47 protein-coding genes (2 of these 47 running past the window's edge) are annotated in these 57671 nt (G+C 53.8%); 25 read left to right on the forward strand and 22 right to left on the reverse strand.

What is annotated here, in order from left to right; all coding sequences use genetic code 11:
• A protein-coding gene (locus ACETPC_RS15610; protein ID WP_380182824.1) for an ATP-grasp fold amidoligase family protein crosses the window boundary here: on the forward strand, positions 1-174 show its end. Its footprint begins 780 nt before the window's first position; 174 of the gene's 954 nt are visible here — the last part of the coding sequence; its start codon lies off the left edge, out of view; the stop codon is at positions 172-174.
• Between the two features lie 39 nt (positions 175-213).
• Here the strand turns inward: ACETPC_RS15610 and ACETPC_RS15615 are convergent, their stop codons facing one another.
• Positions 214-495, reverse strand: a complete 282-nt coding sequence (locus tag ACETPC_RS15615; protein WP_380182826.1) for a YjcB family protein — start codon at positions 493-495, stop codon at positions 214-216.
• 788 nt (positions 496-1283) lie between these two features.
• Here ACETPC_RS15615 and ACETPC_RS15620 point away from each other — a divergent pair.
• Complete coding sequence (locus tag ACETPC_RS15620) at positions 1284-2588, forward strand: diguanylate cyclase domain-containing protein (RefSeq protein ID WP_380182828.1); 1305 nt, start codon at positions 1284-1286, stop codon at positions 2586-2588.
• On the opposite strand, the gene soxS is transcribed toward ACETPC_RS15620, so the two are convergent.
• Positions 2585-2974 (reverse strand): superoxide response transcriptional regulator SoxS, encoded by a 390-nt coding sequence (soxS, locus tag ACETPC_RS15625; RefSeq protein ID WP_380182830.1) that lies wholly within the window; start codon positions 2972-2974, stop codon positions 2585-2587. The genes ACETPC_RS15620 and soxS overlap by 4 nt on opposite strands.
• Positions 2975-3084: 110 nt before the next feature.
• On the opposite strand from soxS, the gene soxR reads away from it, so the two are divergent.
• From soxR to ACETPC_RS15650, 5 genes are all read left to right on the forward strand, one after another.
• Positions 3085-3549: a redox-sensitive transcriptional activator SoxR gene (gene soxR, locus ACETPC_RS15630; protein WP_380182832.1), complete on the forward strand. Its 465-nt coding sequence runs from the start codon at positions 3085-3087 to the stop codon at positions 3547-3549.
• Positions 3550-3594: 45 nt separating this feature from the next.
• A complete protein-coding gene (locus tag ACETPC_RS15635; protein WP_380182834.1) occupies positions 3595-4257 on the forward strand; it encodes a glutathione S-transferase family protein in 663 nt (220 codons plus the stop codon).
• A 330-nt stretch (positions 4258-4587) separates the two neighbouring features.
• The gene (locus ACETPC_RS15640; RefSeq protein ID WP_380182836.1) at positions 4588-5937 is read left to right on the forward strand and encodes an NCS2 family permease; all 1350 of its coding nucleotides are present in this window, start codon (positions 4588-4590) and stop codon (positions 5935-5937) included.
• Between the two features lie 173 nt (positions 5938-6110).
• On the forward strand, positions 6111-7760 hold the full coding sequence (locus ACETPC_RS15645; protein WP_380182838.1) for a Na+/H+ antiporter: 1650 nt from the start codon (positions 6111-6113) through the stop codon (positions 7758-7760).
• A gap of 185 nt (positions 7761-7945) precedes the next feature.
• The gene (locus ACETPC_RS15650) at positions 7946-8851 is read left to right on the forward strand and encodes a hypothetical protein (protein WP_380182840.1); all 906 of its coding nucleotides are present in this window, start codon (positions 7946-7948) and stop codon (positions 8849-8851) included.
• A 99-nt stretch (positions 8852-8950) separates the two neighbouring features.
• Here ACETPC_RS15650 and ACETPC_RS15655 read toward each other — a convergent pair whose 3' ends face one another.
• The 5 genes from ACETPC_RS15655 to ACETPC_RS15675 form a co-directional block, all read right to left on the reverse strand.
• Positions 8951-9412, reverse strand: coding sequence for a DUF943 family protein (locus ACETPC_RS15655; protein WP_380182842.1), 462 nt, complete (start codon positions 9410-9412; stop codon positions 8951-8953).
• 47 nt (positions 9413-9459) lie between these two features.
• On the reverse strand, positions 9460-9960 hold the full coding sequence (locus ACETPC_RS15660; RefSeq protein ID WP_380182844.1) for a DUF943 family protein: 501 nt from the start codon (positions 9958-9960) through the stop codon (positions 9460-9462).
• A gap of 48 nt (positions 9961-10008) precedes the next feature.
• Positions 10009-10500 (reverse strand): DUF943 family protein, encoded by a 492-nt coding sequence (locus ACETPC_RS15665; protein ID WP_380182846.1) that lies wholly within the window; start codon positions 10498-10500, stop codon positions 10009-10011.
• Positions 10497-11321 carry a DUF3289 family protein gene (locus ACETPC_RS15670; protein ID WP_380182848.1) on the reverse strand — a complete coding sequence of 275 codons (825 nt, stop codon included), beginning with the start codon at positions 11319-11321 and terminating at the stop codon, positions 10497-10499. The genes ACETPC_RS15665 and ACETPC_RS15670 overlap by 4 nt, the downstream gene beginning before the upstream one ends.
• A 100-nt stretch (positions 11322-11421) precedes the next feature.
• A complete protein-coding gene (locus ACETPC_RS15675) occupies positions 11422-12324 on the reverse strand; it encodes a LysR family transcriptional regulator (RefSeq protein ID WP_380182850.1) in 903 nt (300 codons plus the stop codon).
• A 102-nt stretch (positions 12325-12426) separates the two neighbouring features.
• Here ACETPC_RS15675 and ACETPC_RS15680 point away from each other — a divergent pair, with 102 nt between their 5' ends.
• The 3 genes from ACETPC_RS15680 to ACETPC_RS15690 all read left to right on the forward strand — a co-directional run bounded on the left by ACETPC_RS15680 (position 12427) and on the right by ACETPC_RS15690 (position 14229).
• Positions 12427-12852, forward strand: a complete 426-nt coding sequence (locus ACETPC_RS15680; protein WP_380182851.1) for a CidA/LrgA family protein — start codon at positions 12427-12429, stop codon at positions 12850-12852.
• A complete protein-coding gene (locus ACETPC_RS15685; protein ID WP_380182853.1) occupies positions 12845-13543 on the forward strand; it encodes an LrgB family protein in 699 nt (232 codons plus the stop codon). The genes ACETPC_RS15680 and ACETPC_RS15685 overlap by 8 nt, the downstream gene beginning before the upstream one ends.
• A gap of 140 nt (positions 13544-13683) precedes the next feature.
• A complete protein-coding gene (locus tag ACETPC_RS15690) occupies positions 13684-14229 on the forward strand; it encodes a YfaZ family outer membrane protein (RefSeq protein WP_380182855.1) in 546 nt (181 codons plus the stop codon).
• 83 nt (positions 14230-14312) lie between these two features.
• On the opposite strand, the gene actP is transcribed toward ACETPC_RS15690, so the two are convergent.
• The 3 genes from actP to acs all read right to left on the reverse strand — a co-directional run bounded on the left by actP (position 14313) and on the right by acs (position 18366).
• Positions 14313-15962, reverse strand: coding sequence for a cation/acetate symporter ActP (gene actP, locus ACETPC_RS15695; protein WP_380182857.1), 1650 nt, complete (start codon positions 15960-15962; stop codon positions 14313-14315).
• On the reverse strand, positions 15959-16267 hold the full coding sequence (locus tag ACETPC_RS15700) for a DUF485 domain-containing protein (RefSeq protein ID WP_380182859.1): 309 nt from the start codon (positions 16265-16267) through the stop codon (positions 15959-15961). The genes actP and ACETPC_RS15700 overlap by 4 nt, the downstream gene beginning before the upstream one ends.
• A 146-nt stretch (positions 16268-16413) precedes the next feature.
• A complete protein-coding gene (acs, locus tag ACETPC_RS15705) occupies positions 16414-18366 on the reverse strand; it encodes an acetate--CoA ligase (RefSeq protein ID WP_380182861.1) in 1953 nt (650 codons plus the stop codon).
• 529 nt (positions 18367-18895) lie between these two features.
• Between acs and gltP the strand changes: the two genes are divergently transcribed.
• A complete protein-coding gene (gltP, locus tag ACETPC_RS15710) occupies positions 18896-20194 on the forward strand; it encodes a glutamate/aspartate:proton symporter GltP (RefSeq protein ID WP_380182863.1) in 1299 nt (432 codons plus the stop codon).
• Positions 20195-20668: 474 nt separating this feature from the next.
• Entirely contained in the window at positions 20669-26638 is a 5970-nt protein-coding gene (locus tag ACETPC_RS15715; RefSeq protein ID WP_380182865.1) for an autotransporter outer membrane beta-barrel domain-containing protein, read from the forward strand.
• Between the two features lie 296 nt (positions 26639-26934).
• On the opposite strand, the gene ACETPC_RS15720 is transcribed toward ACETPC_RS15715, so the two are convergent.
• Positions 26935-27903 (reverse strand): ATP-binding protein, encoded by a 969-nt coding sequence (locus tag ACETPC_RS15720; protein WP_380182867.1) that lies wholly within the window; start codon positions 27901-27903, stop codon positions 26935-26937.
• 114 nt (positions 27904-28017) lie between these two features.
• Complete coding sequence (locus ACETPC_RS15725; RefSeq protein WP_380182869.1) at positions 28018-28407, reverse strand: helix-turn-helix domain-containing protein; 390 nt, start codon at positions 28405-28407, stop codon at positions 28018-28020.
• Between the two features lie 369 nt (positions 28408-28776).
• On the opposite strand from ACETPC_RS15725, the gene ACETPC_RS15730 reads away from it, so the two are divergent.
• A complete protein-coding gene (locus ACETPC_RS15730; RefSeq protein WP_380182871.1) occupies positions 28777-30321 on the forward strand; it encodes a methyl-accepting chemotaxis protein in 1545 nt (514 codons plus the stop codon).
• Positions 30322-30555: 234 nt separating this feature from the next.
• Complete coding sequence (locus tag ACETPC_RS15735) at positions 30556-31329, forward strand: AraC family transcriptional regulator (RefSeq protein WP_380182873.1); 774 nt, start codon at positions 30556-30558, stop codon at positions 31327-31329.
• On the opposite strand, the gene leuA is transcribed toward ACETPC_RS15735, so the two are convergent.
• A complete protein-coding gene (leuA, locus tag ACETPC_RS15740) occupies positions 31302-32975 on the reverse strand; it encodes a 2-isopropylmalate synthase (RefSeq protein ID WP_380182875.1) in 1674 nt (557 codons plus the stop codon). The genes ACETPC_RS15735 and leuA overlap by 28 nt on opposite strands.
• A 609-nt stretch (positions 32976-33584) precedes the next feature.
• Here leuA and ACETPC_RS15745 point away from each other — a divergent pair.
• Complete coding sequence (locus tag ACETPC_RS15745; RefSeq protein ID WP_380182877.1) at positions 33585-35231, forward strand: dihydroxyacetone kinase subunit DhaK; 1647 nt, start codon at positions 33585-33587, stop codon at positions 35229-35231.
• A 24-nt stretch (positions 35232-35255) separates the two neighbouring features.
• On the opposite strand, the gene sbmA is transcribed toward ACETPC_RS15745, so the two are convergent.
• Positions 35256-36488: a peptide antibiotic transporter SbmA gene (gene sbmA / locus ACETPC_RS15750; RefSeq protein WP_380182879.1), complete on the reverse strand. Its 1233-nt coding sequence runs from the start codon at positions 36486-36488 to the stop codon at positions 35256-35258.
• A gap of 362 nt (positions 36489-36850) precedes the next feature.
• Between sbmA and ACETPC_RS15755 the strand changes: the two genes are divergently transcribed.
• From ACETPC_RS15755 to ACETPC_RS15775, 5 genes are all read left to right on the forward strand, one after another.
• A complete protein-coding gene (locus tag ACETPC_RS15755; protein ID WP_380182881.1) occupies positions 36851-39787 on the forward strand; it encodes an EAL domain-containing protein in 2937 nt (978 codons plus the stop codon).
• A gap of 115 nt (positions 39788-39902) precedes the next feature.
• Complete coding sequence (mchS3, locus tag ACETPC_RS15760; RefSeq protein ID WP_380182883.1) at positions 39903-40310, forward strand: MchS3 family protein; 408 nt, start codon at positions 39903-39905, stop codon at positions 40308-40310.
• Positions 40311-40659: 349 nt separating this feature from the next.
• Entirely contained in the window at positions 40660-41394 is a 735-nt protein-coding gene (locus tag ACETPC_RS15765; protein WP_380182885.1) for a gluconate 2-dehydrogenase subunit 3 family protein, read from the forward strand.
• Positions 41394-43175 carry a GMC family oxidoreductase gene (locus ACETPC_RS15770; RefSeq protein WP_380182887.1) on the forward strand — a complete coding sequence of 594 codons (1782 nt, stop codon included), beginning with the start codon at positions 41394-41396 and terminating at the stop codon, positions 43173-43175. The genes ACETPC_RS15765 and ACETPC_RS15770 overlap by 1 nt, the downstream gene beginning before the upstream one ends.
• 11 nt (positions 43176-43186) lie before the next feature.
• Positions 43187-44503 (forward strand): c-type cytochrome, encoded by a 1317-nt coding sequence (locus tag ACETPC_RS15775; protein WP_380183049.1) that lies wholly within the window; start codon positions 43187-43189, stop codon positions 44501-44503.
• A 358-nt stretch (positions 44504-44861) separates the two neighbouring features.
• Here ACETPC_RS15775 and ACETPC_RS15780 read toward each other — a convergent pair whose 3' ends face one another.
• Positions 44862-45911, reverse strand: a complete 1050-nt coding sequence (locus tag ACETPC_RS15780) for a pentapeptide repeat-containing protein (RefSeq protein WP_380182888.1) — start codon at positions 45909-45911, stop codon at positions 44862-44864.
• Between the two features lie 437 nt (positions 45912-46348).
• On the opposite strand from ACETPC_RS15780, the gene yjdN reads away from it, so the two are divergent.
• Entirely contained in the window at positions 46349-46789 is a 441-nt protein-coding gene (gene yjdN, locus ACETPC_RS15785) for a VOC family metalloprotein YjdN (protein ID WP_380182890.1), read from the forward strand.
• Here the strand turns inward: yjdN and ACETPC_RS15790 are convergent.
• Positions 46779-47687, reverse strand: a complete 909-nt coding sequence (locus tag ACETPC_RS15790; RefSeq protein WP_380182891.1) for a LysR family transcriptional regulator — start codon at positions 47685-47687, stop codon at positions 46779-46781. The two genes, yjdN and ACETPC_RS15790, sit on opposite strands and share 11 nt — an antisense overlap.
• A gap of 99 nt (positions 47688-47786) precedes the next feature.
• Between ACETPC_RS15790 and ACETPC_RS15795 the strand changes: the two genes are divergently transcribed.
• The gene (locus ACETPC_RS15795; protein ID WP_380182893.1) at positions 47787-48854 is read left to right on the forward strand and encodes an SDR family oxidoreductase; all 1068 of its coding nucleotides are present in this window, start codon (positions 47787-47789) and stop codon (positions 48852-48854) included.
• A gap of 153 nt (positions 48855-49007) precedes the next feature.
• On the opposite strand, the gene ACETPC_RS15800 is transcribed toward ACETPC_RS15795, so the two are convergent.
• From ACETPC_RS15800 to ACETPC_RS15810, 3 genes are all read right to left on the reverse strand, one after another.
• Complete coding sequence (locus ACETPC_RS15800; RefSeq protein ID WP_380182895.1) at positions 49008-49379, reverse strand: type II toxin-antitoxin system death-on-curing family toxin; 372 nt, start codon at positions 49377-49379, stop codon at positions 49008-49010.
• On the reverse strand, positions 49376-49600 hold the full coding sequence (locus tag ACETPC_RS15805) for a type II toxin-antitoxin system Phd/YefM family antitoxin (protein ID WP_380182897.1): 225 nt from the start codon (positions 49598-49600) through the stop codon (positions 49376-49378). The genes ACETPC_RS15800 and ACETPC_RS15805 overlap by 4 nt, the downstream gene beginning before the upstream one ends.
• A gap of 129 nt (positions 49601-49729) precedes the next feature.
• Positions 49730-50326: a GNAT family N-acetyltransferase gene (locus ACETPC_RS15810; RefSeq protein ID WP_380182899.1), complete on the reverse strand. Its 597-nt coding sequence runs from the start codon at positions 50324-50326 to the stop codon at positions 49730-49732.
• Between the two features lie 191 nt (positions 50327-50517).
• Here ACETPC_RS15810 and ACETPC_RS15815 point away from each other — a divergent pair, with 191 nt between their 5' ends.
• The gene (locus tag ACETPC_RS15815; protein ID WP_380182901.1) at positions 50518-51297 is read left to right on the forward strand and encodes an L-threonylcarbamoyladenylate synthase; all 780 of its coding nucleotides are present in this window, start codon (positions 50518-50520) and stop codon (positions 51295-51297) included.
• A 216-nt stretch (positions 51298-51513) separates the two neighbouring features.
• Here the strand turns inward: ACETPC_RS15815 and ACETPC_RS15820 are convergent, their stop codons facing one another.
• The 3 genes from ACETPC_RS15820 to ACETPC_RS15830 form a co-directional block, all read right to left on the reverse strand.
• Positions 51514-52404 (reverse strand): LysR family transcriptional regulator, encoded by an 891-nt coding sequence (locus ACETPC_RS15820; protein WP_380182903.1) that lies wholly within the window; start codon positions 52402-52404, stop codon positions 51514-51516.
• Positions 52404-53033, reverse strand: a complete 630-nt coding sequence (locus tag ACETPC_RS15825) for a LysE family transporter (protein WP_380182905.1) — start codon at positions 53031-53033, stop codon at positions 52404-52406. The genes ACETPC_RS15820 and ACETPC_RS15825 overlap by 1 nt, the downstream gene beginning before the upstream one ends.
• A 134-nt stretch (positions 53034-53167) precedes the next feature.
• On the reverse strand, positions 53168-54466 hold the full coding sequence (locus ACETPC_RS15830) for an MFS transporter (RefSeq protein ID WP_380182907.1): 1299 nt from the start codon (positions 54464-54466) through the stop codon (positions 53168-53170).
• 483 nt (positions 54467-54949) lie between these two features.
• Between ACETPC_RS15830 and treF the strand changes: the two genes are divergently transcribed.
• Positions 54950-56593 (forward strand): alpha,alpha-trehalase TreF, encoded by a 1644-nt coding sequence (gene treF / locus ACETPC_RS15835; protein ID WP_380183051.1) that lies wholly within the window; start codon positions 54950-54952, stop codon positions 56591-56593.
• 127 nt (positions 56594-56720) lie between these two features.
• Positions 56721-57671 carry the 5' portion of a Gfo/Idh/MocA family oxidoreductase gene (locus tag ACETPC_RS15840; protein WP_380182909.1) on the forward strand. It continues 75 nt past the right edge of the window, so the window shows 951 of its 1026 coding nt (coding positions 1-951); the start codon lies at positions 56721-56723; its stop codon lies beyond the right edge, outside the window.

Below are 57671 nucleotides of genomic sequence, written 5' to 3' on the forward strand. Positions count from 1 at the left end.
CAGATCTACTTTGGCGAACTGACCTTTACGCCGGGTGCCGGGATGGTGACGGGGCTGGATCAGGGGCTGAATAAGCTGATGGGCGATATGTGGCTACAGGAACGTAAACCCAAAAAGCTGGAAGCGATCGGCGGCGAAGCAACGGCGCTGGCGGGAAATCTTAAAAAGGTCTGAAGGCAAAAGCCGCATCGACAATCAATGCGGCTCTGTCGCTTACGGCAGGGGATAATCGGCGGGCGTATGGCTCATCACATCGACGAATACGTCTTTGGTGATATGCCAGAAGTTAAGCAGGTTATCCATGCTTAACGTGATACCTAACAGGCCGGTGACAAACCAGCAAGACATGCCTATCCCAACGCCGGTAAAAATGAAAGCCATGCCTTTACGGCTGGTCTGACGACACTTTACGTTAAACGTGCTGGCGAGAAACATCATGACTGCACTAACCAGTTCCCATCTCATCAGCACCAGGCTAGCGGTTAAGGTACCCATATTTCTGAAACTCCGCGTAAAATCAGGCCTGGCAAACAAAAAAGGGCGTCATCTTTCCGGACGAAAAGGCCAGGAATGCTTTTCATCTGTGCGGAAGTGGGGTGTAAGTGTGATGACGGTCACATTATAGCACTGCGTCCGACAAGTTTTGAACATTTTTAAAACCGATTACGTCCGTTTTTTGCGCGTAATGAAATAAATACGCGTATTTTCGCAGAGTTAGCAGTAAGAAAATATTTAGCCACGGCAAGGGTAAGTTAATGAAATTTTAAATTAAGTTAAATTGATGGTTATTTTTGAGACAACTGATGATAATAATTTTCATCAATAATCTCATCTTATCCGACATCCTTTTATTTCCAGCCGTATATTCTTTCCTGCACCAGTATTTGCAAAATTATTCGCTTATTTCTGGTAATAATCGAATTTATTTAAGATGAATCTGACCAATGAAAAGTTGTACAACATAAAGAGGAGTTGTAGGATTTTTGATAACTTTTTTTTGCCGTCTTTTATTCTTTGTTAACGGCCGTCGGGCTACAACGGCGGCAACGGTGGGAAAAGTACTTTACCAGGAGCCTGCATGTTCGCCAGTGGTTGTTCAGGGTTGAAAAGCCGTGCCCGCCCGGGATCTTCTCCACGCTAGCTCTTATCTCAGAACGAGGCGGCCTCGCAAAAGCTTTACTTGACGTTTGCCTCTTCAACAACGGTGTCGGCTGTTATACCGGCCGTGCCGATGCAGAAGCGCTGCCCGGGCGATTAGCCGTTCGGCCAGCGCGGGAGGAATCGTGGATCATGATCATTCTGCGGGAAACATTACCGCGCAACCGGCAGCAAAGCCGCTGCCGACGCTAAGTAAGTCGCTACGGCGCATTCACCTGACCATTATCCTTGTGACGCTAATATTTAGCGGCACGTCGCTTTCGCTGCTTTCCGTATTGGCGCTGCGCAACTACGCCGAAAATAACTCCGAGCTGTTGGCAGCGACCATAAGCTATAGCGCTCGGGAGGCAGTAGTGACAGGCGATGGTGAGGCGGCGCGCGCTGTTTTGCAGAGTATCGGCGCCAAAACGCAGTTCAGCCAGGCCCGCATTTTTGATGCCAGCCATCGCCTGCTGGCAAGCTGGTCGGCCCCCAGAGACGGGCAGCGGCATCCTTTCAGCGAGCTGGGTTCACACTGGTTGTTTCCAAAACCATTCCAGATACCCATTTTGCAGAACGGTAAGGAGGTCGGCCAGATATGGCTGACCGGTGATGGCTGTCGGGTAATACATTACCTTGGGCAGGCACTGACATGGCTTGGCTGTAGCATGCTGCTCTCCGCGATGCTGGCGTTTTATCTGTCGCGCAGGATGCATGCGGGCATTCTGCGGGCGCTGCAGAACATCGCCTGCGTGGCGCATGAGGTGCGTAAACGTCGGGCTTTTTCCCTGCGTGTGCCTTCCTCTTCTATCGCCGAACTGAACAAGCTGAGCGGCGACTTTAACAGCCTGCTGGACGAACTGGCCGAGTGGCAGCGGCACCTGCAAAGCGAAAACGACACGCTGTCTCACCAGGCGCGGCACGATGCGCTGACCGGCTTGCCTAATCGCACGACTTTCGAACAGGAGCTGCAGGCCCAGCTAAGCAATCCTTTGACCGCCGATCGGGTGGCGGTGCTGTTTATTGATGGTGACCGTTTTAAAGAAATTAATGACCGTTATGGCCATGCTGCTGGCGACAGAGTACTGGCCGCGACTGCGCAGCGCCTGCGAGGGCGCCTGCGCAAAGGTGACCTGGTCGCCAGGCTGGGTGGAGACGAGTTCGCCGTGCTGCTGACAGCGATCGACAGCGGTGAACAGGCGGGCCGCGTAGCGCAGGACGTGATGGAAGCGATGCGTGAGCCTATCCTGCTGGATGAAGGCACGCCAATTACTCAGTCGCTGAGCGTGGGGATAGCGCTGGCTAAGAATCATTATACCGGCGAGGCGACCATCGCCCAGGCCGATGCAGCGATGTACCACATTAAAGCGCTGGGCGGTGGCTGGTATTTTTCGCCCGCGCTGTGGAGCCAGCGGCAGGCGAAGGCTTCGCTGGCTTGCGAAGAGGCTTAGCCTTTAGCAGCGACCGCAGACGGAAACTCCGAGCAGTCAAAATAGAGCGGGCGCTTTTGCGGACGGCGCATAGTATTACGCCAGGCCGTCGGCGTTTGGGCAAACTGGCGGCGGAAAACGCGGGAGAATGTTTGCTGCGAATCGTAACCGTACTGCATCGCAATATCGAAAACCGGCCGCTGCGTCTGGCAAAGCTCTCTGGCAGCCAGCGTCAGGCGGCGTTCACGAATATAGTTGCCCAGTGTCTGTTTGGTTACGGCGCGGAACATCCGCTGCAAGTGCCATTTCGAATAGCCGGAGCGCGCGGCGACTTCATCAATAGAAAGCGTTTTATCCAGATTGCGGTCAATCCAGTCGGTAAGGGTTTGAATGATATCGTCATGCATACTGCTCTTCTCCCTGGTGCCGGCGGCAAATCACTACGGCGAAAAATCGGACTTCGCCTGTTCAGGGACTGGAGTATAATTCCTCAAGTTAACTTGAGGTAAAGCGCAAAATGAAAAAAAATCCCGGTTTAAACAAGCGCGAGCTGACGCCCGGCGACGTGGCGGCCCGCTGCGGCGTGGCGGTCTCTACGCTGCATTTTTACGAAAGCAAAGGGCTGATAACCAGCTTTCGCAACGGCGGCAATCAGCGCCGTTATCATCGCGACGTACTGCGGCGGGTGGCGGTGATTAAAATCGCCCAGCGTATCGGTATTCCGCTGGCGACTATTGGCGAACACCTGGTACAGTTTCCGCCGGGCAAACGGATGTCATCCAAAGAATGGGCGCTGCTGACCCGCAAATGGCGCGAAGAGCTGGATAGCCGTATCGAGACGTTGACCCGGCTGCGTGACGATCTTGATGGCTGTATTGGCTGCGGCTGTTTATCAATGGAAGACTGTCCGCTACGCAACCCGGATGACCGGCTGAGCGAGCGCGGCACGGGCGCAATTTTGCTGGAGCCTGAGCGTAATTAAGGCCGTCTATACTGATAGCACTTCGCTTACGCACAAGGAAAAGTCATGATCACCGTTCATCATCTGAACAACTCCCGTTCGCAGCGTGTTCTCTGGCTGCTGGAAGAGTTAGAAACCCCTTATCAAATCAAACTTTACCAGCGCGAGAAAACCATGCTGGCGCCCGAAGCGCTGAAAAAAGTGCATCCGCTCGGCAAATCGCCGGTTATTACCGACGGAAATCGGGTAATTGCCGAATCCGGTGCCATCCTGGAATACCTGGCGGAGCACTATGATGCCGAAAATCGCCTGCAACTTATTACCGAAGATGAGCGTATTGAGTCTCGCTACTGGCTGCACTATGCGGAAGGATCGCTGATGCCTTTGCTGGTGATGAAGCTGATCTTCAGCAAAATGGGCGAAGCGCCAGTGCCGTGGCTGTTAAGGCCGGTCGGCCGCGCTTTCGGTAAAGGCGTGCAGAAGGCGTATCTGGATAAACAGCTTGCCACTCATCGCAATTTTATTGAGCAGCATCTGACGGCAAACGAATGGTTCGCCGGATCCCGCTTCAGCGTAGCTGACGTACAAATGAGCTTTCCGCTCCAGGCGCTCAGTGCTCGCGGCGGCGCAGGCGATTCGCCCGCGATTCAGGCCTGGCTGGCGAAAGTGCAAAACCGGGCAGCCTGGCAGCGAGCGCTGCAAAAAGGTGGCGCGGTAAACCTTGAATGAATTCGGCCCTGCCTGTGCAGAGATAAGAAAGCGCTATGACGAAGCGGCGACAAAGCCCGTTAAAGTCTGTGCAGGCGGTGAACGGCGTAAAATAGACGAAAATAAGCAAACTTAGCGGCCCTGGTAGTTGAAAGTGCGGCCAGAAAGGCAGGATAATCGTTTGCCTTTTATAAAAGCGCAGTTTGCGCGTCGGGTTAAACGTTTGCTTTTTTCCGATCGCCGCCTCGTCACGGGGATTTTGGCGATCTGCAATAGCTGGATCAGGGATGTAAACGTTATACGGAGCCGCCGTCGCGCATCAATAATTCAAAAATTCAGGGGATTTTCACTATGTCGACCCATCATCAGACCGGCGGATCGTTAGACGCCTGGTTTAAAATTTCCGCACGCGGCAGCTCTGTCCGCCAGGAAGTTTTAGCCGGCCTTACGACCTTTCTCGCTATGGTCTATTCGGTGATTGTTGTGCCTTCCATGCTCGGCAAGGCGGGTTTTCCGCCCGCGGCCGTTTTCGTTTCTACCTGCCTGGTCGCCGGTTTTGGTTCGGTGATCATGGGGCTGTGGGCCAACCTGCCGATGGCGATCGGCTGCGCTATCTCGCTGACCGCTTTCACCGCTTTCAGCCTGGTGTTAGGGCAGCATATCAGCGTACCGGTAGCGCTGGGCGCCGTGTTCCTGATGGGCGTGCTGTTTACGCTGATCTCCGCGACCGGTATCCGCGCCTGGATCCTGCGTAATCTGCCGATGGGCGTGGCGCACGGCACTGGCGTAGGTATCGGCCTGTTTCTGCTGTTGATCGCCGCTAATGGCGTTGGGCTGGTAGTAAAAAACCCTGTTCCGGGCGCGCTACCGGTTGAGCTGGGCGATTTCGCCTCTTTCCCCGTCCTGATGTCGCTGGCGGGCCTGGCCGCTATTTTTGGTCTGGAGAAGCTGCGCGTGCCGGGCGGCATTCTGCTGACCATTATCGCGATTTCCGTGCTGGGTCTGATTTTTGATCCGGGCGTAAAATACCAGGGGCTGTTCGCTATGCCTTCGCTGTCGGACGCGCAGGGCAACTCGCTGGTGTTTAGCCTGGATATTCTGGGCGCGCTCAAACCAGCGGTACTGCCAAGCGTGCTGGCGCTGGTAATGACCGCAGTGTTTGATGCCACCGGCACTATCCGCGCGGTCGCGGGCCAGGCGAACCTGCTGGATAAAGACCACCAGATCATCAACGGCGGCAAGGCGCTGACCACCGACTCCGTCAGCAGCATCTTCTCCGGCCTGATTGGCGCTTCGCCTGCGGCGGTTTATATTGAGTCCGCAGCCGGTACGGCGGCAGGTGGCAAAACCGGCCTGACCGCTATCGTAGTGGGCGTGCTGTTTCTGCTGATTTTATTCCTGTCGCCGCTGGCCTATTTAGTGCCGGGCTATGCCACCGCGCCTGCGCTGATGTATGTCGGCCTGCTGATGCTGAGCAACGTCTCTAAAATCGATTTCAGCGATTTCGTGGACGCAATGTCCGGCCTGCTGACTGCCGTATTTATCGTACTGACCTGCAACATCGTTACCGGCATTATGCTGGGCTTTGGCTCGCTGGTCATCGGCCGCATTTTTGCGGGCGAGTGGCGCAAGCTAAATGTTGGCACCGTGGTTATCGCTATTGCACTGGTCGCTTTCTATGCGGGCGGCTGGGCGATCTGATTTGCCTTAGGGGGCCGGTTTTCCGGCCTTTGTTCCTAATTTCAGCTTTTTTCCTCTGCAATAGCACACTTCAGGTTTTTCAAGCCATTTCATTTTTGCTTTACTATCATCCAGGACATTAATTGTCCCGCACATGATGTTATATCGCTATCTGGAAGCTATGTAAGGACAACATGGAAATCTTTTTTACTATTCTGATCCTCACGCTGATGGTGTCGCTTTCCGGCGTCGCCGCACGCATTATCCCTTTTCAAATCCCTTTGCCGCTGGTGCAAATCGCGATGGGCGCGCTGCTGGCATGGCCGACTTTCGGGCTACATGTCGACTTCGATCCTGATCTATTCCTGGTGCTGTTTATTCCGCCGCTGCTGTTTGCGGACGGCTGGAAAACCCCGACCAGCGAGTTCTTGCATCACGGGCGCGAAATCATCGGCCTGGCGCTGGTACTGGTGCTGATTACCGTGGTCGGCATCGGCTATCTGATCTACTGGCTGGTGCCCGGCATTCCGCTGGTGCCCGCTTTCGCGCTGGCAGCCGTGCTGTCGCCAACCGATGCGGTCGCACTTTCAGGCATCGTTGGGGAAGGGCGTATTCCAAAGAAAATTATGTCGATCCTGCAGGGTGAGGCGCTGATGAACGACGCTTCCGGCCTGGTGTCGCTGAAGTTTGCGATCGCGGTGGCGATGGGCACTATGGTGTTTACCGTGTCCGGTGCCTCACTGGAGTTCGTTAAGGTTGCTGTCGGTGGCCTGGCTGCAGGTATCGCTATCTGCTGGCTGTACGGCAAATCGCTGCGCCTGCTCAGCCGCTGGAGCGGTGACGATCCGGCGACGCAGACGGTGCTGCTGCTGCTGCTGCCTTTCGCCTCCTATCTGATTGCCGAACATATTGGCGTGTCGGGCATCCTGGCTGCGGTAGCAGCAGGCATGACCATTACCCGTTCCGGCATTATCCGTCAGGCGCCGCTGGCGATGCGCCTGCGCGCCAACAGCGTCTGGCAGATGCTGGAGTTTGTTTTTAACGGCATGGTGTTCCTGATGCTGGGCCTGCAGCTGCCGGATATTCTGGAAAACTCCATTAGCCAGGCAGAAGTCGATCCCAACGTCGATTTCTGGATGCTGATCCTGTCGGTGGCGCTGATTTACGCCGCGCTGATGGTGGTGCGCTTCGCCTGGCTGTGGACGATGCGTCTGATCAGCCAGCGCCTGCTGAAGAAAAGCCCGATGGAGTTTACCAGCTATAGCCTGCGCGAGCTGCTGATCGCCTCTTTCGCTGGCGTTCGCGGTGCTATTACGCTGGCTGGTGTGCTCTCTATCCCGCTGTTTTTACCGGAAGGCGATGCTTTTCCGGCGCGCTATGAGCTGGTATTCCTGGCGACGGGCGTGATCCTGTTTTCGTTGCTGATTGGCGTTGTGGTGCTGCCGCTACTGCTGCGTGGTGTGACGGGCCGGGATAAAACGGCACATCGCCATGAGATCCAGATGGCGCGCGCGGTAATGGCGGAAACCGCTATCGACAGCCTGCACAAGATGGAGGAGCGTCTGGTGGCGGATACTGAAGAGAATATCGATGCCGATCTGGTGAAAGAGATCGCCTCCAGGGTCATCGGTAATATGCGCCGCCGCGTGGATGGCAAAGAAGATCTGGAGCGGGCGTTAACAGCAGAAAATCTGGAGCGCCGCTTCCGTCTGACCGCGCTGCGCGCCGAACGCGGCGAGCTGTATCATCTGCGCGCCACGCAGAAAATCAGCAATGAGACCATGCAGAAGATGCTGCACGATCTCGATCTGCTGGAGACGCTACTGATAGAGAAAGAAGAGTAAGGTTCTGGCTGCGGGTCGCCCGACCCGCAGCTTTTCTCATTTCTGTCCTGCCGATCGCCTTTACGCCACCGTCATCTGGCCTCATACGATACGCCATGCTGCTGATAGCTGTACTCTTCGCGCGGATTTAGTCTGGAAGTCTTTTCAACCTGCCAGCTATTCTCGCCTTTGACTGAGGAGTTTATATGTCAGATATTCCGCTCGATAACTACGCTGATGATTTTTTGCTTCCGCTGGACGTTAACGCGGCATTTCAGCAGCATGCCGTTGACCTTATGCATATGTATCAGGCGCAGCCGCTGCCGGCGAATTTTACCCATTTCTTTGGTGCCGGGCCGCGTCTTACTGCCGATTTTCCGGCGCTGTCCGCCAGGCTTAATCCCCACGGTTTAAATCAAAACTGCTATTTTTGCACTGTGGCAGCGTTAACCAATAAAACCGTGCTGGAGCTGGTTGAGCATACGGAAACGATGCAGCAGGACGGGGCGACGCTGGATGAAATCACCCAGCTGTTTAGAGACTCTGGCATAGAGAGCTTCCTGATCAGCGATGACGCTGCTTCCAGCTCGCCGCAACAGCTCTGGCAGCGCACCTGGCACTATCTGAATCAGGAGCTGTCGCCCTGTGAGGCGCTGGGGCTGGCCTGGCAGCGTCCGCGCGCGTTTAATCAGCAGGATGTCTTTTCGCCTGGCGGAGGACATATGGTTGTGGTTGCAAAAGACGAGAGTGGGACAATAGCCGCGCTGGACTATCAGTCCGGCACGCTGGCAGCGCTGAGCGAAATGCAACCGCCCGAGTATGTTTATCAGCAGAGCTATCATGTTTTTCAGCGCGTGGGCGCTACGGTGCTGGCTCAATGGTCACAGGCCTGGGATTTTATTATGGGGCAGTATGCCCGAGGGCGTTCTGATAAAGGTGTGGCGGCGGTGATACAGAATGGGCAGCTAAACTGTTTTTTCTGGCAGATAACGCCGCACAATACGCTGTGGGCCGGAATAAATGGCCAACCCACGCAGCTTTTAAGAGAAGACGATCCGCGAGGCGACCAGACAGATCCTCACGCCCTGTGGCGTATCTGGCCTGCGAAATAGCCAGCATAGTGGTTGTCGCGGGTTATTCTGCGGCTGCCGCAGTGCTGCCGGCATGGCAGGCCAACAGCAGGCATTCTCTGCGACCTGCTTAAACAGGAATTAATTTTCTTCCAGTAACAGCGGGCCGTCTGGTTTTTGGTAGTAAGCACCTTTGTCGCCTCTGTACCATGTTGCGCCATCCGCTCCACTGCGAAGGTACAGCAAAATATTTTCTTTTTTTATGCATCTTTCCGCTTCTTTTATCTCCTTAAAGCAGAGCAAGTAACTGGTGTCCTTATCCGGGAAGAAAGTATTTTCATCAGGTCTTTCAGTCTGATAACCGTCTCTGAAATCCCAGATATTAATGGTGGCCGCTTTAGGGTCAATGGCGTAACGTGTTTTCAACAACGCCGCATTTTTCTTCCACCAGTCAATTTTTCCTTTGTCGGTTAGAGGGAAGTGCCGCACCAGAATATGATTTTGATGAACCGCCACAATCTCCACAGGCTGGAGCATGCTGAAAGCAACGTATAGCCAGCTTAATACGACAAGGGCCGGGAAAAATTTTCTCACCTTCTTCACTTTTTCTTCCTGTCAAAACGCTTCTGTCTATGGCAATAAATAAAAAGTTAGTGGGCGTCAAAAACACGCTTTTCCAGGGTCAGCGGGCCGTCTGTTTTTTGGTAGTAAGAGGCGCCTTTCATGGTGTAGCTTATGGTTCCTGTTGTTGCCCTGGTAACCAGCATTAGCCAGTTTTCTTTTCGAATACATCTTTCCGCTGCTTTAATTTCCTCAAAGCAGAGCAGATGATCGGTGCTATGGCTGGGAAAAAAAGTAGTGTCATCGGGTTTCTCCTGCTGATAACCGTCTTTAAAATCCCAGATAGTTATCCAAAAAGTCTCGCCCGATTCATTTAAAATGAAAGGGTATTTTTTATTGAGCGCTCCGGCATTTTTCTTCCACCAGTCGATCTTTCTTTGGTTGGTCAGAGGAAAATTTTTCACCAAAATATCAGTAGTGAATTTATCATGATGTACCGCCACAATCTCTACAGGCTGGAGCATGCTGAAAACAACGTATAGCCAGCTTAGTACGACAAGGGCCGGAAAAATTTTTTTCACCTTCTTCATATTTTTCTTCCTGTCAAAACGCTTCTGTCTATGGCAATAAATAAAAAGTTAGTGGGCGTCAAAAACACGCTTTTCCAGGATTAGCGGGCCGCCTGTTTTTTGGTAATAGACAAGCCCCCCGGTTCGGTAACGAGTTATTCCGGTTGACGATCTGCCAAGAAACATCAATAAATTTTCTTTGCGAATACATCTTTCCGCTGCTTTGATCTCCTCAAAGCAGCGTAAGTGATCGGTATCATCACTGGGGAAAAAAGTGGTCTCGTCCGGTTTTTCGATTTCATATCCCTTACCAAAATCCCAGATATAAACCATTTTGGTTCCTGAATCCTCATACTCCTCAGGCAGCCCAAACTTTTCTTTGATCGCTACCCGGTTCCTTTTCCACCAGCTGATTTTTCCTTTGTCGGTAAGGGGGAAATGCCTGACCAGTATATTGTTTTGATGAACCGCCACAATCTCCACAGGCTGAAGCATGATAAAGACAACGTATAGCCAGCTTAATACGACAAGGGCCGGGAAAATTTTTTTCACCTTCTTCACTTTTTGCTTCCCGTCAGCGTGATGGTCGCTTCCATATTGGTCAGGAAGGGCTTATACGCATACTTTTGCCAGCGTTGTAGGACAAACCAGATGCGGAAAATATTTAAATGATGGAAACGGGGATCCATGATATCGCGCTCATCAAGGCCAAAGTGATCCTGGCCTTTGTAATGCAGAATGGCTTTGTAGTTACCTCTGTCAACTTCCAGAGACTTCAGGGTGATTTTTGTCGCGTAGACACCGTGAACTGACATGCCAAGACCATTAATAGTATCTTTCCAACGATTAAAGTTAGGTAAGAAACTGTTCTCCACAGCCTCATAAAGAGCGTCCTTTTTTTGTTGTGGATAAAATTGGGTATTTTTGGAAAGGATATCAGTCAGAGCTTCGTTAATTTTATAAAGAGAACTGCCCTCATTTCTTCTCTCTATCAACCTTTTATAAGCCCCATTTAATTCGCTGCTGGAAAAGGGTTTGCCGTCGCCATGCTGAAAATGGTCGATCAGCGCCGTAAACAGCCCGCGATGGCCGAGAAAAGAGAAGGGTAGCGAGTCGCGGCGGAATTCGTTAAATAGCTTAGCCGCCACCTCACTATGGGACATCTTGTGGCGTATCACCGCATAGTTGCTGATGGGAAAATCGGTTCTCTCTGCCCGCCACGGATCGTACATGCCGGAAACTTTCTCCAGCCGAAATTTTTTTCTGAGCTGAAGCTCGCTCAGATCCCCACAGCGCATATCATCGGCGCTGTCATCTTCCATGCGGTTCTGCGTCTGGAAAACAATGAAAGGCAGGCGCAATGCCTGCGTTGTCTGTGTCATGCAAAACTCCTTTTGCGGGTTAGCGAGCGTCATTGCTCTGGCTCATTACCTTATCAGCTTGTTTTTTCTACGTCTTTAGCTGCTCAACTAAGCGTAACCGCTATACCGACAGCGTCGGCGTCTGGCCCGGCCAGAACTGGCGGCAGCAGGCGATCCAGGCCTGGGCACTTTTGGACAGATAGCTGCCTTCCCGCCAGATCAGCCCCAGCTGCCAGACCAGCTCCGACTCCAGCGGCAGCCACAGCAGATGGCTTTTATCCAGCCGCTGGCAGATAGGTTCCGGCAGGATAGCGACGCCCATGCCCGCCTGCACCATGGCAGCCAAAAAATCCCACTGGCCGCTGCGCACCGCAATCTGCGGCGTAAAGCCGCTGGCCTGGAAAGCGCGCATTAGCTGGCGGTTTAGCGAGAACTCCTCGTTATAAATAAGGATGGGATGCCCGGCCAGCTCCGCCAGAGGAACGTGGGTGCGGCGCAGCCATTCGCGAGTTTTTGGCACCAGAACGCAGAGCGGATGGCTCATCAGCGGCAGCGCGTTAAGCGGCAAATCTTCCGCTACCGGTAACGCGGTCATCGCGATATCCAGCGTGCCGGAAAGTACCGCCTGCTGTACGGTCAGGCCGCCGAACTCGGAAATCTTTAGCTCGACGCCGGGATAGCGCTGGCGAAAGGCGGAAATCGAACCGGCAATCTGCATGCCGACCATCGGTGGAATGCCCAGCCGCAGCTCGCCGGTTTTCAGATCGTTGATATCGCTGATCTCCGCCTCCAGCTGTTTAAACTCCTGCAAAATAGTTAACCCGCGCTGATAAACTGCCTGGCCGGTATCGGTCAGATGCAGCTTGCGCCCTTCACGGATCAGCAGCGTGCAGCCCAGCTCATCCTCCAGCTGGCGCAGCATTTTACTGATGGTGGGCTGCGTGACGTACAGCTGCTCCGCCGCGCGGGTAAAGCTTTGCTGGCGTACCACTTCCACAAAATAACGCAGGGCTCGGACGTCCATAAACATTCCTGTAAGGCATAGTTAAAATAATATTAAGTCATTTTTTTCACCCTTTGGTACGGCTTTATACTCTCTTTACCTATTATTCAGAGAGAGACCACTATGACGGTGGCAATACGCCCGCAAAAAACGTGGCCGCAACGTATTCAGGTGCCGCTACAGGTTTTACTCTATATCGCCTTTTTTCTGGCCGCGCAGGCGCTGGTCGACTGGCTGCATCTGCCGCTGCCCGCCAATATCGTCGGCATGCTGTTGCTGTTAGCGTTGATTATGCTGCGCGTACTGCCGCTGAACTGGGTGAAAGCCGGATCGCGCTGGCTGCTGGCGGAAATGCTGCTGTTTTTTATTCCAGCAGTGGTCGCAGTGGTTAATTACTCGCAGCTGCTGCGGGTGGAAGGCTGGCGCATTATGCTGGTGATCACCCTTAGCACGCTGCTGGTGCTTTCAGCTACCGCGCTGGTGGTGGATCGCGTGTACCGCCTGGAAATGTGGCTGGCCGAACGCAAGAAGGAAAAGCGCGGTGCATGATTTTATCCTTAGCCTGGCCTGCCTGCTGGCTACGCTGCTGATCTACTTTCTCAATAAGCGGCTTTACCGTCGCTGGCGCAGGCTGCTGCTGATGCCGCTGGTGATGACGCCGCTGGTGCTGGTAGCGCTGCTGCTGCTGACCCATATTTCCTGGCAAAACTACATTGGGGAAAGCCACTGGCTGCTGTGGCTGCTCGGCCCGGCCACGCTGGCTTTCGCCGTGCCCGTTTATGAAAATATGGCGATTATTCGCCGCCATTGGCTTTCGCTCAGCGCGGGCGTGTTTACCGCAACCCTGGTAGCGGTATGCAGTTCGGTATGGCTGGCAAGATGGCTGACGCTGCCGGAAGCTATCCAGCGTAGCCTGGCGGTGCGTTCCATCACCACGCCCTTTGCGCTGGCGGCGGCAAAACAGCTTGGCGGACAGCCTGATTTGGTGGCGCTGTTTGTCGTGATTACCGGCGTGTTTGGCATGGCCGTAGGCGATCTGCTGTTTATCCGGCTTGCCGTGAAGCAGGGGCTGGCGAAAGGCGCGGGCTTTGGCGCGGCTTCGCATGGCGCAGGCACCGCACGCGCCTATGAAATTGGGCAGGAAGAGGGCGTGGTCGCCAGCCTGGTAATGATGCTTTCCGGCGTAGTCACCGTAATTATCGCACCGCTGATTGGCCGTATTATGTGGACGATAGTTTAACGGACATACTCTGTTACTGTGCGACAGCAACGCTAACTAAACGGCAGGTCTGTTTCATCGTATTCTCATTTGCTTCCCCGAAATGATGGTCTATGCTTCGGGGCCGTCAGGAAACGGCGTAAATCCACCAGGAGAATAAAATGAAAGCAGTGGCAACTACCGCAGGCGCTCTGGCGCTGTTAGTGCTGGCAGGTTCAGCGCAGGCGATTGAAGGCGGCGTCGATGTGGGTCGCGATTATACCAACCTGCATGCAGGTCTGGGCACCACTACGCCGGGCTTCGCGCTTTCCGGCAACTGGCTGCGTAGCGACCATGACGGCAGCATGGGCAGCCTGGGTCTGGGTTACAACGTGGCGCTGGGCGATTTTATGATCACCCCAGGCGTAAAAGCTATCTCCACTAACCCGACCGATAACAAAGACGGTTACGCTGTTGCAGTCGGCGTTGGCGCAAGCGCTCCGATCACCAACATGTTCAGCGTTTACGGCCAGTACTATTACTCGCCGGACGCCTTCTCCAGCCATATTGACGACTATCAGGAAGCTTCCGCAGGCGTAAGCTTCCAGCCGATTTCGCTGGTTGACGTGCGCGTCGGCTACCAGTATCTGGCGATGAACGGCAAAAACGGTCGTAAAGACAACGTTATCGCCGATGGTGCCTATGTCGGTGCCTCTCTGCATTTCTGATGCCGCTGGCGCGATGATGCCGCCACGATCTTAATGCAGCCGAGTCCGGCTTTCTGCCGGACTCGCTTTTCTCCTTGCGTCCCTTAATGGCTTTTGCCGCTCTCAATCCCAACGCCCGTTTGCGAACGCACAAACTGCGCCTGAAAACGCTGACGCTCCTGCTGGCCCTCTGCTGAATGGTCGGTAACGGAGAAAAGCCAGGTGCCGATAAAGGCGATTAGCATAGAGAACAACGCCGGATATTCATAAGGGAAGACGGGCTGCGCATGGCCCAGCACCTGCACCCAAACCGTCGGCCCCAGGATCATCAGTATCACCGCCGTTAGCAGCCCCAGCCAGCCGCCCGCCATTGCGCCCCTTGTGGTCAGTTTCGACCAGTACATTGACAGCAGAATAATCGGGAAATTACAGCTTGCCGCGATAGAGAAGGCCAGCCCGACCATAAAGGCGATGTTCTGCTTCTCAAACAGAATGCCAAGCGCAATCGCCACGATACCCAACACCAGCACGGTAATTTTTGAGACGCGCAGCTCCTGCTTCTCCGTTGCCTGGCCTTTTTTCATTACGCTGGCGTAGAGATCGTGCGACACCGCCGATGCGCCAGCCAGCGTCAGTCCGGCGACAACTGCCAGGATAGTAGCGAAGGCCACGGCGGAGATAAAACCCAGAAACAGGCTGCCGCCGACGGCGTTAGCCAGATGCACCGCCGCCATATTGTTGCCGCCGATCAGCAGGCCAGTCGCGTCCTTAAAGGCCGGATTAGCGCCGACCAGCAATATCGCGCCAAAGCCGATAATAAAGGTCAGAAAATAGAAATAGCCCATGAATCCGGTGGCATAGAACACGCTTTTACGTGCTTCGCGGGCGTCGCTGACGGTAAAGAAGCGCATTAAAATATGTGGCAGGCCAGCCGTGCCGAACATTAGCCCCAGTCCAAGCGACAGCGCGGAAATCGGGTCGTGCACCAGACCACCGGGACGCATAATCGCCACGCCTTTCGGATGCACCGCCATTGCCTGGGTAAAGAGGTTATTAAAGCTGAAGCCCACGGTTTTCATCACCATAATCGCCATAAAGCTGGCGCCGAACAGCAGCAGCACCGCTTTGATAATCTGCACCCAGGTAGTCGCCAGCATGCCGCCGAACAGCACATAGAGCACCATCAAAATACCGACCAGCACCACGGCAACGTGATAGTCCAGCCCGAACAGCAGCTGGATGAGTTTGCCCGCGCCCACCATTTGCGCAATCAGATAGAGCGCGACCACCACCAGTGAGCCGCAGGCGGAAAGCGTGCGGATCGGCAGCTGCCGCAGCCGATAAGAGGCGACATCGGCAAAGGTATAGCGGCCCAGATTGCGCAGCCGCTCGGCGATCAGAAACAGAATAATCGGCCAGCCGACCAGAAAGCCCAGCGAGTAGATCAGGCCATCGTAGCCGGATGTGTAAACCAGCGCGGAGATCCCAAGAAAAGAGGCGGCGGACATAAAATCACCGGCCATCGCCAGGCCGTTTTGAAAACCAGTGATATTACCGCCAGCGGTATAGTAGTCGCTGCGTGAACGGGTGCGTTTGGAAGCCCAATAAGTGATGCCGAGCGTAGCCGCCACGAACACTAAAAACATCACGATCGCTTCAATGTTGGTGGCCTGCTTTTGCACCTCGCCGCTAATGGCATCGGCTGCCCGGGAAGAAAAGGGCAGCAGCAGAGCGAAATAAAGAAATAGTTTCATCCTTTTACCTCTTCCAGCAGCGCTTTGGTTAAACGATCGAATTCGCCGTTCGCTCGCCAGACATAAATACCGGTTAACAGGAAAGAAATAACGATCAGGCCGATACCGATGGGAATTCCGCGCGTGACGTTGGTATTGGCATCCAGCGGCGTGCCCAGCCAGCCAGGCGCAAACGCGATTAATAAAATAAAACCGACATAAAGAATAAGCATTATTACCGAGAGCAGCGCGGCGAAAGCCTGACGTTTTCTTACCAGCTCTTTAAAGCGCGCGCTTTTTTCAATCCGCTGATATCTGTCGTTCATCACAGGGTCTCCAGAGGTAATGGCGTTACGGGTTCGGGTTTTACTCGCCATAACTATCCGGCAGCAGCATTTTGCCGCCGAATAAATAAAGGGCAGCGTGGTAATTATTACGCTGCCCGATATTATTTTATTTCTTGTCCTTCTCTTCAGGGCATTGCGATACCCTGTTTTTCCTCCAGCAGTTTTTCCACTACGCCCGGATCGGCCAGCGTTGAGGTATCGCCTAAATTAGCGGTATCGCCAGCGGCGATTTTGCGCAGAATGCGACGCATGATTTTACCGGAGCGGGTTTTCGGCAGGGAGTCTGTCCAGTGCAGCACATCCGGCGTGGCGATAGGGCCGATCTCTTTACGTACCCAACTACGTACTTCGCTGTAGAGTTCGGGCGTAGGCTCTTCGCCGCTGTTGAGCGTGATATAGGCGTAAATAGCCTGGCCCTTGATGGCATGCGGAATGCCGACCACCGCCGCTTCGGCTATTTTCGGATGCGAAACCAGCGCCGATTCAATCTCTGCCGTGCCCAGGCGATGGCCGGATACGTTGAGTACGTCATCCACACGGCCGGTGATCCAGTAATAGCCATCCTCGTCACGCCGCGCGCCGTCGCCGCTGAAGTACATATTTTTAAAAGTGGAAAAATAAGTCTGCTCAAAACGGTCGTGATCGCCAAACAGCGTGCGCGCCTGGCCTGGCCAGGAATCAACAATTACCAGGTTGCCTTCGCAGGCGCCTTCCAGCGCGTTGCCTTCGTTATCCACCAGCGCGGGCTGCACGCCAAAGAAAGGTTTGGTGGCCGATCCTGCCTTCAACTCCGTGGCGCCGGGCAGCGGCGCAATCATAAAGCCGCCCGTTTCCGTCTGCCACCAGGTATCGACAATCGGGCAGCGGCTGTCGCCGATTTTCTGGTAATACCATTCCCAGGCTTCCGGGTTGATAGGTTCGCCTACCGAACCGAGAATACGCAGCGTGGAGCGATCGGTGCCCGCAATCGCCTTATCGCCTTCCGCCATCAGCGCGCGAATCGCCGTTGGCGCGGTATAAAGCAGGGTCACTTTATGTTTATCCACCACTTCCGCCATACGGCTCGGTTTCGGCCAGTTGGGCACGCCTTCGAACATCAGCGTAGTGGCACCCAGCGCCAGCGGGCCGTAAAGCAGATAGCTGTGGCCGGTGATCCAGCCGACATCGGCGGTACACCAATAAATATCATCGGCATGATAGTCGAAAACGTATTTAAAGGTGGTCGCCGCGTAAACCAGATAGCCGCCGGTGGTATGCAGCACGCCTTTCGGCTTGCCGGTGGAGCCGGAGGTATAAAGGATAAACAGCGGATCTTCCGCGCCCATCTCTTCCGGCTGGTGGTGCGCGCTGGCCTTGTTCATCAGCTCGTGCCACCACATATCGCGGCTGTGCCAGCCGATATCCGCGCCGGTGCGGCGGAACACAATTACGTTGCTGACCGTAGTGACATTGGTGTTAGCCAGCGCCTCGTCGACGTTTTTCTTTAGCGGAATAGTGCGCCCTGCGCGAATACCTTCGTCAGCGGTGACCACCAGCTTCGCGGCGGAATCGATAATGCGACCGGCAACGGCCTCCGGGGAAAAACCACCGAAAATTACCGAATGTACCGCGCCAATGCGTGCGCAGGCCAGCATGGCGACAGCGGCTTCCGGCACCATCGGCATATAAATCGCCACCACGTCGCCTTTGTTGATACCCAGCTCTTTCAGCGAGTTAGCAAAGCGGCAGACTTCCCGGTGCAGTTCGCGAAAGGTCAAGGTTTTGCTTTCGCTGGCGTCATCGCCTTCCCAGATAATCGCCGGATGATCGCCGCGGTTATGCAGATGGCGATCCAGACAGTTGGCCGCCAGGTTTAGCGTGCCGTCTTCATACCAGCGGATATCGACGTTGCCCGGCGCGAATGAACTGTTTTTTACGCGGGTATAGGGTTTTATCCAGTCGAGGATCTTGCCCTGTTCGCCCCAGAACGCCTCGGGATCCTGCACGGATTGCTGGTACATCGACTGATACTGCGCGGCAGTAATCAGGGTATTTTCCGCAATGTTTGCGGGAACGGGATGTCGGTGTTGTTGGCTCATGGCTACTCTCCTTGAAGATGTTAATAATATGTCAATCAAAGGTTGGATGGAGCGAGCCGCCGGGCTTTGTTTGCTTTTTGCGCTATGGATCACGCCGTGGCGTCGGGCCATGAAATAGAGTAAAAAGTTGGCAAAATGAGGTGGAACTTTCCGCGTTCGCTGTCCACTCATTCGCCGCATAACGCAAACGAGCTGTACAAAAGAAACACAACTGAATCAGGCCGTCCGGCTACCGCTTTGGAAAAAACTGCATATCTATGCGCGGGGTCTGTCAAATATTACCAATTATAACAAAGGGTTAGTAATAGTCGGTAATTGCAGAGCTTTATCCTGTGCGATGACTAAAGTTTAGCCATATATCACTTAGGGTTGCATTTATACCCGTTAAAATGGTACTGATTACGCGCCTGCAATTCAGGTATCAACCATCCATTATCCGCGCATTCGCCGACATCGGCCTGCTTCCCTTGAGAGTGATAGCTCCGCATGACAGACGCGGAGAGCGGGTTTTGTTAAGGAAAAAACTATTATGAAAGCTGCAAAATTCAGCCTTGCCTGGCAAATATTGACGGCGTTGGTACTGGGGATCGTCGTCGGCGCGATACTGCATAATCAACCGGAAGATCGTGAATGGTTAATCGCTAACATTCTCAGTCCGGCCGGGGATATCTTTATCCACCTGATCAAGATGATCGTCGTGCCTATCGTGATTTCCACGCTGATCGTCGGTATTGCCGGCGTGGGCGATGCGAAAAAACTGGGACGCATCGGCGTCAAAACTATCCTTTATTTTGAAGTGATAACCACCATTGCCATTGTGGTAGGGATTACCCTGGCGAATGTGTTTCAACCTGGCTACGGCATTGATATGTCGACGCTGGCAACGGTGGACATCTCTAAGTACGAAGCCACGACGGAACAGGTACAGGGCGGCCCGCATAGCCTGGTGACCACTATCCTGTCGCTGATCCCGCAGAATATTTTTGCGGCGATCGCCAAAGGCGACATGCTGCCGATTATCTTCTTCTCGGTGCTGTTTGGTCTGGGCCTGTCATCGCTGCCCGCAGAACACCGCGAGCCGCTGGTGAAGGTGTTCCGTTCGACTTCGGAGACGATGTTTAAAGTTACCAATATGATCATGCGCTACGCGCCGATCGGTGTGTTTGCCCTGATCTCGGTGACCATTGCTAACTTTGGCTTCGCTTCGCTGTGGCCGCTGGCCAAGCTGGTGATTCTGGTTTACGCCGCGATTCTGTTCTTTGCTTTTGTGGTGCTGGGTACGGTGGCGCGCGTCTGCAAACTGCGCATTACTACGCTGATGCGCATCCTGAAAGATGAGCTGATCCTGTCTTACTCTACTTCCAGTTCCGAAACGGTGCTGCCGAAGATCATGGAGAAAATGGAAGCCTACGGCGCGCCTAAATCCATCACCAGTTTCGTAGTGCCGACCGGCTACTCGTTTAACCTGGACGGCTCCACGCTGTACCAAAGCATCGCGGCTATCTTTATCGCCCAGCTGTACGGCATCGATCTGTCGATTACCGATGAAATCGTGCTGGTGCTGACGCTGATGGTGACTTCTAAAGGTATCGCTGGCGTACCGGGCGTTTCTTTTGTGGTGTTGCTGGCAACGCTGGGCAGCGTGGGCATTCCGCTGGAAGGTCTGGCCTTTATCGCGGGCGTTGACCGCATCATGGATATGGCGCGTACCGCGCTGAACGTGATCGGCAACGCGCTGGCAGTGCTGGTAATCGCTAAGTGGGAAAATCAGTTCGATGCTAAACAGGCCGTGGCCTATGAGGCGCGCCTGGCGTCATCCGCTTCCTGATAAAGCGTTTTAGCAAGATTATTATGACTAAAAATGGCCTACGGGCCATTTTTTTTAACCGTAATAGTTTTCCCGGTTATTATTCTGCATAAAGTCTTTTTTTAGCTGTTATTCTGCAATCGCCTAATTTTATTCATAAAGCGATTTTTTTAAGTTTATCCTCTTTTCATTCCTCAACATCTTATATTTTATCTTATTTAAAGATAGCGGCACTTGCTTCTTTTTTCTTTATTAATCAATAAAAGAACTGAATTTTAAGTGCCACTAATAATTAAAGCATACAGCGGTATTATTCTTAATTTAACCGGAATGCCGCTTAGCGCAGCAACTTTCGATAGATATTTCTGTCCGGCAGTGATTTGATTGTCATTAACATTTATTAATTTTTTGTCACGCCGCATACATGCCTTTTTTTGCATTTAATACGGCGCGGCGTTTTTGCGACGTTTTTCTTCTTGTCTGGAGGAAATATCCTTGTTCAAACTACATCCCCTTTTTTTAAGCCTTGTGGCGGCACAGGGCGTATTTATTCCCGCATCCACCACGATGGCGGCCACGCTCAAACCTTTTTCGCCCTACGTCAACGATAATAAAGTTGGCGTTTTTTGCGTTTGCAATGGCTCCACGCAAACGCTTAGCGGCAACCAACAATTCAGCGCTGGCCTGAGCGGTGCGCAAAGCCTGACGCTGCGAGAGCTGCAAAGTCAGGTCAGCAATCCCGACATTTCGCTGGCACTGGCGCCGGGCCTGGATCCGGGCGGCAGGGATTATGCTATTGAGATCCCGGACTGGGAACAAGGCGGCTATAAAACCATTTATGTTTATAACTCCAATGGCATGACGGAAACCGCGCCTTTGGGGCTGGATACGCCGCTGCCGAATTATGTCCCGGTCGAGGGCGGCCAGTATATTAATACCCGCGTGGCCCAGGTCAGCAAAGGCACTATCAATGTGGATATCGGCCAGAAAGGCGCGGCTACCACGGCGGAGACCAACGGCTGGAGTATGGCGGCCAAACAGAGCCGCCTGTTTACCGCGACCGGCAGCGGCAATATGAACTGGAACTCCGCCAACCGCCTCACTTTTACCTCCGTACTGCCACCTTATGGCGGCCCTTACCTGACCTATGACGTCGATAACGTGGCTTTTTACAAAGGCGCCTTCAGCGTGACCACCACGGATAACGTCACCACCGATTTTAACGTTACCAGCTTTGAAGAGTTTAAAAGCTACAACGACTGGCTGATCCTGCAGCTGGAGAGCAGCAGGCTCGATCCGGACAGCTACAGCGCCGAACTGGATAAAGCGGTGACCATCACCAGCGGCCAGATCGTTTACGGCAAAGTTCTGCAGGACTACGACGATGACGAAGCGGCGCAGCCCATCGGCGAACTGGTGGTGCTCAGCGCGGACGGCAAAAAAGCCACGGCCAGGGTCAACGGCACGCTGGAAGTGGCCAACGCCAGCAGCGCGGTACTGGCTGCCAACGGCGCGACGGCCATTATCAACGGCAAAGTTGCCAGCACCAGCAATGGCGCTATCGAAGGCGACGCGCTGAGTTTAACCGGTGCCAGCACCGGCATTAACAAGGGCGTGATTAACGGCGGCTTTTTCAATAATGCCGATGGCAAGGGTGTAGACAGCAGTTCGGTGGGTCAGGGCGTCAATGCAGTGCGGCTATTGGACAAAAGCAAGTTCACCAACAATGGCGTTATCAACGTTGCAGGCAGCGGCACCGGGCTGGGCATTTTCGACGGCAGCGCCACCAACAACGGCAATATCAACGTGGGCGTGTCGGATTACTCCAGCAGCGCGAGCGGGGTCTTTGTTAACGGTGAAGGCGCCAGCTTTGTTAACGCAGCCAGCGGAACAATCTATCTTGGGCGTTCGCCGCAGAACAGCCTGAAGGATAAAACCACCGATACGCGGGTATACGACTCGGTAGGTATCAATATGGTGACGGACGGCAGCGCCGTCAACCAGGGCCGTATCGTGATTGGCTCACTGACGCAAAGCAGTGTCGCTATGCAGGTGGAGAATGGCCCGAACGCCCGGTTGCAAAACAGCGGCGTTATTGACGTAAACGGGCGGGATAATCTACAGCCGGAAGAAAATGTCGCTATGGCGGTAATCGATTCCGGCACCGGTGGGCGCGTCGGCAACTCAGGCACTATCAATCTCAACGGCGATAACGGCACCGGGCTGAAAGTGATTGCCACCAGCGGTAATCAGTCCAGCGCTTATTCCAGCGGCACTATTAACGTGATCGGCAATGCCGATCCGCTGAGCAGCAATACCAATACGGCTGTCTGGGCAAAAGGCGAAGAGGGCGGCAAAGCCTACGCAAAAGTTACCGGGAAAATAAACCTGACCGGCACGGGTGCAGTTGGGATACGCGCCGAAGGCAACGCCACGGTTGATAATACCCAGTCGATTAGCTTACGGAATGCTGAATACCAAACCGGCTACCTGGCTATAGGTTCTGATGCAAAGATCAACTATGGCGATTCCTCTACTTATGGCACCTATGGTAAAGCCAGCCACTCGACAATTTTCCGTGTTGAGGACGGCGCTGATTTCAACGGTAGCAGCGGCCTTACCCTTGAGCCACATACGGCTTACTCTACCGGCATCGCCGCCAGCGGCAGCGGCAGCGAGGTCAAAACCAACGGCGCGGCCTTCGATATTGGCGAAAATGCCACAGGCGTTAGCATCAGCAACGGCGCTAGCGGCACGCTGAATAATGGAACCTGGAGCGGGCAGTCCAGAGCAACCAGAATTCATCTCAGCGGTAGCAACGCTACCGGCGCGACAGTGGATGGCGAAGGCTCGACGTTAATCAGCAATGCCAGCATTACCGATGAACTCAGGTCAAACGGCGGCGAGCTCGGCGTGGTTAATGGCGACGGCTCACGCATTCCTGTTAATGAAACCGGCCTGCTGGCGACCAACAAGGCGAGCTTAACCAATACAGGAAGAATTAATCTGTACGGTGAAGCCACGGCCATCCGCGCAGAAAGCGGCGCTACGGTAAACAACAGCGCCCATATTACTATCTGGAACAATAGCGTCGGGCTCTATGCCAAAGGCAACTATGACGAAGGCGATGGCGTGACGCCAACCGTTATCACCAATACAGGCATAGTCGATCTTTCGCGCCTTGTTTATCCTTCGATCGGCGTAGTAGCCGACGGGCCGCTGGCGCAGATTTATCAGAACGGCAATATCTATATTAGCGATCGGGATGCCGTCGGCGGCAAGGCGATCAACGGCGGCAAAATTTTTGTCGGCGAAGCAGGAACGGTCGAGTTCAGCTATAGCAGCGACGGTCAGACGGGCTACTGGGCCGACGGCAACTTTTCCACCATCACCAGCAACGGTGGCAAAACCACTATCTATGATACCGCTTCGACGGTTTATCGCCTGACCAACGGCGCCTGGTTTGAATCGATCAACCCGGCGGAAATTGATTTATCATACGGCGGTAGCGTTGGGCTTGATGCTTCCGGTGGTTCCTATGTCGCCGCAACCGATATTTTTAATCTCGGTTATGCTGCAAAGGCTATCAAGCTTAGCAGCGGAGCCAGCGCTACCATTACTAATCCGATCGCGCTGGAAGGCGATAGCTCTACAGCTGTTGCAGCGGACGGTGAAACCACTTCGGCCTATAACATTTCTACGATTTCCGGCGCAGGCGCTGAGGCAACCGCTTATGACATGAGTAACGGCGCGATAGTCTCGCTGGCGCAGGGTTCAAGTGTAAATCTGACCGGCCGTGGCAGTACCGCTTTCCGCGTGACTAACGGCGGTTCCGTCTTTAACCAGGGCTACGTCAACGTGGCTAACGGTGTCGGCATTGATGTTATCGGTGGCAGAACCCAGTACTTCCCGGAAAGCGCACAAATTCAGGCTGGCGGCACGGCGGCGATGCGAGTAGGCAGCGACGGCACGCTTGCTGTCTATGGCGACGGCACTTTCCGTAACCAGATCACCGGTACGAATGGCGCGGATGCCATTTTGCTGGATACGGGTGCTAAAGGGCTGTCGATTGAAGGCACCACTATTACAGCGGAAGGCGGCGGCAGCGCGATTGATAACCGCGCTGAAATCAGCAACATCTCTCTTGCCAGTACTTATATCTACGCCCGAGGCGCTGGCAGCAGCGGCATCCGTTCCGCCACCTCGTTTGATGGCCAGGGAACCTTCGTTATCGAACCTTCTAACGGCGCTACGGGCTATATCTTTGCCAACGCCGATGGCTCCACTACCAGCAATGACCTGGTATCGCACGGCACTATCCTGGCCGGTAGCGGCAGTAACGGTATTCAGGCGAACACCACGGGCAAGGTTATTTCGGAAGGCAATATCTACGTCACCACTGAAACCGGTGGTTCAGCAATTGTCACCAACACCGCCAGTGAAGTGATTAACCGTGGCGAAATCTTCTCCTGGAGTACAGAAGCGCCGGTTATCGATCTGCGCGGCGGCACTACAACGTTTATTAACGAAGGCACCATCGGCGCGCAATATCCGGATACGGTTATTGTGGCGGGCGGTGCAACAAGCAACCAGATCGCTTTGGTCAGCGGCGCAGTGGTGGGTGATGTAAATACCGGCGAAGGTACGGATACCGTGGCGCTAACCGGCGGCACCATTAACGGCAGCCTGACCATGGGCAGCGGCGTGGATAACCGTGCCTATGTGCAGAACGTCAGCCTGGCCGACGTCAGCCATATTACTACGGCGGGCGGCGAAGGCAGCACTTTAAGCCTGAGCGAGATAGCGGCCAGCGGTGGCTCTTTCGCCAGCGACGATCTGAGCCGCGGCGTTAACCTGGGCGCGGGCTGGAGTACTATCAACTTCTACAATACTGGCTGGACCCTGACCGACAACCTGAAACTGGCGCACAGCACCATTAATATTGATGCCGCCTCAACGCTCTACGCTGGCGACAACGTTAATCCGGTGCTGGCGGGTGCCACCAACGATTCGCTGGTGGTAAATAATGCCGGTACGCTGGATTTAACCAATGGCGCAGGTTCGCCGGGTAATACGCTGACCATCGACGGTACGCTGAACTCGCTTTACGGCAAGCTGAAGCTGGCCAGCGCGATTAACGGCGGAACCAGCCAGAGTAGCGATACGCTGCGTGTCACGGGCGATGCTAACGGCGTAACCTTAATCGAGGTAACGCCAGCGGCAGGCAGTACTGGCGCGCTAAGCGACCTGAACCAGAATGGCGTGACCGAAGCTAACGAAGGTATCTCGCTGGCGCAAGTTGCGGGCAGCGCCAGCGCCAGTAGCTTTGCGCTCCAGGGCGGCTACCTGGCAGCCGGGCCATGGCGTTACGATCTCTACAGCTTTGCGCCGGGCAGCAGCGACGCCAGCCAGCGTCTGGTGGACGGCAGCGGTAATCAGTTCTGGGACTATCGCCTGGCTAACGCTTTCGTCAGCAACGGTTCTTCGACTCGCGCCGCAGTAGTACCGCAGGTTCCGTCTTATGTTTCTGCCCCGGTGGGGCTGGCTTACTACTCGGCGGCGACGCTTAACGATCTGCATAACAGACTGGGCGAGCTGCGCCAGGATCAGGGGCAGAGCGTCGGCGGCGAGATGTTCCTGCGCTATACCGGCGCCAATATGCGCTACAGCACCAGCCGCAGCTTTAACGACTTCGGCTATAACTTCGATATGGACTATAGCGCGATGCAGGTTGGCGGCAACGTGCTACACCTGGACGGCGCAAACGGCACGCTGCGCGGCGGCGTAGCCTATACGCGCGGCAACAGCCGGATCAGTCCGGACGCGGCGGATGGCTATAGCAGCACCTCGTTTGACAGCGACACGCTGTCGCTTTATTCCACCTGGCTTCAGGAGAGCGGTTTCTATCTGGACGGCACGCTGTCGTATAGCTGGCATCGCGGCGAGACAGATATCGCGCGTAAAAAAGACGTAGCGAAAATCAAAGGCAAAGGCTGGAGCGCCTCGCTGGAGAGCGGCTATCCGTTCGAACTGGGCAGCGGCCTGCGGCTGGAACCTCAGGCGCAGCTGACTTACCTGCATCTGGGCCTGGATAACTTTAGCGACAAGGATAATCTGGCAGTACGCTACGACGACTACAACCAGACCATCGGCCGCGTTGGCGCGAAGCTGGATCGCCGCTGGAGCGACGACAGCGGACGCCAGTACACGCCTTATCTGCGCACCAACTACTACAAAGGCTGGGGCAGCGAGGCGAAAACCAAAGTGGGCGCGAAAGGCGTCGAAGGGCTGGATCAAAGCTTCAGCAGCGGCAAGTTTGGCCAGATGTGGGATGCTGGCGTCGGCGGCACCGTTACCTTCAGAAATAACGTTTCGCTCTATGCCGAAGCGGATTATCGCAAAGAGATCGACGGCAACGGCGGTAAAGGCTGGGGCTATAACGCTGGCGTGAAGTGGACTTTCTGAGTTAGCAAAGGCCGGGGATCTCTCAGGGGAAACCCGGCTTTTTTGTACTACAGCAGGCGAAAATTTTTGTACATAAAAGTGCTGGCAGGCGGGTAGAGAGTCCTTTCTAAGCATTAGCCAATACGTCTGGTTAACGTTCTATGCGCATTGGGGTATCAGGTTATAGAGTAAGCAAGTCAGTCCAGGCCAGATAGAGAGCATCAAGCATTTATTTTTATTTTTTTATAATAAAAACAGTGGTTTGAAATGATGTGAGAGGCCGAGGTAGTCCTTGAGTCAAGCAACGGTCAAGCAAATTACGCCCAGCATGGAATGTAACGCATCGCTTTTGTTCCGGCTTCTGGATCATAAGGACGAATCAATCCTGCATTCAGGGTATCTTTTATAATACGACTAACCTGAGCCTGATTTTTTTGCTCAATTTTGAACCGCTCGCGTAGCGAAGTGTTATTGGTGTGCATCCTGCTTACGTAACGCAGGCAGCAATGTAGATAACATGCTCTTATGCGATCTTCTTTATCCATATCTGAAAACTTTTTGTAAGAAAAAAGAACTGCTTTAGTATGATTTTCAGTTACTTCAAAAATAGGGGCAGGAAGTTGATAGAGCTCTGTTTGGAATACAACTTTATCTACGCCAGTTCCTCGTTCTTCACAAATATTAATACGCCTCATAAATGAGGCTAAAGCTTCGTTACGACTCTGTGGTGGAGAATCCAGAAATCGCTGTGTTGATATTAAAGGGATTCCAGGGTTTGTTATTTCCATTCGAGTCTGGAATATCTCAATGAGCGGGCCAGTACCCGTAATAGAAAAATCCTGGTGAATTATCGCATTTGCTACCAACTCACGAATAGCAAGTTCTGGATAAATGGTTTCTTCTTTACGGAATGCTTTACCAATATGTTCATTACTTGGTAGTAAAGTCTCGAGGTAGTCAATTAATCCAGAGAAACCAACGGCATAACCTTTATTGCCTTCTATCTCACGAACCGTTTCAATTCGGCTATCGCCTTTGTACAAAACTAACCGTACGGCTTTTCTGTTCAAATGCGGAAAACTGGATAACTTACGTGCAAAGAGAATCGCCCCGAGGTTAGTGATATGAAAAAGACCGCCAGCAGTACCTTGTATAATGTTATCGGCTTTTAATGCATCAACAATCCCGTTTCTGTTATCAGGCAAGGGCAAGCTTGTTAATTCAAAATAGGCTGGATAATCCAATAGGTTTAGTACAGATTCAATGTTTTGATTCTCTGCCGCCAACGCTTTTTCGAAAGGCGTTTTATCAAATGTACGCCATAATTTTCTTTCTTTTTCTGGAAATTCTTTCAGCTTTTTCTTGTAAGAGCCTATGCGTAAATATTCTACATTTTGATATTATACAGGAATATGACTGGCGGCCTGAATTTCAAGGATAACAACAGGTAATTCATTATTATTACCAGCTGTAAATTCGTAAAAATGAAAATGAATTTTTGGTGTTATTTTTTGCAACAACCAACTTTCAATTTCCTGCTGTTTGTACTTTTGTAGTGAAGGTCTGAATGAAGTCCCAACAATTTGATGCGTTTTATCACTGACCCCATAGACGAGCCAGGCGTTTTGTTTCCCTGTTAGTGCAGCTGAATTGGCTAATGCCGAAATGTACTCGCCGATCTTTTCAATATCCGCATTCTGCTTAAATTCAACCCACTCGGTTTCACCTGGCAGCTGACACAACTCTTTCAGAAGGCTACGCAGATAGTCAAAAGTAAATTCAACAGGCATCTTTTTCTTTCCCTCTTGCTCTTCAGATATCCGTTAAGTCATTCATGCATCATAGCGAGCCCTAAAGCAAGGAACGTTGTAAAGTTTCTGGCGTAAGCCAGCAGGAAGGGCTCACTGATAACCGAAGAGCAGTTGCATGATAAATACTAAAAATTCTCTGTTTAATAATGGCTTACCTTCCGCAAGGTCTTACGCAGCTCTGGAACCGGTTCTTTCCTCGCCAGCTCCTGATACGCCTGATGCCGCTCTTTTCGGCCAACATCGCAACATTTAGCTTTAGAAGCTAAAGTTCGCGCTTTTCGCGCCGAAAATATAACAAAAGATAATTTATCTACTTAAAGTTAATCTCGCCTCAAGGATTTCCCCCTCATGCGTACGAATCTACCCGTAACACAGCAGGAATTTGTGTTTGATGATAACGCCACGCTGATGTCCACCACCGACGCCAGCAGCCATATCACCTATGCGAACGACGCTTTTATCAAAGTCAGCGGCTTTACGCCGGAAGAGATCGACGGGCAACCTCATAACCTGGTGCGTCATCCGGATATGCCGCCGGAAGCCTTTGCCGACATGTGGTCAACGCTAAAACAGGGCGAGCCCTGGAGTGCGCTGGTAAAAAACCGTCGTAAAAATGGCGACCATTACTGGGTTCGTGCCAACGCCATCCCGGTTATTCGCGCAGGACAGGTGCAGGGTTATATGTCCGTGCGCACCAAACCGGCTGCCCAGGAAGTTAAACAGACCGAGCAGCTGTATAAAGAGTTTCGCGAAGGCAAGCGTGCGGGCTGGCGTTTTCATAAAGGGCTGCTGGTGCGTACCGGCATGCTGCGCTGGGCCTCGGCACTGAAAACCATGCCGCTGCGCTGGCGTATTCGCTCCACTCTAATAGCGCTGTGGCCGCTTGCCATAGCGGGCGTCTGGGCGCTGGGCATGCCTGGAGGGTCGCTGGCAATATTCAGCGCCATAATGGCCGTTTTATTGCTGCTGGCATCGGGCTGGCTGGAACAGCAAATTTCTCGTCCGGTTGAGCGTTTATGCAAACAGGCGCTGAGCGTGGCAACCGGTGCCAGCCACCAGGTTGAGCAAATGGATCGTGTGGATGAGATCGGCACTACTTTACGTTCGATCGGGCAATTGGGACTGATGTTCCGCTGGCTGGTAGATGACGTCAGCGGCCAGGCGGTCAACGTGCTGAGCGCCAGCGACGCTATTGCGCGAGGTAACAACGAACTCAGCCGCCGTACAGAGCAGGCTGCGGCCAATGTGCAGCAAACCGCCGCCACCATGAACGAAATGACCGCCACGGTGAAGAGCAATACGGAAACGGCGCAACAGGTAAATTCGCTTTCTGCCAGCACCCGCGATGCCGCAAGCAAAGGCGGCGTAGTGATGAAGGACATGGTTAGCATGATGGCGGAAATCGCCGAAAGTTCGAAGAAGATCGCCAGTATCACCAGCGTTATTGACGGCATCGCCTTCCAGACCAATATTCTGGCGCTAAACGCCGCCGTTGAGGCTGCCCGCGCGGGCGAACAGGGCAAAGGCTTCGCGGTAGTGGCTGGAGAAGTGCGCAGCCTGGCGCAGCGCAGCGCGAAAGCCGCCAGCGAGATTAAAGCGCTGGTTGAGAACAGCGCGCTGAAAGTACAATCCGGCAGCGTTCACGTTAACGATGCGGGTAACACGATGGAAAGCATTGTTTCTCAGGTGCAGAACGTTACCTCACTGATCGCGCAGATTAGCTCGGCTACTGCCGAACAGGCCACAGCGTTGAGCGAAGTGAGCCTGGCGGTAGAAGATCTTGATAACATCACGCATCAGAACGCCGAGCGCGTGGAAGAAAGCGCGCAGGCTTCTGGCCGCATGACTCATCAGGCGACGCGCCTGGTGGAAGCGATTAGCGTATTCCGGTAGATGACAGGGCGGGTTTCAGCAGAAACCCGCGCTTAATTTAATAAGTCGGAGTAAAAAAAGTTAACGGTCCTTTATAGCCTGTCAGGGTGATCCCCGTTAACACTTGCACACGACAATAACCGCCTTCTCAGCTACTTTGCCAAAGTAGCCGAAAACCTCCACGCTTCCTGATTACTCTGTTGCAAAGTCAGTAGTCATGTTAATTTTTCCGGGTGGCCTTTACCGGAAAACTCTATGTCGACCACGTTCATTCCCTGCTTTAACCACCGTCCGCTGGTGCCGCTGGCGCACGACTATCAACACGGTGACAGCGAACCGTTGCACCAGCATGATTGCGCGCAGCTGCTGCACAGCCTGAGCGGCGTGATCCGGGTTTCCACTGACGCAGGCGACTGGGTCGTGCCGCCTGGCCGCGGCGTCTGGCTGCCCGCAGGCGTCCGGCATGCGCTACAGATAACCGGTCAGGTAGCGGCGCGAACCCTGTTTGTCGATCCGCTGGCCCGTGCCGATCTCCCCGCCAGTTGTCAGGTTGTGCAGGTTTCACCGCTGTTGCGCGAACTGATTGTCGCCTCGCTGGCGCTGCCGGAAAGCTATGGGCCTGCCTCACGAACAGAGCGGATCTACGAGCTGATCCTGGATGAAATCCGGGTAATGGACGTCCTGCCTTTCAGCCTGCCGGAACCGGCCAGCCCACCGCTAATGGCGCTTTGCCAGCGTATCCGGACGGAACCAGCGGCCCGCTGGCAGCTGGAAAACAGCGCCGCGCAGCTCAATATCAGCAGCCGCACGCTGGCGCGCCGTTTTTATCAGGAAACCGGAATGCAGTTTAGCGACTGGGTACGGCGGGCCAGGTTAATGGCGGCGCTGACGCGGCTGGCCGCCGGCGATTCGGTGCTGCGTGTATCGCTGGAGATGGGCTATGAAAGCCACAGTGCCTTCAGCGCCATGTTTCGCCGCATCATCGGCGTGTCGCCCAGCGACTACTTCCCGGAAAGAGGCAGCCAGTAAGCTGCGGCGTTCAGCAGCGCCTGTAGCGATGCCCGCGCCACATCGCTGTCGATACCAACGCCCCAACTGCTGCTGCCATCGGGCAGGGTACAACGCAGAAAGGTCGCGGATCGGCTGTCGCTGCGCTGACCAAGGCTATGCTCGTGATAATCCTGAATCGACAATGGCAGGCGGTAAGCCCGGCCCAATGCAGTAGCAGCCGCTGACAGCAGACCGTTGCCTCTGCCTTCCAGCTTCTGCCGTTGGCCGTTTTGCACTATCTCGCCCTGAAACAGCAGCTCGCCGCCTTCGCTTTGCGTAGCGTAATCGTTCAGCCGCAGCCCTGGTGACGTCAGGCCATAGAGTCGACAAAATAGCTGCCAGATAGCCGCCTGGGTCATTTCAAGGCCTTCGCTGTCCGCCTGCTGCTGCACATGCTGGCTGAAATGCTGTTGCAAAGCGCGCGGCAGCTGCAGTCCGTGGTTCTGCTCAATCATCCAGGCGGCGCCGCTTTTTCCCGACTGGCTGTTGACACGGATCACCGCTTCATAGCTACAGCCGATATCGGCCGGATCCAGCGGCAGATAAGGCATCTGCCATTTTCCTGTGGGGTCGCGCTGACGTGCGGCGAAGCCTTTTTTTATGGCATCCTGATGCGAGCCGGAAAAGGCGGTGAACACCAGTTCGCCTGCATAGGGATGCCGCGGATGGACAGGCAATTGATTGCACTGCTGGACTACGTCCACTACCTCTTTAATACGGCTGAAATCAAGTTCGGGCGCGATGCCCTGGCTATAAAGGTTCAGTGCGAGCGTGACCAGATCGACATTGCCGGTGCGTTCGCCGTTGCCGAACAGGCAGCCTTCCACGCGATCCGCGCCAGCCAGCATCGCCAGTTCAGCGCAGGCGATGCCGGTACCACGATCGTTATGCGGATGCACGCTAATGCAGACCTGATTACGCAGCGAAAAGTGACGGCAAAAATATTCTATCTGGTCGGCATAGACGTTTGGGGTATTCACTTCCACCGTCGCTGGCAGATTGATAATCATCGGCCTCGCGGCGCAGGGCTGCCAGACGGCGGCGACGGCTTCGCAGATCTCCAGCGCAAAATCCATCTCGGTAAAGCAGAAAGTTTCCGGCGAATATTGAAATGACCACTGCGTCCCAGGCTGCGCTTCACAGCCCGCTCTGATCTGCCGTGCTGCTTTCACCGCCAGCGCGACTATTTCTTCGCGGCTCTGACGAAACACCAGCTCACGAAATAGCGGCGCGGTAGCGTTATACAAATGCAGCGTGGCCCGTTTGGCACCCTGTAGCGAGGCAAAGGTGCGCTCAATCAACTCTTCTCTGGCCTGCGTCAGTACCTGAATAGTGACGTCATCAGGGATCAGCTGATTATCGATTAGCTCGCGGACAAAATTAAAATCGGTTTGCGACGCGGAAGGAAAAGCCACTTCTATTTCTTTAAAGCCGCACTGCAGCAGCAGTTGCCAGAACGCTTTTTTGCGCGCAGCGTCCATAGGCTCGGCCAGCGCCTGATTACCGTCGCGCAGATCGGTAGAAAGCCAGCGAGGCGCACGGCTCAGTCTCTGTTCCGGCCAGCGCCTGTCGGGCAGAGGCTGTAAAGGGAAGGCAACATATTTATCGGCGGGATTCAGTAACATAGCGGCTCTCCTGTTAAGTGAGCCACCATTCTGCCGGGCTTTTCATCTTTATACTGGCGCAAAACTGACAGCTTCTGGCGGATAAGCGACGACAAAAAAAAGAGCAGGCCTTGCGACCTGCTCTGCGTAACGCCCTGGTGGTGGCGTGGTCTTACCTGTCCTGCTATAGAGGGTAAAATTCGTTTGCGGAAGATTTATAGAAGTTAGGGGTGTTTTTATCGCTTACCGCAGAACGATAACCAAAACTGTATAATAGTCAGCAGGTATACTGCAATCTCAAAACCGAAAGCAACATAAAATTAGGAATAAGGCGAAGTTAAGGAAATTTAAATGCCTTAATTATCATGGCACTAATTTTTTATATTAAGACTTATCTTATGGCGAACTAAAACAGGCCCGACCAGCGAAGCGGCGAAAAAACGGGCTTGCAGGCGACAGTTAAAGATAAAATATACTGTTGTTTTTTCGTCGGCAGCCGCAAAAAATGTGACCGGCAAATAAAAGGATTTTTCTCTTTTGCGGCAGAAAAGCTGGCGTGTAGCGCGACGCGGCCGCAGCAAGAATTCAGCTACAGTTAGTGACTCGGGTTCAGCGAAAAGAGAAAAATTTATGAGTCAGTTCTTTATGCACCAGAAAAACGATCTGGTCAGCGAAGCTCTGCAGGGCGCGCTGGCCGCTACTCCGTATCATAACCTCAGCCTGCTTGATGTCGGCCCCGATATTCGGGTAGTGGTACGCAGCGACTGGGATAAAAAGCAGGTAGCGCTGATTTCCGGCGGCGGCTCCGGCCATGAGCCAGCCCATGTCGGCTTTGTTGGCAAAGGTATGCTTACTGCTGCTGTCTGCGGCGATATTTTCGCCTCGCCGAGCGTTGAGGCGGTACTCAGCGCCATCATCAACGTCACGGGCGAGCAAGGCTGTCTGCTGATCGTCAAAAATTACACGGGCGATCGTCTCAACTTCGGCCTGGCGGCGGAAAAAGCCAAAAAGCTGGGTTTCAACGTCGAGCTGGTGATGGTTAGGGATGATATCGCACTGCCGGATAATCCCCAGCCGCGCGGCATTGCAGGCACTGCGCTGATCCATAAAGTTGCTGGCTATGCTGCGGCCAGCGGCAAATCGCTGGAAGAGGTCGCCGCGGCGGCTAACGAGGCGATAGCCGCTACCGCCAGTCTTGGCCTGGCTTTCAGTAGCTGCCACGTACCGGGTGACAGACGCGACGAACGGGTTAAAGAAGGAGAAAGCGAATTAGGCATGGGCATTCATGGCGAACCGGGGATCACGACGCTGAAAACTCAGGATAGCCGTGAAATTGTCTCACTGATAGCGGAGAAGCTGGCTGAACATAACCCGGAAAACAAAAAGACCGCGCTGCTGATCAATAATCTGGGCGGCTTTTCCGAACTGGAAATGGCGGTTCTGGCCCACGAAGTGCTGCGCTCGCCGCTGGGGAAAAACGTGGCTTTGCTGATCGGCCCGGCAACGCTGGTCAGCGCGCTGGATATGAAAGGTTTTTCGCTTTCCACGCTGCTGCTCACCGACGAGCTGGCGGAAGCATTACAGGCACCAGTGGAGACCAGCGGCTGGCAACCGGCGTTTAAACCCGCTACGCCGCAAACCATTAAAGGGGAAAAAGCCGCCCGCCAGCAAAGCTTTGCCCCTTCTGACAATGCGCAGACGGCTGCCGTTGTGGCGGGGATCTGCCACACGCTAACGGAACTGGAAAAGGAACTTAATCAGCTGGATGCAAAAGTCGGTGATGGCGATACCGGTTCCACCTTTGCCGCTGGCGCAACAAAAATTCTTCAGCAGCTTGAGGCGAAAAAGCTGCCGCTGAACGAGCCGGAAAGCCTGCTGACCCTGGTTGGCGAAGAGCTGGCGATAGCGATGGGTGGTTCCAGCGGCGTGCTGATGTCGATTATGTTTACCGCCGCTGGTCAGAAGCTGGAAGCGGGCGAAGAGCTGGCACAGGCGCTGAGCTACGGGCTGGAACGCATGCAGCATTATGGCGGTGCGCGGCCAGGCCATCGCACTATGATCGACGCGCTCGAGCCTGCTTTCGCCGTGCTGGTGGCGGGCAAAGGACTTAAGGCGGCGGCGCAGGCGGCCAAAGAAGGCGCGGAGAAAACGGCGCAAATGAGCAAAGCGCAGGCAGGCCGTTCTTCCTACCTGAATCAGGAGAGCCTTAACGGCGTGAAGGATCCTGGCGCTTATGCGGTTGAGCAGGTCTTTGCCGCGCTGGCCGGGCAGCCGTAGCCCGAACCAGCTTTCGCGTTTCCGCTAGCCGGCGGAAACGCGGTCTGTTTCTTCCGTAGGCATTTCCCTGTCCAGCACCTGTTCAAACAGCCGCAAACGCTTGTAGATCGAGAGCAGTTCAACCAGCGTGCTCCACGAATAGACCAGATACTGAAAAGCGCCACGCACCTGTTCAAAGACATTATTGATCTGCTGCAGCAGTCCAAAAGTAATGGCGGCGGTCACTATGGAAGGAAACAGCACCACCAGGCCGAAAACATTGTCGAGCTGCAGATAAAGCGAACGGGCTATATTGAAATAGAGATAGTGAAAGTAAAGGCGAAAATAATTTTTACGTATCAGCCCAAACAGGTTCTGCACCGTAGGCGGGCTGGCACGTGCAGGATCGTCCTCGCCGTAGACCAGCTCCTTTCTGTAGGCCGCTTCCACCCGCTGATTACGAAACGAAAGGCCCGGCAGTTTGATGCCGACCGCCGCCAGCAGGCCGGTGCCCAGCAGCGACCAGAGCACGACGGCAATCACCAGCGCATAGGGCAAATTACCCAGCAGCGGCACATCTTTAACATGCACCGACAGCCCAACCAATACCGGCAGAAAGGCGATTAACGTCATTACGGCATTGATCAGGCTAACGCCCATATCCTCCAGCGTGGAGGCAAAACGCATAGTATCTTCCTGTACGCGCTGCGCGGCGCCTTCGATCCCGCGCAGCCGCGACCAGTGCATCATGTAGTAGTCATTCATCGCCGTGCGCCAGCGAAAAATATAGTGGCTGATAAAAAACAGATTCAGCACATCCACGAATACAGAAATCAGCGCGATACTGAGAAAGCCAAAAAGCTGCTGATAAAGCGTGGCGATCTGCACCGAATTGGGATGGGTCAGTGCGCTCTGAATCAGATCGTAAAAGGGTTCGTACCAGGCGTTGACGGCCACATTCATCTGCACGGAAAACCAGGTGACAAAAATAATCAATGCCGAACCGGCTACCGACCAGCGCTGCCAGGGATGCGGGCTGAACCAGCGCCAGAACCCGGCAAACAGCGCAAAAGCGGTAAAATAGTAGAGATAAAAAGCGATTTCCGAAGGCGCGATAAAGCGCAGCGCGTTATTGGGCAGCGGCCCGGCATGGGCAAACGGTGCAAAGTGAAACAGCCAACTTTTACCGCCTGCGAACCAGACCAGAACAGTAAAGGCGCACCAGGCGGCGGCGCTGCTGAAAAACAGCGCGGGCCGGGGAAAAAAGGATTTAAACATAGCGACTCCAGAACGATTACCCCTCCATATAACGCCATTAGTTGTTACCGGTCTTATGTCCTTTGTATCCGCCGGTGTCAGTTTGCCCATTTTGGTAATAATTCGGATTTTATTGCTTATCAGCCCTGTTTTTTTAAGCTGAAATCTGTTTTATCTCTCTGAGCGGCAAAGAGAAAAATAAATGCTGAATATTATTTAAACGAAGCCGATAACTATAAAGCACATTCAGGCACCGGGGCCTGATTCAGCAAGGTTTACAGGGAACAGCGGCGCACGATCTTCTCAGAAAAGGCAGCTTGCCCCTACGGATCTCACGGCAGGCCAGGCCTTCTTCGGGGCGGCGTTCCCCAGGCGGAAAGAGAATGAATAAAAACAATGATGTAATGTACCGTCTGCTGGTGCAGAGCGTGGTCGGCTACGCTATTTATATGCTGGAGCCTGACGGCACCGTGGCTAACTGGAATGCGGGCGCGGAGCGGGCGAAAGGCTATCTGCCGGAAGAAATTATCGGCAAGAATTTTGACTGTTTCTACAGCATGGAAGACAGGGAAAAAGGGCTGCCGCAGCGCGGTCTGGCTATCGCCCGGGAAAAGGGCCGCTTTGAAACCGAAGGCTGGCGCTACCGCAAAGACGGCAGCGCTTTCTGGGCGCATGTGGTGATAGACGCCATTTACGACGACGAGGGCAAAGCGATCGGCTTTGCTAAAATCACCCGAGACTGTACCGAACAGCAGGCACAGCTCGCGGAGCAGCGGGCCCAGGAACAGAAATTCCGCCTGCTGGTGGAAGGCGTGGTGGATTATGCCATCTATATGCTCGACCCGGACGGCTACGTTGTAAACTGGAACGAAGGCGCAAGGCGTTCCAAAGGCTACAATGCCGATGAAATCGTCGGCAAACACTTCTCCTGCTTCTACAGCACTCAGGACCGGCTGGCTAAGCTTCCGGAAACCAATCTGAAAACCGCCTATCGCACCGGCAGGTTCGAAGAACAGGGCTGGCGCTACCGCAAAGATGGCACTTCTTTCTGGGCACACGTAGTGATCGATGCCGTTCACGACGACGACGGCAAGCTGATTGGCTACGCCAAAATTACCCGCGACTGTACGGAACAGCAGCGTACGCTGCGCGAACAGCGTGAAAGAGAGCAGGTATTTCGTTTGCTGGTGGAAGGTGTCACCGACTATGCCATCTATATGCTCGATCCCAAGGGGCATGTAGTGAACTGGAACGCCGGCGCGCACCGCGCTAAAGGCTATACAGCTGACGAGATTATTGGTAAGCACTTCTCCTGCTTTTACAGCGCGCAGGATCGGTTCGCCTGCCTGCCCGATAAAAACCTGTCGATCGCGCAAAGCGTTGGTCGCTTCGAAGACCAGGGCTGGCGCTATCGTAAAGACGGCAGCGCGTTCTGGGCGCACGTGGTGATAGAGGCTATCCATACGGATGAAGGCAAGCTGCTTGGCTTTGCCAAAATCACCCGCGACTGCACCGAAGTACGCGAGTACGAACAACAGATCCTGCGAGCGAAAGATCTGGCGGAGCAAAACAGCAACAGAATGGCTTCGCTGTCGAAATTTCTCGACACCATTATCGCCAATATCCCTTCCTGCGTGATGGTGGAAGATGTCATCTCGCGTGAGGTGCTGCTGCTGAACAGCAAGGCGGAACAGCTGCTGGGCGTAAAAATGAAGGAAGTCAGCGGCAAAAGGCTGGCCGACTTTATGCCTTCGGAACTGAGTAGCTACTTCGCCCAGTTAGCAACCGCAGCACAGCGCAACGAAGGCGTGCATAAGAACGAGCAGCTATTGCGTACGCAGGGGGGCGAGCGGATCATCAGCGCCTCTGCCTCAATCATCAACGGCAACGAGGCACACAATAGCTACGTGCTGCTGATCGCCAATGATGTTACCGATCAGCGCGCGGCAGATGCCCGCATTCACCATATGGCGCATCATGACAACCTGACCAGCCTGCCGAACCGCGTGCTGTTCAGCCAGCGGCTGAATGAGGCGCTGCGTACCGATTTTGATACCGGTAAAAAAACAGCAGCGCTTTGCCTGGATCTGGATAATTTCAAAAACGTGAATGACGCGCTGGGTCATCAGGTTGGCGACGATCTGCTGCGTGCTGTCGCCAGCCGCCTGCGTAGCGTCCTGCGCGATCAGGACACGCTGGCACGCAACGGTGGCGATGAGTTTTCCGTAGTGCTGCCCGGCCTGTCGCAAATGGAAGAGGCCGAAGCTGTAGCGCGTCGCCTGATTGATGTTATCCGGCCGACTTTCAACGTGGACGGGCATAATCTTTCGGTGGGGTTGAGCATTGGCATTTCTGTCGCCGCAGGCGGCCTGACCACGCCAGACGAACTGCTGCGCTGTGCCGATATGGCGCTGTACGAGGCCAAGCGCAACGGGCGTAACCGCTTTGAGCACTTCTCTGACGAAATGGGAGAAGCCGCCAGCAAGCGCCGCATGATCGAAACCGATCTGCGCGAGGCGATGACCCACCGGCACCTGAAGCTCTACTATCAGCCAATTACCGACGGCGAAGGCCAGCAGATCATCAGCTATGAGGCGCTGATGCGCTGGCATCATCCGAAGCAGGGGCTGATCATGCCGCTGGACTTTATCCCGGTGGCGGAAGAGACCGGGCTGATTCACTCGCTGGGCGCGTTTGCCCTGCACGAAGCCTGTCGCGAAGCGATAAAATGGCCGGATCACCAGAGCGTGGCGGTCAACCTTTCGCCACTGCAATTCAAAAACAGCTCGCTGGTCTCGGTAGTGGAAGCGGCGCTGAAGGAATCCGGCCTGGCACCGCACCGGCTGGAGGTGGAAATTACCGAGTCTGTGCTGCTGGACAACACAAGAGCCAATATCCGCATTCTGCAAAAGCTGAAAAAGCTGGGCGTGCGTATCGCGCTGGATGACTTCGGCACTGGCTATTCGTCGCTCAGCTATCTGCGATCTTTCCCTTTCGACAAGATAAAAATCGACAAATCCTTCATCAACGATATGAAAGAAAGCCGTGAAGCGCTGGCGATTATCCGCGCCATCACAGGTATGAGCCGCAGTCTGGATATCCAGATCACCGCGGAAGGCGTGGAAAGCAGCGAGCAGTTCGAACAGCTGAAAATAGAAGGCTGTACGTTGTTCCAGGGCTACTATTTTGGCCGCCCGCAGCCTTCGGAGACGCGGCTCAAGCTGTTTAATGTCGAGGAAAAAGTTGGCGGGAAGGTTCGGTCAGGAACGGGTTTTACTGCGGTCGAATCTTTGCCTGCCACCAGCGAGGTGAAAAAATAGTTTGCCTGAGGCGGGCAGAGAAATCCGCTCGGCCTCAGGCAATAAATTTTTGAGCTACTTAACATTTTAGTCATGCCAGCTTCGTAGAATAGAGCATTTAACAAGGACAAACCGGATGTTCTTCTTACCTGAGCTGGCAGCAGTCGCTGCATTCTTTCTTTTCTTTAACGCTCCGGCCCATGATAACGAGGCGGATCTTAGCAGGCTGAAAAAAATAAGCTGGTTTTCTGTCGGCATGAATGGCTTCGTCGGGCAGCAAAGCGAGGGCGAAAGACTCTACAGAGCAATAGCGGCAAAAAACACGGGTAAAGCGGCTTTTATCTCACTGGCCAGCAGCAAAGATGCCACACCAGAAGCAAAGCTTTATGCAGCCTGTGGCCTGCACGCTCTGGCTTTTAACGGTATGGACGAGCTGTTTTCGCAAGATAAAAATCAGGAAGTTACCTTGTTACAGGGTGATATATTAAGCCGCACAAAGTTTAATCTTATTTATAGCAGGATAAAACAATCCGGCTGCGAGTAACCCGCCTCCCTGATTGTTATTAAGCACTGTCACCCGGCGCTGCTATGCCGCTATTTAGCCTGGGCTGTGTAACCTGTTCCGGGCTTCAACCTTCTTCTCAAACATCGGCACTTCCGCACGGCATTTTTGCTCCGGGTATCTTCTTTCCTTTTTGTTAATGAAATTGTGCGATTTTGTTTCTTTACGCTAATTTTTTGCGGCAATACCTGTTAAAATTCAGTAATTGTTACCGGTAACATTGATACAGATCACGATGACGTCCGATTTTTTATAAAAAAACAGGTCACCTGATCGCCAGCCGCAAATACTTATTCGCCGAAAAACCAGGCAATTTTGATAAGGCAATGTCATGTCGAAAGAGAAGATCGGAAGCTCCCGCAGGGACTTTCTGCTAAGAACCATTACGCTTGCGCCCGCCGTGGCGATTGGCAGCACTGGCCTGGGCGCATTAACCGCGCCAGCGCCTGCCGCAGCAGCACCGGAACCCGCCGGCCCGCAAACAGCCCGCGATTACCAGCCAACCTGGTTTACTCCGGAAGAGTATGCTTTTGTTAAAGCTGCGGTAGCGCGGCTGATCCCCGCGGATGAACGCGGCCCCGGCGCGCTCGAAGCGGGCGTGCCTGAGTATATTGACCGCCAGATGAACACGCCTTACGCCACCGGTTCCAACTGGTATATGCAAGGGCCTTTCCATCCCGATGCCGACAAAGAGCTGGGCTATCAGTATCCGCTGATCCCGCGCGATATCTATCGTCTGGGCCTGGCCGATGCGGACGCTTTCGCCAAAGCGCAGTATGGCAAAGTCTTTGCGGAGCTTAGCCATGACCAACAGGAGGCGCTGCTACAGGCTTTCGAAGCGGGCAAGGCGGACTTTAAGCAGGTGCCGTCGAAGATTTTCTTCTCTTTTCTGCTGCAAAACACCCGCGAAGGATTCTTTAGCGACCCTATTCACGGCGGCAATCAAAACATGGTCGGCTGGCAGCTGATCGGTTTTCCGGGCGCGCGCGCCGATTTTATGGACTGGGTTGAGCGCGGTGAGCGCTATCCGTTCCCGCCGGTATCGATTCGTGGGGAAAGAGCGTAATGGCAAACCAAATGAAAAAAGTAGACGCGGTGATCGTCGGCTTCGGCTGGGCAGGATCGATCATGGCGAAAGAGCTAACCGAAGCGGGTCTGAACGTAGTTGCACTGGAGCGCGGCCCGCATCGCGATACTTATCCTGACGGTGCCTACCCGCAGGTAATCGACGAGCTGACCTATAACATCCGTAAAAAGCTGTTCCAGGATCTCTCCAAAAGCACCGTGACCATTCGGCACAATTCGGCGCAGACCGCGCAGCCTTATCGCCAGCTTGCGGCGTTTTTGCCAGGCACAGGTACCGGCGGCGCGGGTCTGCACTGGTCTGGCGTGCATTTCCGCGTCGATCCCATTGAACTGCGGATGCGCAGCCACTATGAAGAGCGTTACGGCAAAAAGTTTATTCCTGAAGGCATGACCATTCAGGACTTCGGCGTTACCTATAACGAGCTGGAGCCGTTCTTCGACAAGGCGGAAAAAGTGTTCGGTACCTCAGGTTCCGAATGGAGCGTCAAAGGCAAAGTGATCGGCCAGGGCAAAGGCAATCCGTTCGCGCCGGATCGCTCCGACAAATTCCCGCTTCCGGCACAAAAGCGGACTTTCTCCGCGCAGATGTTCGCGCAGGCTGCGGAAGCCGTAGGCTACCATCCTTACGATCTGCCTTCCGCTAACACCTCCGGGCCTTATACCAATACCTACGGTGCGCAGATGGGGCCGTGCAACTTCTGCGGCTACTGCAGTGGCTACGCCTGCTATATGTATTCCAAAGCTTCACCGAACGTGAACGTGTTGCCTGCGCTGCGACAGGAAGCGAAGTTCGAGCTGCGCGAAAACGCTAACGTACTGCGCGTGAATCTTACCGATGATAAAAAGCGCGCTACCGGTGTTACCTATGTTGACGCGCTGGGCCGCCAGATCGAACAGCCTGCGGATCTGGTGATCCTTTCTGCTTTCCAGTTCCATAACGTGCACCTGATGCTGCTGTCCGGTATCGGTAAGCCTTACGATCCCGTTACTAACGAAGGTGTCGTTGGTCGCAACTTCGCTTATCAGAACATCTCCACCATCAAGGCTTTCTTCGATAAAGACGTATTTACCAATAACTTTATCGGTGCGGGCGGCGCAGGCGTGGGCGTGGATGATTTCAATGCCGATAACTTCGATCATGGCAAGTACGGCTTTGTCGGCGGTTCGCCGTTCTGGGTCAACCAGGCGGGCGTGAAGCCGATTTCTGGCTTACCGACGCCTCCGGGCACGCCGAACTGGGGCAGCAAGTGGAAAGCGTCGGTCGCCGATCACTATACGCATCACGTCTCTATGGATGCTCACGGCGCGCACCAGTCCTATCGCAACAACTATCTGGATCTGGATCCGAACTACAAGGATGCTTTCGGCCAGCCGCTGCTGCGTATGACCTTCGACTGGCAGGAAAACGACATCAAAATGTCGCAGTTTATGCATAGTCGCATGCACAAAATTGCCGAGGCGATGAATCCGAAGCTGATTAGCGGCTCACCGAAAATGCCAGGCACGCATTTCGACACCACCGTTTATCAGACTACGCATATGAACGGCGGCGCGATCATGGGTGAAGATCCGAAAACCAGCGCCATCAACCGCTATCTCCAGAGCTGGGACGTTCATAACGTATTTGTGCCGGGCGCTTCCGCTTTCCCACAGGGGCTGGGCTACAACCCAACCGGCATGGTGGCGGCGCTGACCTACTGGTCGGCTAAAGCGATTCGTGAACAGTACCTGAAAAACCCGGGTCCGTTGGTGCAGGCGTAAGGATGACCATGATGAAAATGCTGATCCCGGCTCTGCTGCTGGGCATGACTACTTTTGCCGCGATGGCGGCGGACGACAACGGTGCCGACCTGATCAAGCGCGGTGAATATCTGGCGCGCGCGGGCGACTGTGTGGCCTGCCACACCAAAATGGGTGGAGAATCTTTTGCTGGCGGTCTGTCGATGGCGACGCCAATCGGTAATATTTACTCCACCAATATCACGCCGGACAAAAAAACCGGCATCGGCGACTACAGCTATGACGACTTCGAGAAAGCGGTACGTCATGGCGTGGCGAAAAACGGCGACACGCTCTATCCCGCAATGCCTTATCCTTCTTACGCGGTAGTCAGCGATGAGGATATGCACGCGCTTTATGCTTACTTTATGCATGGCGTAAAACCGGTTGAAGCAGCCAATCACGAAAGCGATATCCCGTGGCCGCTATCAATGCGCTGGCCGCTGTCGATCTGGCGCGGCCTGTTTGCGCCGGACGTAAAGGCCTTCCAGCCGATTAAAGGCCAGGATGCGACGCTGGCTCGCGGCCAGTATCTGGTGGAAGGGCTGGGCCACTGCGGCGCCTGCCATACGCCACGCAGCTTCACCATGCAGGAAAAAGCGCTGAATGACAGCGAGGGCAGCGACTATCTTTCCGGCAGCAGCTCGCCGATCGACGGCTTCACGGCAAATAACCTGCGCGGCGATAACCGTGACGGTCTGGGCCGCTGGAGCGAAGAGGATCTGACGCAGTTCCTGCGCTTTGGCCGCAACGATCATACCGCAGCATTCGGCGGCATGACCGAAGTGGTGCAGCACAGCCTGCAACACCTGAGCGACGAAGATATCATCGCTATCGCGCGCTATCTGAAATCGCTGGGCGCGAAAGATCTGAACCAGGTCGGCTTTACGCCAGACGACAAAGTAGCGAAAGCGCTGTGGAAAGGCGATGACAGCAAGCCGGGCGCAGCGCTTTACGTCGATAGCTGCGCCGCCTGCCACAAAACGGACGGCAGCGGCTATAAGCGTTTCTTCCCGCAGCTCAGCGGCAACCCGGTGGTGCTGGCAGAAGATCCAACCTCGCTTATCCACATTGTGATTAGCGGCGCGACGCTGCCGGGCGTGAAGGATGCGCCTTCGGCCATCACCATGCCGGCTTTCGGCTGGCGGCTGAACGACCAGCAGGTTGCCGACGTGGTGAACTTTATCCGCACCAGCTGGGGCAACACGGCTAAAGAACAGGTCAGCGCCAGCGATGTGGCGAAAGTGCGTAAAAACGATGCTGAACAGCAGGGCAGCGCGGATATCGAAAAACTGACTGAAGTGAAATAACCCCTATATGCGCAGGTGCGGCTGCAGGCAGAGCAGCTCGCGCCTGCGTTCTTTCGTTAATTTCAGGACAAGTGATGCCCAAAGCTTATCCGAATCTGGTTGTCTTAAAACAGTTATTTAAAAAGGCGAAGCATTGTTGGCTCATTCTCTGGTTTCATCTAATCCCATGAGTAGCGTTTCCCGGGGAGCTGTAACCGCTATTTCAGGATATTTTATTCAAAGGTGATAACGACCTGTAGCCTTGACGACAATAACCAGTCGATAAAAGGTAATTATCCTTAAATATTGTTAATACAGTTTTTCCCTATTGAGCCAACGACGCCAATTCCTGACAGGTTAATTTCTGTTATACAAATTTTTATAAATCATAATCGGAATCATAATTGGAATCATAATCATAATCGGAATCAGAATCAGAATCGCACCCCCACCCACATTCCTCAAACACTGTCTTATTTATAGAAACATTTTCAATATTCTCAATATCAATCGAGCATCGGAATAATTTACTGTTGTCAAAGTTTGATCCTGTTAAATCAGCATTATCAAAGTTAATATGCGCCAAAGTCATATTTGATAAGTTTGAATATTGGCAGTTAATTAGACTTTTTGCCAGCCCCATGCACTCTTTATGTTCTGCTGCCGTAGAAAACCCCTGTTTTAGCCAAGCGCGTATAAATGAATCACTTTTTAACGTTGTGATTGCCCGTTCTGTTGATTCCCTCATTTCTTTTCGTTGTTCGGGGCAATTAATAAAAATCCCTGAGTTAACTCTTGTTAAATCCATCCACTCTTTAACTTCGGCTTCTTCCATATGTTCAAGGTCAATACCTTCACTAATTAGTTCATCAAAAACATTATAATGACGAACGATTAACCGCTCTTTAAGAATTCCTGCATCAGCCAGCATACTTGTAGTCCGATATTTTTCATCAGTACTAATCAGTTTTAAAAAAGCAATTTTTTGTTTATCATCCAGATTCCTGACTGCTTGCCGCGCGTCAGAATCGTTAATTAAACATTTAAAATATTTCTCTTTTATCGTTTTGTTGACTTGTGCTGCTGCAAAACTATTAATTCCTTCTCTTCCTTTATCTAGCCTGGTGCATTCAGAATTGTGAATATAATTATTTATGTCTTTAGAGGTAAGAAGTAAATTTTTTATATCTTCAGGTGAGAGACGTTGTGTTCTGTATGTATGCGTTAGTATATCTATTCCAGCCCCGAAATTGCTTTGTTCTTTTACTTTTGCTGTCTGACAGGCTTGCTGTTGTTTGGGCGATAAGCTGGCCGTCGGGCAGTTAGTGACCAAAGTAAGATGACTAAGCCTGGAGGTAGAAGGCTGCTGGTTTGATTCGGGTAATTTTTCATATTTATTAATGATGTGGCTGTATTCTGTGACTTTCATGATTTACTATTCCTGGTGTAGATGATTTTTTTCTTGTAAAATATAATTAAATAAAGATGCGTACTATATGGCCTGAATATTAATGACTCATTCCATGCCCGGTCCGTACTATAAAAGTTTCTGGTTGGCGACAAATATAATGTCTTGTCATGTAAGTTTGGTATTATATCTGTTGTCGTGGCAAACAATATAAAAAAACAACTATCTTATCTTAAGTTCAGCCAGACAGACTATCCGTTCCTGATGCCACAACAGTTAAATTCCAATTAAAATTGGCACTACTCCCCCGTTTGCGACGGCAGCGGTTTGTAGGCAGAAAAAAACCAGCACTGTTAAAAGTATCCAGAATTCACCAATAAATCAGCAAGCTTCCGCTTCCTGGCTACACTTTCTCTGAGGTTCAAATCCAGACACCCAACCAGAACAAGGGAGACGTAATGCAACTTTCACCCTATTTGTACTTTGCGGGCAACTGTGAAGAGGCTATCGCTTTTTACCTGCAGGCCACCGGCGGCCAGCTGACCTATAAAATAACCTGGGGCGAAGTACCGGCTGAGAAAAAACAGCAGCCGCAGAAACAGAACAGCCCAAGCGCGGAGCAGCCTGGCGACGATAAAATCATGCATGCCTTGCTGCACGTCGGCGATGGCGAACTGCAGCTATGCGACAGCGTGGAAGCAGTTAACTACACCGGTTTTGCGGTCAGCCTGTCGAGCAACGATCCTGCCGAAGGCAAACGCTGGTTCGATAATCTGTCGCAGGGCGGTAAAGTGACGCTGGAATGGGAAGAAACCTTCTGGGCTGCCGGCTTCGGCACGCTAATCGATAAATTCGGCGTGCCATGGCGCATTAACGTTAACAAGCCTTCTACTGACTGATTTCCAGCCGATCCAGCGCGGCGAGCAGCGCGTCAACCTTTGGCAGCAGCTGCTTTCTGCGCGGCCAGACAATAAACAGCGGCAGGCCTTCTATCGCCAGCTCTGGCAGGATCGGCACCAGCGCGCCGCTGGCTAACTCTTTTTCCAGCAGCCAGGTCGCCATTTGCGCCACGCCCAGCCCGGCCGTGACGGCGGCGACCTGGGCTTCACCATCGCCCAGCGCCATTCTGTAAGGCATGGTTCGGGTTATCGTGCGCCCATCCGGCGAGCCGATATGCCACGGGCTGGTGCTGCCATCGACGCGATCGTAAACAATAGCCCGTCTCCCGGTCAGCGCCTGGAAAGAATCCGGCATGCCGTGCTGCGCCAGGTAGTCCGGCGAAGCGCAGAAAATCAGCCGCTCATTACCTAAAAAGCGATAGCCCAACGAAGGTGGAAAATCGATTGAGCCGCCAATGCGCACTGCGATATCCATGCCTTCCTCAAACAGATCGACAAAGCGATCGGAGAAGGAAAGGCTGATTTGCATCTCAGGATTCTGCCGACAAAACTCATTGATTAAAGGCATAACCCGCATACGACCAAAGGTATTGGGTACAGCAATCCGCAGCCGTCCAACGGGGCTTGCACGCTGGGCTGCTAATACGGATTCCGCCTCCGTTAGTTCGCTCAGTACTCGCGTGCAGGTTTCATAAAAGGCCTGACCGGCATCCGTTAGCGTCAGCCTGCGCGTAGTGCGTTCAAACAGCCGCGAACCGAGCCGCGCTTCCAGTCGCCCCACGCTTTTACTGACGGCCGAGCTGGTCAAATGCAGCGAGCCAGCGGCCGCCGTAAAACTGCCGTGTTCTACGCTGGCAACAAAAGGTGTGATGTCCTTAAGGCGATCCTGATTGGCCATGATTTGTGCCTTATATTCACTAATAGTGTGAATTTTTACCTGAAATAAGCTTTTAATTCTCTATTAAGCTTACTGATATCGCAATCAGGAGGAGAAAATATGCAACAACGCGCACTTATTGTTGGCGTCAGCGGCGTAATCGGTACCGCGCTGGCAGAACAGCTCACTGGCGATGGCTGGCAGGTTTACGGTCTTTCGCGTGGGCGCACAGCCATTCCGGCAGGCTGCACCTCGCTAACTGCCGACCTGACGGATGCGGAATCCGTTAAAAAAGCGCTGGCGGACGTCAAAGTGGATAAAGTCTTTTTCAGCGTCTGGGCGCGCCAGGCTAACGAAAAAGAGAATATCCGCGTAAACGGCGCGATGGTGCGTAACGTAATCGAAGCGCTGGGCGATGGGTTGAAAGGCGGCCACGTAGCCCTGGTAACCGGCCTCAAACATTATCTTGGCCCGTTTGATGCCTACGGCAAAGGCGCAGTGCCAACAACGCCATTCCGTGAAGAGCAGGGTCGCCAGCCGGTCGATAACTTCTACTACGCGCAGGAAGATGAAGTGTTCGCAGGTGCAGAAAAATATGGCTTCACCTGGAGCGTACACCGTCCGCACACCATTATCGGCTTCGCGCTGGGCAACGCGATGAACATGGGCCAGACGCTGGCCGTTTACGCCAGCCTTTGCAAACAGACTGGCCAGCCGTTTGTTTTCCCTGGCTCAAAAACGCAGTGGGAAGGCGTCACCGACATGACCAGCGCAAGCGTGCTGGCGCAGCAGCTGGAATGGGCCGCTACCACGCCTTCAGCGCAGAACGAAGATTACAACGTGGTTAACGGCGATGTGTTCCGCTGGCAGTGGATGTGGAGCCAGATCGCCGACTATTTCGGCATCGAAGCCGCGCCTTATCCCGATGAGATGCAGCCGCTGGAAGGGCGCATGGACGCAGCGGCAGAGCAGTGGAAAAACATCGCGCAGCAGTTCGATCTGAAAGAGGCGGACATTGGCAGGCTGGTTTCCTGGTGGCATACCGATGCCGATCTGGGGCGCCCGATGGAGGTGATTACCGACGTCAGCAAAAGCCGCAAGGCGGGCTTTACCGGCTATCAGTCGACGCGAGACGCCTTCTTTGCGCTGTTCGATAAGCTAAAAGCGGAAAAACTAATCCCGGGCTGACAGGCATGGTCGGTTTAGTAAAATCAGCTTAATTAAAAAGCCTCCCTTTGAACAGGTACAAGTCGGAGCGGGGGCCGAATTAATTTCAGGCAAAGAGGCCGGTAAATTCGGTTCTGTTTTAAATAACAGCTACTACTCGCAAGTCACCTGGTGTCAGGTTAGCTTACGAAGCTCGCTGGCAACTGTCTCTACATCATGCATACCCTGCGCGGCTTCTACTACAAAATCGGCAAATTCATCATCCGGTGTTAATGTTATGCCATTCATATCTAAAAAAATCATTGCACAAGCGGCAGCTGTACGTTTGTTTGCATCGTTAAAGCCATGACCCCTTACTATCGAAAGTAATAAGGAAGCGGCCAAAATGAATAGATCATTTTCTTCCTGATAAACCCGAAGATTTTCAACGCGTGCAACCATGCCTTCGACCAGGCCTCTGTCACGAAAACCGGGCAAACCGCCATAATCTTCTAACTGCAAGTCATGGATAAAAATGACTTGTTCTACAGTTAAAAAGAAAATCATTTGTCAGCAAGTTCTTTAAATAAGGCCTGATTTTTAGGCTTATTGGTTACACGGGCTAGTGAGGCTTCAAATTTGGCCTGCTGTAGCTCAGCAAATTGCTCTGCCGTAATGACAACCATGTCTGGTGCAGAGCGGCGAGTAATTGTTACTGGCTGTTTGATCGCTGCATCCAGAACACTGGAGAATTTTTGACGCACATCAGAGAAAGTCAGCGTCATCATAAGGGGCCCCTTTGTACGTCGGTTCAAGAAATTAACAACTGAGTTGTACAATTCAGTTGACGATGACGTCAGTGTATCATTTGCCCAAAAATGGGCAAGCAATAAGGAAGAGGGAAGTTATCAACGTTCTTATGCTACGTTGCGCATAAAGTACTCCTGACGCAGCATGCCGTATAGCGCGCAATCCCAGCGCTCTTCGCCTACCGCTACGCCCTGTCGCTGTACGCCTTCCCGCACAAAGCCCAACTTCTCGTAAGTGCGTATCGCCGCCTGATTGAAGGTATAAACCCGTAGCTCAATACGTTCTATGGCTTGCTGTTTAAAAGCCGTAACGATCAATTGTTGCAGCAGCTTCTCCGCCAGATTGTTGCCGCGCATGGCCGGATTGACCACTACCCGACAGATGCAGGCCAGGTGATTATCCCAGTCAAAGCCCAGCTGTGAGACGGCGGCCAGCTCGCCATGAATCTTCCCGACAAAGGTCAGCAGGCTGGCAGGTTGCTGGCTGGCGGAATTCTCCAGGCTGGCGAGAAAAGTCTCTTCCAGCGGCCAGGCGATGCCCGGCCCGGCCCATTGCGTAACAGCGGCCTGCGAGTTAAACCAGCTGCTTAAACCCGGTCGATCTGCGGCGGTGAAAAAAGCGATCTGCATAGTATTCTCACTCAGGATAAAAAAGTGGGTGGCGCGGGAACAGAAGTGGTTCGGCTGCATATGATAAATAAGCATCAGTACGATTCGGCAACAGGCAAACGCTTTGTAGCGGCGCTGATGGCAACAATTGTCTCCCATTGGAAACAATGCTGGGGACATGCCGTAGACTGTTGCGAAAAGAGCGGGCAAGGTTCAGGATGAAGTTATCCGGTCAGGCAACAAAAGCGCTGGCCCCCTATTTTCCCTCTAGCTTTGCAGGTGCGACCATGAGCAATAAAACCATTCACTGGAACGGCGGCTTACAGCCAGAAGCGGTTAATATTTTGTCTGCCGACGGCGGCATGATTGTTTGCCCGACGAAAGTGGGCTACATCATTATGACTTCCGACGCCAGAGGGCTGGAGCGTAAGTTCGAAGCCAAGCAGCGCAACCGCAACAAGCCTGGCGTAGTGCTGTGTGGCTCGCTGGAGCAACTGAAAGAGCTGGCGCAACTGAACCCGGAAGTCGAAGCGCTGTATCAGCAGCACTGGGACAAAGACGTGCTGCTGGGCTGCATCCTGCCATGGAAAGCAGAAGCCGTAGCGCGTATTCCGAATGATGGCTCACAGGAGCTGATGATGGATCGCCGTAATACCAGCTGCTTCGTCATTAAATTCGGCGTGCCCGGCGAAAATCTGGCAAAAGAGCTGTGGGAAAACCATGGTAAATTCTCTTTCGCCAGCTCGGCTAACCCGTCAGGCAAAGGCAACCGCGGCCTGGTGGAAGGCATCGGCGAGCGTATCGAATCCCAGGCGGATCTGATTATTGAAGCTAACGACTATGTGAAATCCATCCAGCCTAATGAGTCGGAAAAAACTCGTTACGAGCAGGGCGTAATGGTGTCGATGGTGGATGATAACGGCAAGCTGGTGCCGGAGCAGAAAGGCGAGCGCAATGTTACTCCTTGCCCGGTACTGATCCGCAAAGGCCTGGACGTGGATAAGATCATGTCGATGCTGTCGGATACTTTCACCACCTGGGACTACCGCCACGGTAACTACTACTAAGAGTACAGGCGGAACTTTAGTTCCGCCTGAGGTTGATGACAAATTATGTCAGTGCCGGCTCAGGAGGACCTGTGTCTTCCGCAAAGACGCAAAAAGCGCCATCCGTGGCAGCTCAGTACGGGCCGTCCATGGCCCGTAATGCTTTGCTCCAGCCACAGGTCCTCCATCGCTTAAATTTTGTTAATAGTCTGAGGCGGAACGCTGGTTCCGCCTTTCTTAGCGCAGCGCTTTTTGCAGCGCGTCGATAAACAGCCTGACCCGTGGCGAAATCAGGCCGTTTTCGCGGGTTAAGATCCAGGATTGATAGAGATCCATTTCCCATTCCGGCAATACCCGACTTAGCTTCCCTTCCTCTGCTGCCTGCACGGCGATATAGTCCGGCAGATAGGCTATGCCCGTTTGCGCTACCGCTGAGTTCACCAGCGCCGTACTGTTGTTGGCGCGAAAACGGCTGCGCACCACGATATCCCGCTTTTGCTTCTCTTTACGAAACGGCAGCGAAAGAGTATGGGCCGGGCCGCGAAACAAAATAAAGTCGTGGCGCGTCAGGTCTTCTGGTTTATTGATGGGTTTAAAACGCGCCAGATAGTCGGGCGCAGCGTAAAGCCCCCAGCTAATATCCATCAGCGGCAAGGTATGCGGATGTTCGGGTCTGTCGCGGCGGATCACGATGGCTAAATCGAGGTTGTCGTCCGCCAGGTTCACCGGCCTGTCGGTAAGATCGAGATCCACGCTGACATGCAGATTGCCCGCCACAAATTGATTCAGCACCGGCACGATGCACTGGCAGCCGAAAGTTACCGGCGCGGCGACGCGCAGGCTGCCGGTTGGCTCTTCGTGATATTGCCGGATAAAAAGCTCCGCGCTTTTTACTTCGCTGAGAATACGCGCGCAGTAGTGGTACCAGGTCATGCCGACTTCGGTAACGGCGATTTTTCTGGTGGTGCGCAGCAGCAGTCTTGTCCCGAGGCGCGTCTCCAGCGCCGCTATCTCTTTGCTGATCGCCGATTTAGAAATCCCCAGCTGTTTTGCTGCTTCGGTATAGCTCAGCGTCTCCACTACGCGGGCGAAGAGCGCCATTGCGTGTAGGTTCTCGATATCCTTCATTAGCGGGCAGAGATTGCCAGCGCGCTGCCGGCGAAGACAAACAGGCCGCCAACGGCGCGGTTAAGGATGCGCAGACGAGACGGGCTGGCGAACACGGCGGAAAGGCGACGTCCAGCGCAGGCGTAGGCAAACATCAGGCCACAATCCGTCACGGCCCAGGTCACGGCCAGCGTAGCGAACTGGATAGCGTGCGGCTGGCTGGCGTCGATAAAGTTCGGGAACAGCGCGGCGAAAAACAGCAGATCTTTGGGATTGCTGATGCCGACCATGTAGCCTTTGCGAAACAGTTTAAGCATGCCCGGCATCTCCTGCGGCTGGCTGCTTAGCGTTATGCTTTCCGCTGGCGTGCTGTTGCGCCAGGCGCTGATGCCCAGCCAGATCAGGTAGGCGGCGCCAACCACTTTCAGCACCGTAAAGGCGGTGGTGGAAGCGGCCAGAATCGCGCCCAGACCCAGCGTGGAAGCAGTCATTAGCGTCATCGCAGCGGTGACGCCGCCCAGCACCGTCGCCAGCGCGCGGCGTCTTCCGTAGCGCAGGCCGTGCGTCATGCTGATCAGCGCAGAAGGGCCGGGCACGGCGATAAGCACGGCGATAATACCGGCATAGGCAAGCCAGAGATGAAGCGACATAGCGGTTATCCTTGAACGATAATCCCCGCGCAACGGCAGGAACCAGAAAAGTGGCAGTAGCTTAATGGTTGAGCAGAGGGAAGTAAATTAAGCAGAAGAGGATCGGGGCGGAGAATGCGAGCCGCCCCGTAAAATTAGCGAACTTTCTTCACCAGCACCGGGATCTGGCGCAGCTTATTCGCCAGCGCCAGGCCGCCCAGCAGCATCACAGCGATAAAGGCCGAGACGCCCGCCCAGCCGTAGCCGTGCCAGAATACGCCGCCCAGCGTGCCTGCCACGCTCGATCCCAGGTAATAGAAGAAGAGATAGAGCGAGGAAGCCTGGCCTCTGGCGCGGCGTGCGCGATGGCCTACCCAACTGCTGGCAACAGAATGCGCGGCAAAGAAGCCAGCAGCAAACAGCATCAAACCGGGCAGCACCAGAAATAGCGTAGTGAACTGAGTAGCGATTAAACCGGTCAACATCAGCGCTAAAGAGCCCATCAGCACTACGCCGCGTCCGTAACGTGCCGTCATTACGCCCGCTTTTGGCGAACTGTAGGTTCCGGTCAGATAGACTACCGAAAGCAAACCCACTACCGTCTGGCTCAGGGAAAAAGGCGCGGCCAGGAAACGGTAGCTGACATAGTTAAACAGCGTCACGAAGCTGCCCATCAGGATAAAACCAACCAGGAACAGCATCGGCAGCCCGTTATCCCGCCACTGGAACATAAAGTTAACCAGCAGCTTGCGCGGACGCAGCGAGCTGGCGCGAAAATGCTGTGAGGGTGGCAGTAAACGGAAAAAGAGCGCGGCCGCTGCCAGCGCAAACAGGCCAACCACGAACAGCGACACATTCCAGGAAAAGTGATCCGCCAGCATGCCGGTAGAAAGCCGTCCAACCAGGCCGCCAATTGAATTGCCGCTAATATAAAGCCCCATCGAAAAAGAGAGGAACACCGGATGCAGCTCCTCGCTCAGCCAGGTCATGGCTACCGCTGCGACGCCGCTCAGCGCCAGGCCGGTTAGCGCGCGCATCGTTAGTACGCCTTCCCAGCTGTTCATCGTGGCGCAAATCAAGGTGAAGAATGCGGCCAGCAGCAGCGAAACAGACATCACCGACTTGCGGCCGATAGCGTCCGAAAGCGGGCCAGTCACCAGCAGGCCCAGCGCCATCATGGCGGTAGTGACCGAAAGCGACAGGCTGCTTTGCGCAGGCGTTAGCTGAAAGCTTTGCGAGAAAACGGGCAGAATAGGCTGCACGCAGTAGAGCACGGCGAAAGTGGAAAGCCCGGCACAAAACAACGCGAGCGTGGCGTGCATAAATCGGCGGGTGCCGCGAATAATATAGGTTTTATTTATGTCAGAAGTATCGGCGGGAGAAACTAAACTGTCCTCTTCATCAGAGAGACTTTCCGAGTGCAACGCTGCGGATTTATTTACTACCGGTGCCACGAGATTTCCTTGGTTATATTTGAAAAGGCTGGTTTGCTATCAGATAAACTTATTGCTGCCAGAGCCGTAGCGGCATTTGGCGCGGCATAATATTAGGCGCTTTAAATATAATGTAAATGAGAATGTTGAATATTTTTTCAAAGCGTAAAAAATCAGCGTGCGCATTTTCTTTGGGTGATTTTTGTACAGAAAGGGCCTTTGCGCAGGGATGAAAAAGTGAGTCCAGGCCTTGTTGAATCAGTGTTATTGCTTTGCTTGCTCTCAGGTTAGTAGCTGATTTATTTCATTTTTATCGACTATGAAAATGATGTTTCACTCTTTGTAAATAATCCGTAAGCGCAATTCTGTTTATTTCCGGAAATATTATCTTATCTTCTGTCATATTATTTGCCGTTTGCAATATGAGACGAGAGTACTACACTTATCTTTTACGCAAAATAAACCGATAACCACGTTGTCAATCATCAATATCAGGAGGTTTTTATCACTTTTAATCATAACGACCTGCTAATTGACAATAACCTGGCGGATTATGAGGCTTATTATCACGATTACGAAGCGCTGGACATGCTGGCCGAGCCGCAACCCGAACCAATACAGGGTCTGCCTGCGCCTGACATCCTGACGCCTGCGGATCGCTACCAGGAACTTTTCGAAGCAGTACAAAGCGCAAGGATTTTTAGCGACAGCAAAACCTTCGCCGACTGCGCGCCGAAAATCGAGCCGGAGCGGATCCTTTACCGCTACTTTATCCAGCGAGAGCGCGAAGATTTTAACCTGTTGGCTTTCGTGTTGGAGAATTTCGATCTGCCGAAAATCAACGATAGCCGTTATGTTGCCGATCCCGAAAAAAGTATGGGCGAGCATATCGATTCGCTGTGGCCGGTACTGACGCGCAAGCCGGAAAAGCACTCGGAATTTTCTTCGCTGCTGCCGCTGCCGGAGCCTTACGTAGTGCCGGGCGGCCGCTTCGGTGAGACTTACTACTGGGATTCCTATTTCAGCATGCTGGGCTTTGCGGCAAGCGGGCAAAACGAGCTGTTACGGCAGATGGCGGACAACTTCGCGTGGATGATTGATACCTACGGGCATATCCCGAACGGCAACCGTACTTACTATCTGAGCCGTTCACAGCCGCCGGTCTTCGCGCTAATGGTCGAACTGTTCGAGAAGGATGGCGTCAGTAAGGCACATCGCTATCTCAGACAGCTCAAGCGCGAATACGCTTTCTGGATGGATGGCGCAGAGTCATTAACGCCAAACGAGGCATCTCGTCACGTAGTGATGATGGCGGATGGCTCGCTGCTAAACCGCTATTGGGACGATCGTGATACGCCGCGTGATGAATCCTGGATTGAGGATGTAGAGACCGCCCGTAACTCGGCGCGTCCTTCCAGTGAGGTTTATCGCGATTTACGTGCGGGCGCGGCTTCCGGCTGGGACTTCTCTTCCCGCTGGCTGAGCGAAGCGGGAAGGCTGGAGAGCATTCAGACCACCAGCATAGTCCCTATCGATCTTAATGCGTTTCTCTACAAGCTGGAAACCACCATCGCGCGTCTGTCTGCCAGTAAGAATGACCATGAGACAGCGGCGCTGTATCAGCAAAAAGCCGAACGTCGTCGTGCAGCGGTAGACACGTGGTTGTGGGATGCGCAGGCCGAACTGTACCGCGACTATAACTGGCGCGAACGTGAAAAAGGCGCCTTCTCGGCGGCAACGGTTACGCCGCTGTATGTCGGGATGGCAAGCCTGGAGCAGGCAGTGGCGACAGCAGCAGCCGTTCGCTCGCATCTGCTGGCACCTGGCGGCGTACTGACCACGGTTGAGGAAACCGGCGAGCAGTGGGACAAACCCAACGGCTGGGCGCCGATGCAGTGGATGGCCATCAAAGGTTTTAATAATTATGGCGAAGAGCTGTTGGCAAAAGAAATAGCCGCGCGTTGGCTTCAGGTAACGGGTGCCACCTATCATCGCCATCATAAAATGGTAGAGAAATATAATGTCGCCGGACGCGCGCCGGTATTGGCTGGCGGCGGCGAATATCCGTTGCAGGATGGCTTTGGCTGGACCAACGGCGTCACGCGGCGGTTATTAGCGATGTATCCGGATGCCGCGCCAAAGCGGTAAACTGATTAGCAAAGGCCTTCATAATGAAGGCCTTTTTTTATACGTACGCCCCTGAAAAAATGGAAGAAATGTGTCATAAATATATAATATGAATTTTATTAACCATTTTGCAAAGGCGGGAGACAACATGCGTATTGGACTAGTAGGCTACGGTACGGGCGGCCAGCATTTTCATGCGCCCTTTATTCAGGCGGCAGAAGGTCTGGAGCTGGTTGGCATCGTGGCGCGCGCGCCAAAGACCATTGCAAAAGTCAGAGCGGATTTTCCCACCATCCCTGTCTACCAAAGCCTGGGGGAACTGCTGGCAGCAGGCGTCGATATCGTGACCATAACTACGCCGCCACAAACCCGCCGCGAGCTGGTGCTGGAAGCGATAGCCGCAGGCGTGGCGGTTATTGCCGACAAGCCTTTTGCGCCTGATGCAACCACCGGACGCGAGCTGGCGGCAGCCGCCAAAGCTAAGGGCGTGGTGCTGGGCGTTTACCATAACCGCCGTTTCGATGCTGATATCCGCACGCTGCGCGCAGTACTGGAGCAGCAGCGGGTCGGCAAAGTTTGGCGGCTGCATAACCGCATGGATTTAGACGATCCGGCTACGCTGGAAGGCGGCGAAAGCGGCGGCCTGCTGCGCGACTTAGGCAGTCATCTGGTGGATCAAACGCTGTGGCTGCTGGGGCCGGTAAAAGCCGTTTTCGCCCAGCTTGATTATGTTGAAAGGCCGGAAGGCCGCACCGATGCCGGTTTCGTTATTACTTTGCTCCACGCCAGCGGCGTGCATTCGCATCTCTCATCCAGCAAACTCAATCACCTTGCCGCGCGCGATCTGCGTCTTTATGGCGACAAAGGCAGCTATGTGGCGAACGGCAGCGATGTGCAGGCGCAGGCTATTTTTGCCGGCCAGCGTCCGGCAGACGACCTGGCTGGCTGGGGTTATGAAAAGCCTGAACTGTGGGGCAGGCTGCGTACGGCGGCGGGTGAAGAAAAAATCCCTTCCGAACAGGGCTGCTATCACGCTTACTATGAAGCCTTCGCCGCAGCGGTTAAAAATGGCAGCGAGCCGCCAGTGACGGCGGAAGAG

The sequence above is a fragment of the Pantoea sp. sgz302252 genome, assembly GCF_042610525.1.
Classification (GTDB): Bacteria; Pseudomonadota; Gammaproteobacteria; order Enterobacterales; family Enterobacteriaceae; genus Erwinia.

Excerpts from the sequence above, each read along its gene's own strand:
- ACETPC_RS15615 (WP_380182826.1), bottom strand. The coding sequence starts at position 495 with ATGGGTACCTTAACCGCTAGCCTGGTGCTGATGAGATGGGAACTGGTT.
- soxS (WP_380182830.1), bottom strand. The coding sequence starts at position 2,974 with ATGCATGACGATATCATTCAAACCCTTACCGACTGGATTGACCGCAAT.
- soxR (WP_380182832.1), top strand. The coding sequence starts at position 3,085 with ATGAAAAAAAATCCCGGTTTAAACAAGCGCGAGCTGACGCCCGGCGAC.
- ACETPC_RS15635 (WP_380182834.1), top strand. The coding sequence starts at position 3,595 with ATGATCACCGTTCATCATCTGAACAACTCCCGTTCGCAGCGTGTTCTC.
- ACETPC_RS15640 (WP_380182836.1), top strand. The coding sequence starts at position 4,588 with ATGTCGACCCATCATCAGACCGGCGGATCGTTAGACGCCTGGTTTAAA.
- ACETPC_RS15645 (WP_380182838.1), top strand. The coding sequence starts at position 6,111 with ATGGAAATCTTTTTTACTATTCTGATCCTCACGCTGATGGTGTCGCTT.
- ACETPC_RS15650 (WP_380182840.1), top strand. The coding sequence starts at position 7,946 with ATGTCAGATATTCCGCTCGATAACTACGCTGATGATTTTTTGCTTCCG.
- ACETPC_RS15660 (WP_380182844.1), bottom strand. The coding sequence starts at position 9,960 with ATGAAGAAGGTGAAAAAAATTTTTCCGGCCCTTGTCGTACTAAGCTGG.
- ACETPC_RS15670 (WP_380182848.1), bottom strand. The coding sequence starts at position 11,321 with ATGACACAGACAACGCAGGCATTGCGCCTGCCTTTCATTGTTTTCCAG.
- ACETPC_RS15675 (WP_380182850.1), bottom strand. The coding sequence starts at position 12,324 with ATGGACGTCCGAGCCCTGCGTTATTTTGTGGAAGTGGTACGCCAGCAA.
- ACETPC_RS15680 (WP_380182851.1), top strand. The coding sequence starts at position 12,427 with ATGACGGTGGCAATACGCCCGCAAAAAACGTGGCCGCAACGTATTCAG.
- ACETPC_RS15690 (WP_380182855.1), top strand. The coding sequence starts at position 13,684 with ATGAAAGCAGTGGCAACTACCGCAGGCGCTCTGGCGCTGTTAGTGCTG.
- actP (WP_380182857.1), bottom strand. The coding sequence starts at position 15,962 with ATGAAACTATTTCTTTATTTCGCTCTGCTGCTGCCCTTTTCTTCCCGG.
- ACETPC_RS15700 (WP_380182859.1), bottom strand. The coding sequence starts at position 16,267 with ATGAACGACAGATATCAGCGGATTGAAAAAAGCGCGCGCTTTAAAGAG.
- acs (WP_380182861.1), bottom strand. The coding sequence starts at position 18,366 with ATGAGCCAACAACACCGACATCCCGTTCCCGCAAACATTGCGGAAAAT.
- gltP (WP_380182863.1), top strand. The coding sequence starts at position 18,896 with ATGAAAGCTGCAAAATTCAGCCTTGCCTGGCAAATATTGACGGCGTTG.
- ACETPC_RS15725 (WP_380182869.1), bottom strand. The coding sequence starts at position 28,407 with ATGCCTGTTGAATTTACTTTTGACTATCTGCGTAGCCTTCTGAAAGAG.
- ACETPC_RS15730 (WP_380182871.1), top strand. The coding sequence starts at position 28,777 with ATGCGTACGAATCTACCCGTAACACAGCAGGAATTTGTGTTTGATGAT.
- ACETPC_RS15735 (WP_380182873.1), top strand. The coding sequence starts at position 30,556 with ATGTCGACCACGTTCATTCCCTGCTTTAACCACCGTCCGCTGGTGCCG.
- leuA (WP_380182875.1), bottom strand. The coding sequence starts at position 32,975 with ATGTTACTGAATCCCGCCGATAAATATGTTGCCTTCCCTTTACAGCCT.
- ACETPC_RS15745 (WP_380182877.1), top strand. The coding sequence starts at position 33,585 with ATGAGTCAGTTCTTTATGCACCAGAAAAACGATCTGGTCAGCGAAGCT.
- sbmA (WP_380182879.1), bottom strand. The coding sequence starts at position 36,488 with ATGTTTAAATCCTTTTTTCCCCGGCCCGCGCTGTTTTTCAGCAGCGCC.
- ACETPC_RS15755 (WP_380182881.1), top strand. The coding sequence starts at position 36,851 with ATGAATAAAAACAATGATGTAATGTACCGTCTGCTGGTGCAGAGCGTG.
- mchS3 (WP_380182883.1), top strand. The coding sequence starts at position 39,903 with ATGTTCTTCTTACCTGAGCTGGCAGCAGTCGCTGCATTCTTTCTTTTC.
- ACETPC_RS15765 (WP_380182885.1), top strand. The coding sequence starts at position 40,660 with ATGTCGAAAGAGAAGATCGGAAGCTCCCGCAGGGACTTTCTGCTAAGA.
- ACETPC_RS15770 (WP_380182887.1), top strand. The coding sequence starts at position 41,394 with ATGGCAAACCAAATGAAAAAAGTAGACGCGGTGATCGTCGGCTTCGGC.
- ACETPC_RS15775 (WP_380183049.1), top strand. The coding sequence starts at position 43,187 with ATGAAAATGCTGATCCCGGCTCTGCTGCTGGGCATGACTACTTTTGCC.
- ACETPC_RS15780 (WP_380182888.1), bottom strand. The coding sequence starts at position 45,911 with ATGAAAGTCACAGAATACAGCCACATCATTAATAAATATGAAAAATTA.
- yjdN (WP_380182890.1), top strand. The coding sequence starts at position 46,349 with ATGCAACTTTCACCCTATTTGTACTTTGCGGGCAACTGTGAAGAGGCT.
- ACETPC_RS15790 (WP_380182891.1), bottom strand. The coding sequence starts at position 47,687 with ATGGCCAATCAGGATCGCCTTAAGGACATCACACCTTTTGTTGCCAGC.
- ACETPC_RS15795 (WP_380182893.1), top strand. The coding sequence starts at position 47,787 with ATGCAACAACGCGCACTTATTGTTGGCGTCAGCGGCGTAATCGGTACC.
- ACETPC_RS15800 (WP_380182895.1), bottom strand. The coding sequence starts at position 49,379 with ATGATTTTCTTTTTAACTGTAGAACAAGTCATTTTTATCCATGACTTG.
- ACETPC_RS15805 (WP_380182897.1), bottom strand. The coding sequence starts at position 49,600 with ATGATGACGCTGACTTTCTCTGATGTGCGTCAAAAATTCTCCAGTGTT.
- ACETPC_RS15810 (WP_380182899.1), bottom strand. The coding sequence starts at position 50,326 with ATGCTTATTTATCATATGCAGCCGAACCACTTCTGTTCCCGCGCCACC.
- ACETPC_RS15815 (WP_380182901.1), top strand. The coding sequence starts at position 50,518 with ATGAGCAATAAAACCATTCACTGGAACGGCGGCTTACAGCCAGAAGCG.
- ACETPC_RS15820 (WP_380182903.1), bottom strand. The coding sequence starts at position 52,404 with ATGAAGGATATCGAGAACCTACACGCAATGGCGCTCTTCGCCCGCGTA.
- ACETPC_RS15825 (WP_380182905.1), bottom strand. The coding sequence starts at position 53,033 with ATGTCGCTTCATCTCTGGCTTGCCTATGCCGGTATTATCGCCGTGCTT.